At 68.5% G+C, this 56571-nt stretch carries 48 protein-coding genes, 1 tRNA gene and 1 pseudogene (2 of these 50 running past the window's edge); 31 read left to right on the top strand and 19 right to left on the bottom strand.

The window, feature by feature from the left end:
• The 3 genes from AC2YHA_RS15990 to AC2YHA_RS15980 form a co-directional block, all read right to left on the bottom strand.
• Positions 1-477 carry the 5' portion of a rhamnogalacturonan acetylesterase gene (locus tag AC2YHA_RS15990; protein ID WP_487402398.1) on the bottom strand. It extends 744 nt beyond the left edge of the window, so the window shows 477 of its 1221 coding nt (coding positions 1-477); it begins with the start codon at positions 475-477; its stop codon lies off the left edge, out of view.
• On the bottom strand, positions 477-2372 hold the full coding sequence (locus AC2YHA_RS15985; RefSeq protein WP_487402397.1) for a rhamnogalacturonan lyase: 1896 nt from the start codon (positions 2370-2372) through the stop codon (positions 477-479). Before AC2YHA_RS15985 ends, AC2YHA_RS15990 begins: the two co-directional genes overlap by 1 nt.
• Before the next feature lie 72 nt (positions 2373-2444).
• Positions 2445-4037, bottom strand: coding sequence for an alpha-N-arabinofuranosidase (locus AC2YHA_RS15980; protein WP_487402396.1), 1593 nt, complete (start codon positions 4035-4037; stop codon positions 2445-2447).
• A gap of 157 nt (positions 4038-4194) precedes the next feature.
• Between AC2YHA_RS15980 and AC2YHA_RS15975 the strand changes: the two genes are divergently transcribed.
• Entirely contained in the window at positions 4195-7272 is a 3078-nt protein-coding gene (locus AC2YHA_RS15975; protein ID WP_487402395.1) for a DUF4982 domain-containing protein, read from the top strand.
• Positions 7273-7311: 39 nt separating this feature from the next.
• On the opposite strand, the gene AC2YHA_RS15970 is transcribed toward AC2YHA_RS15975, so the two are convergent.
• The 3 genes from AC2YHA_RS15970 to AC2YHA_RS15960 form a co-directional block, all read right to left on the bottom strand.
• Positions 7312-8544 (bottom strand): glycosyl hydrolase 53 family protein, encoded by a 1233-nt coding sequence (locus AC2YHA_RS15970; protein WP_233783991.1) that lies wholly within the window; start codon positions 8542-8544, stop codon positions 7312-7314.
• Positions 8545-8613: 69 nt separating this feature from the next.
• On the bottom strand, positions 8614-11505 hold the full coding sequence (locus AC2YHA_RS15965) for a TonB-dependent receptor (protein ID WP_487402394.1): 2892 nt from the start codon (positions 11503-11505) through the stop codon (positions 8614-8616).
• Between the two features lie 281 nt (positions 11506-11786).
• The gene (locus AC2YHA_RS15960) at positions 11787-14804 is read right to left on the bottom strand and encodes a glycoside hydrolase family 35 protein (RefSeq protein ID WP_487402533.1); all 3018 of its coding nucleotides are present in this window, start codon (positions 14802-14804) and stop codon (positions 11787-11789) included.
• A 254-nt stretch (positions 14805-15058) separates the two neighbouring features.
• Here AC2YHA_RS15960 and AC2YHA_RS15955 point away from each other — a divergent pair, with 254 nt between their 5' ends.
• The 3 genes from AC2YHA_RS15955 to AC2YHA_RS15945 all read left to right on the top strand — a co-directional run bounded on the left by AC2YHA_RS15955 (position 15059) and on the right by AC2YHA_RS15945 (position 17552).
• The gene (locus AC2YHA_RS15955; protein WP_487402532.1) at positions 15059-15724 is read left to right on the top strand and encodes a DUF1013 domain-containing protein; all 666 of its coding nucleotides are present in this window, start codon (positions 15059-15061) and stop codon (positions 15722-15724) included.
• A gap of 314 nt (positions 15725-16038) precedes the next feature.
• Entirely contained in the window at positions 16039-16911 is an 873-nt protein-coding gene (locus AC2YHA_RS15950; protein WP_487402393.1) for a dienelactone hydrolase family protein, read from the top strand.
• Positions 16912-16928: 17 nt separating this feature from the next.
• Positions 16929-17552 (top strand): glutathione S-transferase family protein, encoded by a 624-nt coding sequence (locus AC2YHA_RS15945; protein ID WP_487402392.1) that lies wholly within the window; start codon positions 16929-16931, stop codon positions 17550-17552.
• 109 nt (positions 17553-17661) lie between these two features.
• Here the strand turns inward: AC2YHA_RS15945 and AC2YHA_RS15940 are convergent, their stop codons facing one another.
• From AC2YHA_RS15940 to AC2YHA_RS15930, 3 genes are all read right to left on the bottom strand, one after another.
• Positions 17662-17892: a DUF1289 domain-containing protein gene (locus tag AC2YHA_RS15940; protein ID WP_487402391.1), complete on the bottom strand. Its 231-nt coding sequence runs from the start codon at positions 17890-17892 to the stop codon at positions 17662-17664.
• Between the two features lie 15 nt (positions 17893-17907).
• Positions 17908-19248: a DEAD/DEAH box helicase gene (locus AC2YHA_RS15935; protein ID WP_487402390.1), complete on the bottom strand. Its 1341-nt coding sequence runs from the start codon at positions 19246-19248 to the stop codon at positions 17908-17910.
• Positions 19249-19327: 79 nt separating this feature from the next.
• Entirely contained in the window at positions 19328-19813 is a 486-nt protein-coding gene (locus tag AC2YHA_RS15930; protein ID WP_233783984.1) for a hypothetical protein, read from the bottom strand.
• 84 nt (positions 19814-19897) lie between these two features.
• Between AC2YHA_RS15930 and AC2YHA_RS15925 the strand changes: the two genes are divergently transcribed.
• Together AC2YHA_RS15925 and AC2YHA_RS15920 are read left to right on the top strand one after the other, a co-directional pair.
• On the top strand, positions 19898-21349 hold the full coding sequence (locus AC2YHA_RS15925) for an FAD-binding oxidoreductase (RefSeq protein WP_487402389.1): 1452 nt from the start codon (positions 19898-19900) through the stop codon (positions 21347-21349).
• 30 nt (positions 21350-21379) lie between these two features.
• Complete coding sequence (locus AC2YHA_RS15920; RefSeq protein ID WP_233783982.1) at positions 21380-21949, top strand: cytochrome b; 570 nt, start codon at positions 21380-21382, stop codon at positions 21947-21949.
• A gap of 162 nt (positions 21950-22111) precedes the next feature.
• On the opposite strand, the gene AC2YHA_RS15915 is transcribed toward AC2YHA_RS15920, so the two are convergent.
• Entirely contained in the window at positions 22112-22963 is an 852-nt protein-coding gene (locus AC2YHA_RS15915; RefSeq protein WP_487402531.1) for an N-formylglutamate amidohydrolase, read from the bottom strand.
• A gap of 101 nt (positions 22964-23064) precedes the next feature.
• Between AC2YHA_RS15915 and cpdR the strand changes: the two genes are divergently transcribed.
• From cpdR to AC2YHA_RS15895, 4 genes and pseudogenes are all read left to right on the top strand, one after another.
• Positions 23065-23442: a cell cycle two-component system response regulator CpdR gene (cpdR, locus tag AC2YHA_RS15910; protein ID WP_233783981.1), complete on the top strand. Its 378-nt coding sequence runs from the start codon at positions 23065-23067 to the stop codon at positions 23440-23442.
• 55 nt (positions 23443-23497) lie between these two features.
• Positions 23498-23572 (top strand) — tRNA-Val (locus tag AC2YHA_RS15905).
• Between the two features lie 76 nt (positions 23573-23648).
• Positions 23649-23957: pseudogene (locus AC2YHA_RS15900) on the top strand (antibiotic biosynthesis monooxygenase family protein); the annotation flags it as partial.
• Complete coding sequence (locus AC2YHA_RS15895) at positions 23934-24704, top strand: SDR family oxidoreductase (RefSeq protein ID WP_487402530.1); 771 nt, start codon at positions 23934-23936, stop codon at positions 24702-24704. The pseudogene AC2YHA_RS15900 and the gene AC2YHA_RS15895, both read left to right, overlap by 24 nt.
• Before the next feature lie 144 nt (positions 24705-24848).
• Here the strand turns inward: AC2YHA_RS15895 and AC2YHA_RS15890 are convergent, their stop codons facing one another.
• Positions 24849-25085 carry a hypothetical protein gene (locus AC2YHA_RS15890; RefSeq protein WP_487402388.1) on the bottom strand — a complete coding sequence of 79 codons (237 nt, stop codon included), beginning with the start codon at positions 25083-25085 and terminating at the stop codon, positions 24849-24851.
• 161 nt (positions 25086-25246) lie between these two features.
• Here AC2YHA_RS15890 and AC2YHA_RS15885 point away from each other — a divergent pair, with 161 nt between their 5' ends.
• The 4 genes from AC2YHA_RS15885 (at position 25247) to AC2YHA_RS15870 (ending at position 29594) form a co-directional block, all read left to right on the top strand.
• The gene (locus tag AC2YHA_RS15885; RefSeq protein WP_487402387.1) at positions 25247-25963 is read left to right on the top strand and encodes a response regulator transcription factor; all 717 of its coding nucleotides are present in this window, start codon (positions 25247-25249) and stop codon (positions 25961-25963) included.
• Positions 25960-27276: an ATP-binding protein gene (locus tag AC2YHA_RS15880; protein WP_487402386.1), complete on the top strand. Its 1317-nt coding sequence runs from the start codon at positions 25960-25962 to the stop codon at positions 27274-27276. The genes AC2YHA_RS15885 and AC2YHA_RS15880 overlap by 4 nt, the downstream gene beginning before the upstream one ends.
• A gap of 111 nt (positions 27277-27387) precedes the next feature.
• Positions 27388-28086 carry a carbonic anhydrase gene (locus tag AC2YHA_RS15875; protein ID WP_233783978.1) on the top strand — a complete coding sequence of 233 codons (699 nt, stop codon included), beginning with the start codon at positions 27388-27390 and terminating at the stop codon, positions 28084-28086.
• On the top strand, positions 28083-29594 hold the full coding sequence (locus tag AC2YHA_RS15870; RefSeq protein ID WP_487402385.1) for a SulP family inorganic anion transporter: 1512 nt from the start codon (positions 28083-28085) through the stop codon (positions 29592-29594). The genes AC2YHA_RS15875 and AC2YHA_RS15870 overlap by 4 nt, the downstream gene beginning before the upstream one ends.
• 137 nt (positions 29595-29731) lie before the next feature.
• Here AC2YHA_RS15870 and AC2YHA_RS15865 read toward each other — a convergent pair whose 3' ends face one another.
• The 4 genes from AC2YHA_RS15865 to AC2YHA_RS15850 form a co-directional block, all read right to left on the bottom strand.
• Complete coding sequence (locus tag AC2YHA_RS15865; protein ID WP_487402384.1) at positions 29732-30844, bottom strand: winged helix-turn-helix domain-containing protein; 1113 nt, start codon at positions 30842-30844, stop codon at positions 29732-29734.
• A 104-nt stretch (positions 30845-30948) separates the two neighbouring features.
• A complete protein-coding gene (locus AC2YHA_RS15860; RefSeq protein ID WP_233783975.1) occupies positions 30949-31209 on the bottom strand; it encodes a hypothetical protein in 261 nt (86 codons plus the stop codon).
• 288 nt (positions 31210-31497) lie between these two features.
• Complete coding sequence (locus AC2YHA_RS15855; protein ID WP_487402383.1) at positions 31498-32163, bottom strand: phosphoribosyltransferase; 666 nt, start codon at positions 32161-32163, stop codon at positions 31498-31500.
• Positions 32160-32390, bottom strand: coding sequence for a hypothetical protein (locus AC2YHA_RS15850; protein ID WP_487402382.1), 231 nt, complete (start codon positions 32388-32390; stop codon positions 32160-32162). Before AC2YHA_RS15850 ends, AC2YHA_RS15855 begins: the two co-directional genes overlap by 4 nt.
• A gap of 243 nt (positions 32391-32633) precedes the next feature.
• Here AC2YHA_RS15850 and AC2YHA_RS15845 point away from each other — a divergent pair, with 243 nt between their 5' ends.
• Both AC2YHA_RS15845 and AC2YHA_RS15840 read left to right on the top strand, forming a co-directional pair.
• Positions 32634-32786: a hypothetical protein gene (locus tag AC2YHA_RS15845; protein ID WP_487402381.1), complete on the top strand. Its 153-nt coding sequence runs from the start codon at positions 32634-32636 to the stop codon at positions 32784-32786.
• A 154-nt stretch (positions 32787-32940) separates the two neighbouring features.
• Positions 32941-33786 carry a TorF family putative porin gene (locus tag AC2YHA_RS15840; RefSeq protein ID WP_233783972.1) on the top strand — a complete coding sequence of 282 codons (846 nt, stop codon included), beginning with the start codon at positions 32941-32943 and terminating at the stop codon, positions 33784-33786.
• 41 nt (positions 33787-33827) lie between these two features.
• Here AC2YHA_RS15840 and AC2YHA_RS15835 read toward each other — a convergent pair whose 3' ends face one another.
• The gene (locus AC2YHA_RS15835) at positions 33828-35213 is read right to left on the bottom strand and encodes a helix-turn-helix domain-containing protein (RefSeq protein ID WP_487402380.1); all 1386 of its coding nucleotides are present in this window, start codon (positions 35211-35213) and stop codon (positions 33828-33830) included.
• 109 nt (positions 35214-35322) lie between these two features.
• Between AC2YHA_RS15835 and AC2YHA_RS15830 the strand changes: the two genes are divergently transcribed.
• The 6 genes from AC2YHA_RS15830 (at position 35323) to AC2YHA_RS15805 (ending at position 43384) form a co-directional block, all read left to right on the top strand.
• A complete protein-coding gene (locus AC2YHA_RS15830; protein WP_487402379.1) occupies positions 35323-36849 on the top strand; it encodes an acyl-CoA carboxylase subunit beta in 1527 nt (508 codons plus the stop codon).
• A gap of 126 nt (positions 36850-36975) precedes the next feature.
• Complete coding sequence (locus AC2YHA_RS15825; RefSeq protein ID WP_487402378.1) at positions 36976-37197, top strand: hypothetical protein; 222 nt, start codon at positions 36976-36978, stop codon at positions 37195-37197.
• Complete coding sequence (gene mce, locus AC2YHA_RS15820) at positions 37194-37613, top strand: methylmalonyl-CoA epimerase (protein WP_487402377.1); 420 nt, start codon at positions 37194-37196, stop codon at positions 37611-37613. The genes AC2YHA_RS15825 and mce overlap by 4 nt, the downstream gene beginning before the upstream one ends.
• A 146-nt stretch (positions 37614-37759) precedes the next feature.
• Complete coding sequence (scpA, locus tag AC2YHA_RS15815; protein ID WP_487402376.1) at positions 37760-39988, top strand: methylmalonyl-CoA mutase; 2229 nt, start codon at positions 37760-37762, stop codon at positions 39986-39988.
• Positions 39985-41052 (top strand): biotin synthase BioB, encoded by a 1068-nt coding sequence (gene bioB, locus AC2YHA_RS15810; RefSeq protein WP_487402375.1) that lies wholly within the window; start codon positions 39985-39987, stop codon positions 41050-41052. Before scpA ends, bioB begins: the two co-directional genes overlap by 4 nt.
• Before the next feature lie 232 nt (positions 41053-41284).
• Positions 41285-43384 (top strand): ATP-binding protein, encoded by a 2100-nt coding sequence (locus tag AC2YHA_RS15805; RefSeq protein ID WP_487402374.1) that lies wholly within the window; start codon positions 41285-41287, stop codon positions 43382-43384.
• Between the two features lie 3 nt (positions 43385-43387).
• Here the strand turns inward: AC2YHA_RS15805 and AC2YHA_RS15800 are convergent, their stop codons facing one another.
• Positions 43388-44686, bottom strand: a complete 1299-nt coding sequence (locus AC2YHA_RS15800; protein WP_487402373.1) for a methyl-accepting chemotaxis protein — start codon at positions 44684-44686, stop codon at positions 43388-43390.
• A gap of 170 nt (positions 44687-44856) precedes the next feature.
• Between AC2YHA_RS15800 and AC2YHA_RS15795 the strand changes: the two genes are divergently transcribed.
• The 7 genes from AC2YHA_RS15795 to mmsB all read left to right on the top strand — a co-directional run bounded on the left by AC2YHA_RS15795 (position 44857) and on the right by mmsB (position 51246).
• Positions 44857-46356 (top strand): CoA-acylating methylmalonate-semialdehyde dehydrogenase, encoded by a 1500-nt coding sequence (locus tag AC2YHA_RS15795; RefSeq protein ID WP_487402372.1) that lies wholly within the window; start codon positions 44857-44859, stop codon positions 46354-46356.
• Positions 46357-46363: 7 nt separating this feature from the next.
• Positions 46364-46750: a RidA family protein gene (locus AC2YHA_RS15790; protein WP_233783962.1), complete on the top strand. Its 387-nt coding sequence runs from the start codon at positions 46364-46366 to the stop codon at positions 46748-46750.
• An 8-nt stretch (positions 46751-46758) separates the two neighbouring features.
• Positions 46759-47205: a hypothetical protein gene (locus AC2YHA_RS15785; RefSeq protein WP_487402371.1), complete on the top strand. Its 447-nt coding sequence runs from the start codon at positions 46759-46761 to the stop codon at positions 47203-47205.
• Between the two features lie 43 nt (positions 47206-47248).
• Positions 47249-48394 (top strand): acyl-CoA dehydrogenase family protein, encoded by a 1146-nt coding sequence (locus AC2YHA_RS15780; protein ID WP_487402370.1) that lies wholly within the window; start codon positions 47249-47251, stop codon positions 48392-48394.
• 151 nt (positions 48395-48545) lie between these two features.
• Entirely contained in the window at positions 48546-49586 is a 1041-nt protein-coding gene (locus AC2YHA_RS15775) for an enoyl-CoA hydratase/isomerase family protein (RefSeq protein WP_487402369.1), read from the top strand.
• The gene (locus AC2YHA_RS15770) at positions 49583-50356 is read left to right on the top strand and encodes an enoyl-CoA hydratase (RefSeq protein WP_487402368.1); all 774 of its coding nucleotides are present in this window, start codon (positions 49583-49585) and stop codon (positions 50354-50356) included. The genes AC2YHA_RS15775 and AC2YHA_RS15770 overlap by 4 nt, the downstream gene beginning before the upstream one ends.
• A 2-nt stretch (positions 50357-50358) precedes the next feature.
• On the top strand, positions 50359-51246 hold the full coding sequence (gene mmsB / locus AC2YHA_RS15765) for a 3-hydroxyisobutyrate dehydrogenase (protein WP_487402367.1): 888 nt from the start codon (positions 50359-50361) through the stop codon (positions 51244-51246).
• A 155-nt stretch (positions 51247-51401) separates the two neighbouring features.
• Here the strand turns inward: mmsB and AC2YHA_RS15760 are convergent, their stop codons facing one another.
• Positions 51402-53033 (bottom strand): alkaline phosphatase family protein, encoded by a 1632-nt coding sequence (locus AC2YHA_RS15760; protein WP_487402366.1) that lies wholly within the window; start codon positions 53031-53033, stop codon positions 51402-51404.
• Positions 53034-53111: 78 nt separating this feature from the next.
• On the opposite strand from AC2YHA_RS15760, the gene AC2YHA_RS15755 reads away from it, so the two are divergent.
• The gene (locus AC2YHA_RS15755; protein WP_487402365.1) at positions 53112-55121 is read left to right on the top strand and encodes a protein-disulfide reductase DsbD family protein; all 2010 of its coding nucleotides are present in this window, start codon (positions 53112-53114) and stop codon (positions 55119-55121) included.
• A gap of 14 nt (positions 55122-55135) precedes the next feature.
• Entirely contained in the window at positions 55136-55741 is a 606-nt protein-coding gene (locus AC2YHA_RS15750; RefSeq protein WP_233783954.1) for a thioredoxin family protein, read from the top strand.
• Between the two features lie 171 nt (positions 55742-55912).
• Here AC2YHA_RS15750 and AC2YHA_RS15745 read toward each other — a convergent pair whose 3' ends face one another.
• Positions 55913-56571, bottom strand: partial view of an arginyltransferase gene (locus AC2YHA_RS15745; RefSeq protein ID WP_487402364.1) — the 3' portion only. The gene runs 124 nt beyond the window's last position; 659 of the gene's 783 nt are visible here — the last part of the coding sequence; the start codon falls outside the window, past its right edge; the stop codon is at positions 55913-55915.

Below are 56571 nucleotides of genomic sequence, written 5' to 3'. Positions count from 1 at the left end.
GATGTCGATGGCGGCGACGCGCGGGTCGCCGAGGAACTCGAGCGTGAGCTTGTCGTCCCAGCTGTAGCTGCTCGCTTCGCGCGGCTTGAGCCGGACCGCCGAGCCACCCGGCGCGTTGGCGGGCGGCGGGGCGAGGGCCGCGGTGCGGACGTTTACCACGAAGCTCGCGGTGACATACTGACCGGGCCGCGTGGCGACGTCGCGCAGCATCAGCCGGCGCGCCTCCGCTTTCACCGTCGTACGCGACGCGGCGCGTCGGTCGCCGAAGCGTACCGTCACGCGGTAGTTGCCCTCCGGCACTGCCGCCGAGAAGAGGAACTCGCGCCCGCGGCGTTCGGGTTCATAGCCGAAGCCGCCGGGCTGATAGGGCCTGTCCGCCGCAACGGCGACGCGGCCGGCTTCGGGCCTCGCATCCGGGCGGAGGTCGAAATGCAGCGCCGGGGCGGCCGCAGCTATCAGGATTGCACTCAGCAGCATCAACGCGCCCCGAAGAAATAGGAGAGGTGGGGCGGCTGGTTGTACGCCGTATTCTGCCAGGCGACACCAAGGCGATAGACCGGATCGTGCATCAGCGTGACGACGCGCTCGGTCGTCGGGATGGGCGTCGTGTAGATACGCAACTCGCGGCTGTCGGCGCTGGGCAGCACCAGCTCTTCGCGCCAGTCGCCGAGGATGTCAGCGGAGAGTGCCGGGTTCCGCTTGGTGCCGTTGTTCGAGACCGTGCCGGCGGGTTCCAGCAGCAGCGTCTCGCTGCCCTTCGTCCAATCCCATTTGGTGATCCGGTTGCCGTCGAGCAGCTCGCGCAGGCGGTCGTCGTCCCACCAGATGCCGAAGTTCGCCGCGCGCGGATGACTGCCCGGGATCACCTGTCCCTTGGCGTCATAGAGGTCCGGCGAATTAGAAGCCCAGGCCTCGGCGCCGGGGTGGCGCGGATCGATGTCGGTGGCGATGCCGCGGCCGGTATCCCGGTCGGCCGGCGTGGACCAGAGGATGGCGCCGGTGCGCGCGTCGAGCATGGCGGCGCCGCGATTGCCGCTCATTCGCATATTCTCGTGCACACCGAACTTCTCGAGGCCAGGGTGATCGGGATCGAGGTCGGAGACATGCATCGCGTCGCCATGGCCGAGTCCCGATGACCACAGCCCCTTGCCGTCGTCGTCGATCGCCATCGATCCGTAGATCACCTCGTCGCGCCCGTCGCCGTCGACATCGGCGACCGAAAGCTGGTGGTTGCCCTGGCCGGCGAACTTCTCGTTGCCCGGCGCCGCGCTGTCGAACAGCCAGCGGCGCACGAGCTTGCCGCCGCGATAGTCCCAGGCGGCGATCGTCGATCGGGCGTAATAGCCGCGCCCGAACACGAGGCTCGGCCGGTGCCCGTCGAGATAGGCGACGCCCGCGAGATAGCGTTCGGAGCGGTTGCCGTAGCCGTCGCCCCAGGTCTCCGCCATCTGCTCGTAGGTCGGCGTATCGGTACGCGGATCGCGCGGCGGGGCATAGGGCTGGGTGGCGAGCGCGCGGCCGGTGCGGCCGTCGAACATGGTGAGATATTCGGGGCCGGCGAGGATGCGACCCTTGAGACTGGCGACGTTGCGGCCGTCGGGCAGCACGGTCGAGCCGGTGCGGTCGGGCACGTCGACCTGATGCTCGCCGCTGCGCCAGTCCTTCGACGCGTCGCCGATCGCCTTGCCGGTGCCGTCGATGGTGCCGTCGGCGGTCTTCATCGCCACCTCGGCACGGCCGTCGCCGTCGAGGTCGTAGACCATGAACTGCGTATAATGCGCGCCCGAGCGGATGTTGCGGCCGAGGTCGATCCGCCACAGCCGCTTGCCGCCGAGGGTATAGGCGTCGATCAGCGTCTCGCCGGTATAGCCGGAGAAGGCATTGTCCTTGGCGATCGTCGGATACCATTTGACGATCAGCTCGTACCGGCCGTCGCCGTCGAGGTCGCCGACCGAGGCGTCGTTGACGGTGTAGCCATAGGTCTCGCCGTCGGGCGTGGTGCGGTCGGCCGGCTTGTCGAGCGGGATGGCGAGATAGCCGCCCGCCCAAGGCGTGACGGCATTGCCCGGCTTCGCGCCGGCGATCGCCACGGCATAGCGCGACGTGGCCGAGCCGCTCCTGTCGAGCACGCTCGCCGCCTCGGTGCCCGAGACCTCGGCGATCGGCTTGCCGTCGCGATAAAGGGTGAAGCGCGAGCCCTTGGCGTCGCTGCCGAGCAGCCGCCATGAGACGTGATTGCCCTCGGCCGCCGGCACCGCGACCAGTCCGCGATCGAGCGCCTCGACCTGTCGTCCGGCGAGCGTCGGGGCCTGTTGCGCGAGCGCAGGGCCCGCCACACCTGCTGCCAGCACCGCCAGCATCATTCCACGCATAGATGTCCTCCAGGCGCGGGGGCTGCGAAGCGGGCCGCGCTCCCTCTCGGGAATCGCGGCCCGCCGCCCCCTTTAACGAAGCGTCAGCACGACGACCGAAGCTGGCGGCAGCGTCGCGGTCAGCGTGCCGTTCGCGATGTTCGAGGCGGTGAAGGGGGCCGGCTTGACCGTCTCGGGCGCGTCGAAGCTGTTGTGCGCCTGGATCGCGCCGGTGAGCACGCGCCCCTCGACCGCCCCCGCCGTCACGCCGGTCAGGGCCGCGCTGACGGTCGCCGGACGGTTGGGGTCGACGTTGACCAGCGCGACATGGACCAGGCCGTCGGCCCCGCGCGCGGCGGTTGCGCTGACCGAGGGCGCCACCCACTGCTCCTTGTTGTACCAGGGCGACTTGAGCTCGACCGGCAGGAAGGTCGCGTCCTGGAAGGGACGGTACATCTCGAAGACGTGATAGGTGGGCGTCAGCACCATCTTCGGCCCGTCGGTCAGGATCATCGCCTGAAGGACGTTCACCATCTGCGCGATGTTGGCCATGCGCACCCGGTCGGCGTGGCGGGTGAAGATGTTGATGTTGAGCGCGGCGACGATCGCGTCGCGCATCGTGTTCTGCTGGAAGAGGAAGCCGGGATTGGTGCCGGGCTCGACGTCGTACCAGGTGCCCCATTCATCGACCGCCAGGTTCACGCGCTTCTGCGGATCATATTTGTCCATGATCGCCGAATGCTTGGTGACCAGCTCCTCCATCTGGAGCGTCTTCGAGATGGTGCGGGCGTATGCCTCCTCGTCGAACTGGGTGGCCGAGCCCTTCTGCTTCCAGGTACCGGGCACGGTGTAGTAATGGACGCCGATGCCGTCGAAGCTCTTCCCGGCCTCACGCATCATCACTTCGGTCCAGTTATAGTCGACCGAATTGGCGCCGCTCGCGATCTTGAGCGTATTCGTCCCCTGCGGCACCTTGATGAAGGTGCCGTAGCGGCGGGTGAGGTCGGCGGCATATTCGGGGCGCATGTTGCCGCCGCAGCCCCACAGCTCGTTGCCGATGCCGAACATCGGCAGCTTCCACGGTTCCTTGCGGCCGTTCGCCGCGCGTTCGTCGGCGAGGGTGCCGGCGGGGGCGGTCATATATTCGACCCACTCGGCCATTTCCTGCGGGCTGCCGTTGCCGACGTTGCCCGACACATAGGCCTCGGCGCCGATCAGCTCGGCGAAGTCCATGAACTCGTGCGTGCCGAAGCTGTTGGGCTCGGTGACACCGCCCCAGTGGGTGTTGACCTTGACCGGGCGCTTGGCGCGCGGGCCGACGCCTTCGCGCCAGTGATATTCGTCGGCGAAGCAGCCGCCGGGCCAGCGCACGACGGGCACATGCAGCGCCTTCAGCGCCGCAACTACATCGTTGCGATAGCCGCGGGTGTTCGGGATTTTCGAGTCCGGGCCCACCCAGATCCCGCCGTAGATGCCGGTCCCCAGATGCTCGGCGAACTGGCTGAAGATGCGGCGGTCGATTTTCGGTCCCGGTGCGTCGGCCCGGATCGTCGCGGTGACGGCAGGCGCCTCTTGGGCGGAAGCCGTGGACCAAGAAATGGTTGCGGTCGTGGCGAGCGCGGCGGCGATCAGCAGGGTGCGCGCAGCCTTCCTCGAACGAATCTGGAAACAGGAACGACGGTCCATCTTCCCCCTCTCTCTTGCATCTGCCCTGTCGATCGTACTACCTCGACAGGTCTCATTTTTTGTTATTACGTCTCACTATGTATGACTTAGTTGCATAGCGTCGCAAGCGTTAATTGGTCCGGCGCGGCGCACAAGCGCGACCTTTGGGGAGGGTGTCATGGGCAGGATGAGTGCGTTCGGAGTCGCAGCCGCGTTGGCGCTGGTCGTCGTCTCCGCGCCGGCAACCGCCCATGACGCCTCCACCGTCATACGGTCGGATCGGCGGACCTATAACCTCAATCCCGATTGGCGGAGCGTGACGGGCGATCAACCGGGCGCGCAGCAGGCGGACTTCGACGACAGCGGCTGGAGCGCGGTCACGCTGCCCAATGCCTTCAACGAGAAGGAAGCCTTCGCCCGCGACATCAAGGACCTGTCGACCGGCATCATCTGGTACCGCAAGCGCTTCACGCTTCCCGAGGGAGGGCCGACCGGCAAGGCTTTCCTCGAGTTCGAGGGCGTCCGTCAGGCGGCCGAGGTCTGGGTCAACGGCCGCTCGGTCGCGTTGTCGGAGAATGGTGCGATGGCGTTCGGCGCGGACGTCACTGCGGCGCTGGTGCCCGGCGAGAACGTCATCGCCGTCCGCGTCGACAACGACTGGAAATACAAGGAGCGCGCGACCGGCAGCGGCTTCCAATGGAACAACGACAATTTCAACGTGAACTACGGCGGCATCACCAAGAACGTCCGCCTCCATCTCACTGGATCGCTCTACCAGACGCTGCCGCTCCACGCCGGCCTCGGCACCACCGGCCAATATGTCTGGGCGGACGACTTCGACCTGCCGAAGCATGCGGCGACGATCCATGCAGAGAGCGAGGTCCGTAACGACGGGCCCGAGCCCCGAAGCATCGCCTATCGCGTCGAGGTCCGCGACCTAGGCGGCAAGATGGTCGGCCGCTTCGACGGCGGCACCGCGACGATCGCCCCGGGGGAGACCCGCACGCTGGCCACCGCCGGCCGCCTGTCGGGCCTCAATTTCTGGAGCTGGGGCTATGGCTATCTCTACACGGTGACGACGAGCCTGGTGGAAGGCGGCCGGATCATCGATGCGGTCGATACCCGCACGGGTTTCCGCCAGACGCGCTTTGCGGACGGCATGGTCACGCTCAACGGCCGCGTGATCCAGATGCACGGCTACGCCCAGCGCACCTCGAACGAATGGCCGGCGGTCGGCGTGTCGGTGCCGCCGTGGCTCAGCGACTTTTCCAACGGGCTGATGGTCGAGAGCGGGGGCAACCTCGTGCGCTGGATGCATATCACGCCGTCGAAGCAGAACATCGAATCCGCCGACCGCGTCGGGCTGATTCAGGCGATGCCGGCCGGGGATGCAGAGAGCGATACCAGCGGCCGCCGCTGGGAGCAGCGCAAGGAGTTGATGACCGACGCGATCATCTACAACCGCAACAACCCGTCGATCCTGTTCTACGAAGGCGGCAACGAGAACATCAGCGAAGCCCATATGGCGGAGCTGAAGGCGATCCGCGACCGCTACGATCCGCACGGCGGCCGCGCGATCGGCTCGCGCGAGATGCTGGACAGCCGTATCGCCGAATATGGCGGTGAGATGCTCTACATCAACAAGAGCGCGGGCAAGCCGGTGTGGGCGATGGAATACAGCCGCGACGAGGGGGCGCGGCTCTATCAGGACGAGCTCACGCCGCCCTTCCACAAGGATTCGCCCGACTATAACCGCAACCAGGACAGCCACGCCGCGGAGGACGTGCGGCGCTGGTGGGACTATTATCGCGTGCGTCCCGGCACCGGCCGGCGGGTGAGCGCGGGCGGGGTCAACATCATCTTCTCCGACAGCAACACCCATTACCGCGGCGACAACAACTATCGTCGCTCGGGCGAGGTCGACGCGGTGCGGCTCCCCAAGGAAGGTTTCTCGGCGCACCAGGTGATGTGGAACGGCTGGGTCGATCCCGAGACGCCGGCGACCCATATCGTCGGGCACTGGAACTACGCCCCTGGCACGGTGAAGGACGAGACCGTCGTCTCCAATGGCGAGAGCGTGGAGCTGTTCCTGAACGGCCGCTCGCTCGGCAAGGGGCGGCGCAGCAGCGGCTTTCTGTTCACCTGGCCGAACGTCCATTGGCAGCCGGGCATCCTGCGCGCGGTCGCGACAGATGCCGACGGCCGCCGCTCCGAGCACCAGGTCGAGACCACCGGCGCACCGGCGGCGCTGCGCCTCAAGCCGCATCTTTCACCGCGCGGCTTCGTGATGGACGGCGCCGATATCGCGCTGGTCGACGTCGAGGTAGTGGATGCGAAGGGCCGGCGCGTGCCGATCGCCAACGACAAGGTCCATTTCACGCTGGAAGGGCCCGCTGAATGGCGCGGCGGCATCGCCCAGGGCGATTCGTCGGGCAGGCCGCGCCCGGTCGCGGCCGAGGCATCCGCACCGGTCACGGCCCAGGCGCCGCAGAAGGACGGCGTCACCCATTATTCGGGCACCGCGCGCGGCGAGGACAACTATATCCTCTCGCGCGACCTTCCGGTCGAGGCGGGCGTCAATCGCATCCTGCTGCGGGCCGGCACCCGTCCGGGAACGGTGCGGCTGACGGCGACGGCGGCAGGGCTCAAGAGTGCGACGCTGACGATCCCGACCAGGCTGCCGGCGCCGATGACCGGGGGGCTGTCGACCGACCTCGCAGAGAATTATCAGCCGAGCCAACTCACCCGCGGCCCGACGCCGGACGGTCCGTCCTATCGCGTCACCCGCACCACCTTCACACCTGCGGAAGTCGTCGCCGGCTCGAACCAGCAGGATGCGGCAAAAACGGTCGACGACAACGAGCTGTCGCGCTGGGCGAGCGATGGCCGCGCGGACACGGCCTGGATCGAATATCGCTTCGACACGCCGGTGACCTTGAGCGAGGTCGAACTCAAGCTGGTCGGCTGGCGCTCGCGCGGATATCCGCTGGAGATCAGCCTGGACGGACGCCGGGTCTGGTCCGGCGAGACCGAGCGTACGCTGGGCTACGCGGTCCAGGCCTTTCCCGCGGCCACCGGGCGCGTGCTGCGCATCACGCAGACGGGACCGACCGCCGATCGCGACGGATTCGGCAAGATCGTGGAGCTCAATTCAGCCCGCGCCGCGGGGGATACCGGCGCCGACGCGGTGGCCCCAGGCTGGCGGCTCGGCATCGTCGAGGCCGAATTCCACGGCCCGGTGTCGCCTCGGAATTAGGAGCATAAGGAAAAGCCCGAACCCTTCATGCCGCTGCTCCTATCGCAGGCCATAGTCTTTCGCCATGCGGCGATATTCGTCGAGCCATGCATTCGCCCGATAATCGCCGCCGCGGCCGAGGCGCGGAGGAGGAGGGGGAGGGGCCGGCGGTGCGGCAGCGCGGGCGAGCCCTCCGGGCGCTTCGGCGCCGTTCAGTCCCTGCGAGAGGAGATCGGGCTTGGGCCCGCCGCCGGCATTGCGGCCGTCGAGATCGAACACCGCCTCCTGGTGCCGGGTCGGCTCCCAGATGAACGTCCCCCAGCCGCGCTTGCCCGGCAGCGCGTGGACCAGGTCGTTGATATAGCGCTTGCGGCTCGAATATTCGGCGACGAGCAGGCCCTTCTCGGGATAGCGCCGGATGAAATTGCGGAAGGTCCGCTCCCAGTCGCCCTGCGCCAGCTGCTGGTAGCAGGAGAGGCCGATCACGTCGAAGTCGACGTTGCGGGCGACGAGCGCATCGGTCCACTCGCGCACAATCGGCCAGTGGCGGCCGAGATGATTGTGGAGCTGGATCAGCACGGCGGGCTCGGCGGCCCTGGCGCCGGCAATCCCGGCGCGCAGCAGCAGGGCCAGTGCATCGAACCCGCCGACTTGCCCTGCGTTGCGGTGATTGGCGTCCGTCACCGGATTGCCGGTCGGCGTCGTCAGCCGCACCCGGCCCTGCGGCCAGAGCATCCCGAAGCTGATCTCGTTGCCGATCACCGCCATGTCGACCGGGGCGCCGCCGGCACGCATCGCGCGAAGGCTGTCGCGGACATGCGCCTCCACCGCGCCGGCCAGTCCGCCGAGGTCGAGCCCGCGCCACGCGGCGGGGACGCCCTGGTGCTCGGGATCGGCCCAGGTGTCGGAGAAGTGGAAGCTGAGCGCCAGGCCCATGTCGGCCGCCTTCACCCGCCGACCGAGTTCGACGGTGCGCGCGAGCCCGCCCCATGCCCTGTCCGGCGCCCGCGCCGAATAGCCCCGCGCAGGATCGACGAACATGCGCAGCCGGATCCAGTTGAAGCCCGCATCCTTGAGGATCGCGATCGGATCGCGCTGGACCCCGCCGACGAAGTAGCGCGCACCCGCCGCCTCGTCCTCCGCAATCCAGGTGATGTCGGCGCCGAGCATATAGGGTCCGGGCCTGGCACCGGTCCGCCGCGCGGCATGAAGCGGTGAAGACAGGGCCGAGAGTGCGAGCAGACCCAGGGCCTCGCGCCGGCCGATCACATGCGTTGCCTTGCCTCGGCTCATCCCTTCCTCACGACACAAAAATGGCCGCCGATACCAGCGGATCGGCGGCCGAGTTGAGGAGAGGGTGCATCAGAAGCGGACGTTCACGCCGGCACTGACGGTGCGTCCGATCCGGGTCTCGAACAGCGTGTCCTGGCGGGTGCTGTCGATGTAGAGCCGGTTCTGCTCGTCGGTCAGGTTCTGCGCCTCGACGATCAGCTTGATGTTGTCGGTGACGTTGTAGGAGGCGGAAGCGTCGACGTAGAGCGTCGGCGCGTTGCCCTGGATGTCGCTGCCCTGCGAGGCCGGAATGCCGCGGATGAACCGGTCGCGCCAGTTCACCGTGCCGCGGATGCTGAACTTCTTGTCCTCGTAATAGAGCGTGCCCGATGCGGTGTTCTTGGACAGGCCGATCAGATCGTCTCGCGTGCTGACGGTGCACGCTCCGCCGCTGCTGGCGAGGCAGTAATCGATCTTCGAGGATGCGTAGGTATAATTGGCCAACGCGCCGAAGTTGCGGAGGAAGCCCGGAAGGAAGGTGAACGGCACCTGCGCGTTGACCTCGATGCCCTTCAGCGGGCCGCCCGGCGTGTTGAACGGTTGGGAGATGTTGAACAGCTCGGTTGGAGCGGTGTTGCTCCCTTCGAGCAGCGCGTTGGGCAGGCCGAGCTCGCTGAACGCGATCTGGCTGTTGATGTTCTGGATGAAGCTCTTGATGTCCTTGTAGAAGAAGGCGACCGACAGCAGCGAGCCGGGCCGGAAATACCATTCCAGCGCCGCGTCGAAGGTGTTGGCGCGGATCGGATCCAGATAGGGATTGTTGATGCTGCCGGTCCGGGTGACCGCATTGACGCCGCTGGTCGGCGCCAGCAGCCCGAGCTCGGGCCGCGCCATCACCTTGGCGCCGGACAGGCGGATCAGCACGTTCCTGGTCGGCTCGATGACGATATTGGCCGAGGGCAGCCAGTCGTCATAGCTGTTTGTCGCGCTCGCGTACCGCCCGATCAGATTGGTGGGGGAGGTGGTGCCGGCGGGCGGCGTGACCTGGATATAGCCTGACGAGCGCATGTCGGTCTTGACGTAGCGCACGCCGATATCGCCGCGCAGGCCGATGCCCAGTCGGTCGCCGAGATCGAAGGTGCCCATGATGTAGGCGCTCTTGATCTCCTCGTTCACGCGGGTGTCGACGCCGCCGCATTCGGACCCGCAGAAGCGGACGCTATCGAAGTCGAACGCCTCCGCCCAACGGTCTGCGTCGATCGCCGCCCAGCTCGCCGGCGCGCCATGGCCCCACAGATTGTCGAGCCCGGTGATCTGCGTGGTGATGTCGGCGAGGCTGGTGCCGGCCGGCAGCGGACGCACCGTCAGGTCTGCGCTGTAGGGACGCAGCGAGACGAGGTGGAATCTGCTTTCGCGATACTGTCCCCCGACCCTGAGGGTGAAGGCATCGCTCACCGTCCACTTGAGGTTGACGTCGCCGGTGAAATTGTCGGTCGTGTTCTTCTGCGGCCGACCCTGGAAGCTGAAGCCGCCGAGCACCGTGCCGTCGGCGAGGCTCGGCGCGTAGGTGAAGGCACCGGGGTTCGCGACGTCGAAGCCGAAGCCGATCGTCGGCACCGTGCCGCCGCCGCGGTAGTCGATCGAGAAATTGTCGCTGTCGATCACGTCCATGAAGGTCTGGAGGCGCTTCTTGCCGTCCCAGATCGACTGGTTGAGGCCGAAGACGCCGCTGATCTCGAGCGAATCGTTGAGGCGGCGCTTGAAGTTGAGGTTGGCCTGCTTGAACGTCGACACGAAATGGTCGACCAGCCCCTCGGAGCGGACGTCGACGCCATCGAACAGGCCGTAGACGAGCGAGCCGTTCTCGTCGAACTCGACGTCGCGCACCGACACCATCGGCTGGCCGTTGTTCGAGATCGAGCGCGCGAAGGACAGGCCGGCGATATAGTTGTCGCGGCGCGTGACCTCGAACCGCGAATAGAGCAGGTCGAGCGAGATGTCGGTGGCGTCGTCCGGCTTGAACTGCAGCGTCAGCGTGCCGCCGATGCGCTCCTGGTCCTGCTCGGAATTCACATAGCGCGGAATGCGCGGGAAGAAGGCGCCGCTGCCCGGTATGTTCGGGGCATCCGCCCGGCGCAGATCCTGGATGGCTTGATAGGCCGCGACCGAGCCCGTGCGGGGATTGCCGGTGCTGCAGTTCAGCGCGTCCGTGCCCTTCGCGGCGCTGGTGGCCGGGTTCTGCGGGGTGTAGCCGACCGGCGAGCAGAAGCCGCCGTTGACGTTGGCGGGCAGCAGGTCGACCGCCGAATAGCCGACCTCGCGGAGGTTGCGCTTCTGGTAGGCGGCCGAGGCGAGGATGCCGAACCCGCTGTCGCCGAACTGCTTCGACACCAGCATCGACGCGCGCGGATCGACCTTCTTCGACAGCTCGTTCCACACGCCGCGCGCGGTCGCCGAGAAGACGAACGGCTTGCCGGTGTCGAACGGCTTGGGCGCGGTGAGGTCGACGGTGGCGCCGAGCGAGCCTTCCTCCACGTCCGCCGAAGGGGTTTTGCGCACGGTCAGCGCCGAGAAGATCTCGGTCGGGAACACGTTGAAGTCGAAGCTGCGGCCGCTGTTGCCCGCGCCGAAGATATCGGAGCCGCCGGTCTGCGACGTGCCCTCCATGCCGTTGATCCGCACGCGGGTGAATTGGGCGCCGAGGCCGCGGACCGAGATGTTGCGACCCTCGCCGCCGTCGCCGCGGGCGAGCGCGACGCCCGGAATGCGCTGCATCGATTCGGCGAGGTTCGAATCGGGGAACTTGCCGATGTCCTCCGCCAGGATGCTGTCGACCGCGGCGGTCTCCTGCCGCTTCTCGGCGAGCGCGGTGCTGAGCGAGGCGCGGAAGCCGGTGACGACGATGTCCTCCTCCTGCGCGGGGGCGGTCGTCTGGTCCGCCGGAGCCGTGGTCTGCGCGATGGCGGGCGAGGTCATCAGCATCAGCGCGAGCGCCGTCGCGGATGCACCCAGTCTCAGGTGCGAGGCGATGTGAATGACATCTGCAGCATTTCTCTCCTCCCTGTGATTCGCCTCTTCGGGCCGAACATTCTCAAATTATGAGAATAGTATTCATACTATAAGTCATAAAAGTCGAGTTGGCTAGATGGTGCGAGCGGGCGGGGCACGCGGCCGCCGGCTATTTGTGAAGGAGAATGCGCAGGCTCGGCCCAATGCTGTCGCGACCGACGGCAGCAGTGATGCCGAGGCGATCGCCGCGTCGGCTATCGGAGCTCGGATGGGCTCGCGGGCGCCTCGACAACGCGGACAGGGATTCCGCCCTTGACGTTGCGCAGCGTCACCAGCCGGACTTCCTCCAGCGCATTGCCGGGCTTGCCGTCCGACGTGACCGCCAGCGCGATATGGTTGCGGCCGCGATGGTTGAGGATGCCCTCGGGGATCGGGAAGGTCCGCTGCGGTCCGACATGAGCGATGAACTGGCCCATGTTCCACCCGTTCACGAACAGCAGCGCGCGATAGTCGACCGGCGAGCGCGGCTTGGCCGGGTCGCCGAACTGGACCGCGATCGTGGCGTCCTGGCCCTTGGGCACGGCGAGGGTGAATTCGGTCCGATACCAGCTGGTGCCGGGCTGTGTCCCGGCAGCCGGCAGCGTCGTCGTCCAGCCGCTGTCGTCAAAGCCCGGCAAGTGCCAACCGACGCGCTCCCCGTAGAGGCCGCCGTTGTTGGCGACGCCGCGGATCGGGTCGGCCAGCTCTTCGCCGCCGCGACGGCCCTGGATCTTCCACGCGATCGGCACTGCGAAGCTGGGGCCGGCCCGCGGCTCGACTGAGACCGAGATCAGCCCGCGCGCCTCCTTGTGGAAATCGTCGGAGTCGAGATCCCAGTTGTGGCCGTTGTTGCGGACCATTACCGAAAGCACATGCTCGCCGGGCGCCCGCGCCGCATCGGGAAGCACGAACTCCGCGACCCCGGTGGTGATCGGCCGCGGCAGCCCGCCGGGCGTCTCGCCCTGACCGATGAACCTGCCGTCGAGGAAGACCTGCACCAGCCCCGATCCGCCCGCGCCGTAATAGAGCCGGATGCGCTCCGCGTTCGGTCCCCCGGCGAAGCGACCGCGATACCAGACATCGCCCTCGTGGAAGCCATAGGCGTCCATCAGCATGTTGGGCTGGCCGTCGGGCCTAGCGGTGATGCTGGCATAGGCGCGGTTGTCGATCGCAAGCCAGCCGCTGTCGTCGAAATCGGGCGCTGCCTCGGGCGAGCCGGCCTTTACCTTCCAGCTGGCGAGCGCCGGCAGGACGAAGTCCGCCGGTCCGGCGAGCGGCCGTGTCGCCCTGCGGCTGCCGGCGGCACCGTCCGCCAGCTCCACGCGCGCGCCGTTCCAGGTGACGGTGCGCAGTCGTGCCGGCGCCCATAGCTCGAGTGGCGTTGCGGCCGCGGTGTCGCCGGTGAGCGCCAGCGTCGAGCCCTGCGCTCCGGCCGCGCGGACCAGCGCCGGGCCGCGTACCAGCACCGGCCCGGCCGCGGTGTCGTGACGCCAGAACTGCGCGCCACCAGCCTCGTCGGTCAGCAGCAGGGTGAGCGGCGGCCGCCCTCCGCCCTCGATGCGCACGCGGGCGAGGCCGGCATGGGCATAGTCGAGCACCAGGTCACCTTTCGACGCGTCGAAACGGTGGCGGACGTCGCCCTCGATCACCGTCACCGTCGGCGCGGCGCTATAGCGCAGCACAGTCTCGCCGCGCTCGCCGGCGCGGCCGTAGAGCAGCATCAGGTCGCCGCCGTCCTGCCGCATCGCCGCCTGCAGCTCGGAGGTGGAATAGACCAGCCGCTGGCCGCCCAGCGTCACCCCCGCCACCAGCCATTTCGCGTCGAAGCCGTTTAGCTGCATCGGCTCCGCCTGCGGAAAGCTGTAGCGGCCGTCGGGCAGGTCGGCGGTGATGGTGAAGCGGTCGTCGCTCGTGCCATTGGACGGCCGGTGCGTCACCATCAGGAAACGCGCGTCGCTCTCCGGGCTGCGGTTGTGATAGACTTGGATGTTGGGCGAGGAGGCTGTCGCCGGCCCGGCCGGCACCATTCCCGCGAGGTCGGGGACCGAGGCGATCAGCCCGGCGAGCTGCTTCAACTCCTCCGCCTTGGGGCGAAGCTCGCGCGCCTCCGAGATGGCGGCGCCGTAGTCATAGCTGGTGAAGACGACGGGCGCGGCTAGCCAGCCCCAGCTCGTCCCGCCAAAGCCCATGTAGAAGCTCTGGATGTCGATGCCGTTGGCGAGATTGGTGCCGTAGAACACGCGCTGGAACCGCTTGCCGCGCTGGATGGCGTTGCACTCGTATCCGCCGTTCGATCCCCAATAATCGAACCAGCCGCCGCCGAACTCCGCGAGGAAACCCGGCGTGTCGGGGGAGGCGGAGGCGCCGCCCTTGGCCCCGCCCGGGCCGTAGAATCCCCAGTCGGGCGCCGCCGATCCCCGGGTCGGCCGGCCGGCGACGGTGCAGGTGCCGCCGGGATAGCCGTCGAAGGCGTAGAGGTCGTTCGGCCCCTTCACCACATTGGGCACGGTCGAGCTTTCCGGTACCCAATAGCCGTTGCGGCCCTGATCATTGTGGAAGATCGGCACGGTGATGCCGTCGGCGCGTGCCTTGGCATAGAGATGGTCCATGTAGCGCCGCTGCGCCGGGGTGGTCAGCGCCAGCTCGTTCTCGATCTGGTGCAGGATCACGGTGCCCTGGTGGCCCTTGCCGTCGCCATTGATCTGATGCCGCGCGATGATCGCGTTCACGTGGGTAAGCCACTCGTCGGCGGCGGCGAGATAGGCGGGATCGTCGGTGCGCGCCCGCCCGCGCTGGTTGACCAGCCAGCCGGGGAAGCCGCCGCGCGTCAGCTCCGCGTTCACATAAGGCCCGGCGCGGGTGATGACGTAGAGCCCTTCCTCCTCCGCCATCGTCAGCACCCGTTCGACGTCGCGGATGCCGGTGAAGTCGTACACGCCCTGCTTCGGGCTGTGGTAACCCCAGTCGAAATAGAGCGCGACGGTGTTGAACCCGCTCGCCTTCATCTTCTGGAGCACGTCGCGCCACAGGTCGGGGCTCGGCAGGCGGAAGGGGTGGAACTCGCTCGACCAGATCACCAGCCGCTTGCCGTCGATCATCAGCGAGCGCGCGTCATAGGAGACACGGCCAAAGGTCTTGACCGGCGCGGAGAGGTTCTCGGTCTGCCGGGCGGTCTGCGCCGAGGCCTCGTGCGGCAGCAGTGCTGCGGCAAGCAGCAGGGCGAGCGGCGTCAACTTTATCTTGAAGGCATCAACCGCCACGACCGCCCCTCCATTTTCATCATATGATGTTGATATGCAAAATATGGGTATCTCGGGCGAACATTTCCGTCAAACGATGTCGTCTGTCGGCCAGGAACTCGGCCCGTGCGGGAGGCCTGCGCTTGCCATCGCGGCCCATGCGGATTAAGTCGCATGTCACGACACGGCCGCTCCGCGAGGGGCGGCCCTTATTGTTTCCGGAGGATTTTTTCGTGGCCCAGCCGCTGATGCCGCATGCGACCGCTTCCTGGCTGGTCGACAACACCTCGCTCTCGTTCGAGCAGATCGCCGACTTCTGCGGCCTCCATATCCTGGAGGTGCAGGCGATCGCCGACGACACCGCTGCGACCAAGCTCACCGGCCGCGATCCGGTGCGCGCGCACGAGCTCACGATGGAGGAGATCGAGAAGGGGCAAGCCGATCCCGACTATCGCCTCAAGATGCAGAAGGGGCCGGAGCAGGTCCGCCGCACCAAGGGCCCGCGCTACACGCCGGTATCGAAGCGCCAGGACAAGCCCGACGGCATCGCCTGGATCATCCGCAACCACCCGGAGATCTCGGACGGCGCGATCGGCAAGCTGATCGGCACCACCCGCAACACCATCGCCGCGATCCGCGACCGCACGCATTGGAACATCGCCAACATCGTGCCGAAGGATCCGGTGACGCTGGGCCTGTGCTCGCAGCGCGAGCTCGACGCGCTGGTCGCCAAGGCGGCCAAGGCGGCAGGCCTCGAGGCCCCGACCGACGAGCGGCTGGCCGGCGACCGCGAGGCGCTGATCGAGCAGCTCCGCGCCGAGCGCGACCAAGCGACTCGCGATGCCGAGATCGCCGCAGGCGAGGGCGAGGAAGTCCCGACCGAGCACACTGCCGAGACGCTGTTCAAGCAGTAAGGTGGTTTCCTTCGCTCCTCCCTTCGAGAAGGCTGGGCGATCCACATTTGAAGCTCTGAGCCTTTCCCTGGCCCAGTTCCCAACCGTCACCCCGGCCTTGGGCCGGGGTCCACCGGGAGGCAAGAACTGGACAAGAGGCTCAAACACAGCGCTGAGGCGGCGTGGACCCCGGCCCAAGGCCGGGGTGACGAAAAGAGAAGACCGATTCCCTAGTGCCATCCGTCCCAGGCCGCGCGTGACCTGACCCCTCCGGAACGATAAGCTCCTGCAACGACGGCTGCCGATTCACCGGCCGAGCGGAAAGGAGCCCCCGGATGTGTGACGAGCTGACCGCCGAAGACAACGACCGCCTGCTGGCGAGCGATGCGCTCACCCGTCGCCGTTTCGGGGTGATGGCGGGCGCTGCCGGTCTAGCCGCGCTGCTGCCGGCCCCTGCCGATGCCAAGGACGTCGCCGGCCGCGACGTCACCATCGACACGCCTGACGGCAAGGCCGACGCCTATTTCGTCGCACCGACCGGAGGCAAGCATCCCGGCGTGCTGGTATGGCCCGACATCATGGGCCTGCGCCCCGCCTTCCGGCAGATGGCGGACCGGCTCGCGCAGTCGGGCTATGCGGTGCTGACGGTCAACCAATTCTACCGCTCGACCAAGGCGCCCATCTTCAGCCCCGGCGAATCCTTCGACCAGCCGGCGGTGCGCGAGCGGATGGGGCCCTGGCGCGCCAAGCTGACTCCGGATGCCGTCATCAGCGACGGCAAGGCCTTCACCGCCTTCCTCGATGCGCAGCCGCAGGTCGACACCAAGCGCGGCCTGGGCAGCACCGGCTATTGCATGGGCGGTCCGATGGTGCTCCGCACCGCCGCCGCGGTTTCGAACCGGGTGCAGGCGGGCGCGTCCTTCCACGGCGCGGCGCTCGTCACCGATGCGCCCGACAGCCCCCATCTGCTCGCCCCTCGACTCAAGGGCAGCTATCTGTTTGCGATCGCGGAAAACGACGACCAGCGCTCGCCGACCGACAAGGACAAGCTGCGCGAGGCCTTCGCCGCCGCCAAGGTCCCGGCCGAGATCGAGGTCTATGCCGGCGCGATGCACGGCTGGTGCCCGCCCGACAGCCGGGTCTACAACCAGGCGCAGGCGGAAAAGGCCTGGGCGCGGCTGCTGGCGCTGTTCGAAAAGGCCTTATGACGATCGAGGAGAGGACGATGAGCGATCTGATCTTCTACACCAACCCGCAGTCGCGCGGGCGGATCATCCGCTGGATGCTGGAGGAAGTCGGCGCCGATTACGAGACCAAGGTGCTCGATTTCGAGCGCGGGTTGAGGGGCGACGAGTATCGCGCGGTCAACCCGATGGCCAAGGTCCCCTCGATCGTCCACAAGGGGCGGACGGTGACCGAATGCGCCGCGATCTGCGCCTATCTCGCCGATGTCTTTCCCGACGCGGGCATGGCGCCGCCGACCGACGATCGCGCCGATTATTACCGCTGGCTGTTCTTTGCCGCCGGCCCCGTCGAGCAGGCGGTGAGCAGCCGCGCCGCCGGCTGGGAGCCGAGCGAGCAGCAGCAGCGGATGTTCGGCTTCGGCTGCTACGAGCGCACGATCGACACGTTGGAGAGCGCGGTGAGCGGCCTCGGCGAGCGCTGGCTGACCGGCGATCGCTTCAGCGCGGCCGACCTCTATGTCGGCGCGCATCTCTCCTGGGGCACGGCGTTCGGGACGATCCCCAAGCGTGATGCGTTCATGGCCTTCGTCAATCGGGCGGCGGCGCGCCCGGCGGCGATCCGCGCCAACGAGCTCGACGATGCGCTGATGAACGAGCCGGCCTGACGCGCTTGGGTTCGCATGTGACACGCAAATCCCGTTCGCCCTGAGCTTGTCGAAGGGCTGTCCTTCTTCTTCAAACGCCGGAGAAAGAAAGGACAGCCCTTCGACAAGCTCAGGGCGAACGGGTGGGACGGGAGCCGTTCCGCAGCGCCTCGAGCCGCGCGGGCAGCCGGTCGAGGATCGCCTGCCGCCGCGCGTCGGTGGTGCCGGACCATTCCTCCACCTCGTCCCCGCTGCGCCCGCAGCCGAGGCACCAGCCGGTGGCGGGATCGAGCACGCAGACGCTGATGCAGGGGCTCGTCACCCTTGCCGGTTCGGGATATTCGAAGAGATCGTCGTCCATTGATCGCGGGGCAAGCTACGCCCCGAGCTTGACCTCGAGGAACGCCGGCACCGGACCGTTCCAGCCCTCGTCCGGCCCGTTGTCGCGGCTCTGGCGGCGGTCGTCGCGGCGCGGCCGCTTCGCCTCGCGCGCCGGAGCGGTAGGCTCTGCCTCGCGCCGCGGTTTGCGCTCACGCGGCGCCTCAGCCTCGCCGGCTGCCTTCTCGCCGCGCCGGACCCGCTTGGGTTTCTCGCGGTCTTCGGTTTCGACCGTCTCGCGCGGGATGGTCTGGCCGGTGAGCTTCTCGATGTTCTCGATGTTCTCGGCGTCCTCGGACGTCACCAGCGTATAGGCGGTGCCGGTCGCGCCCGCGCGGCCGGTGCGGCCGATGCGGTGGACATAGTCGTCGGGATGCCAGGGCGCGTCGAAGTTGAAGACGTGGCTGACCCCCTTGATGTCGAGCCCGCGTGCGGCGACGTCGGAGGCGACGAGGATGTTGATCTCGCCGCGCTTGAACAGCTCGAGCTCGGCCAGGCGCTGCGGCTGCTCCATGTCGCCGTGGATCTCGCCGGAGCGGTAGCCGTGACGCTTCAGGCTCTTGTTGAGCTCGCGCACCGTGGTCTTGCGGTTGCAGAAGACGATCGCGGTCGAAACATTGTCGCGGTCGATGAGCGCGCGCAGCGTGTCGCGCTTCTTCATCGTCGTGGTCTGGACCAGCTTCTGCGTGATGTTGGTGTTGGTCGTCGCCGGCCGCGCGACCTCGATCGTCTTGGGGTTCGACAGGAACTTGTCGGCCAGCTTCTTGATCGGCGGCGGCATCGTCGCCGAGAACAGCAAGGTCTGCCGGGTCTTGGGCAGCTTCGTGCAGATCTCCTCGATGTCGGGGATGAACCCCATGTCGAGCATCCGGTCGGCCTCGTCGATCACCAGCAGGTCGCAGCCGGTCAGCAGGATGTTGCCGCGCCCGAACAGGTCCATCAGCCGCCCCGGCGTCGCGATCAGCACGTCGACGCCCTTCTCCAGCGCCTTCACCTGGTCGCCCATGGAGACACCGCCGATCAGCAACGCCATCGAGAGCTTGTGGTACTTGCCGTATTTCTCGAAATTCTCGGCTACCTGCGCGGCGAGCTCGCGCGTTGGCTCGAGGATCAGCGAGCGCGGCATCCGCGCGCGAGACCTGCCCTGCGCCAGGATGTCGATCATCGGCAGCACGAAGCTGGCGGTCTTGCCGGTGCCGGTCTGGGCGATGCCGATCAGGTCGCGCATCATCAGCACGCTGGGGATGGCGCTCGCCTGGATCGGAGTCGGCTCGGTGTAGCCGGACTCCGTCACCGCGCGCAGCAATTCGTCTGAAAGGCCGAGATCGGCGAAGCTCATGAACGATGTCCGGAAAGGGGCGCGAGGGCCGCGCCTCGATCAGCTTCGCGCGCTCGCGGATTTATCGGCGATTGTCAAGCTATCGGCTTGGGACGAGCGCGCTGAATGACTCGATCCGGCACTCGCCGCCGGCCCGCGAGCGGATCGAATCGCGGCTGGCGCAGACCTTCCCGTCGGGATTCATGCGCACATAGAGGCCGGAGTAGAAATCGAGCGCCGGGCAATCGTCGCCGAAGCGCGCGCGCAGCCGCTTGCCGTTGAGCAGCAGCAGGTCGACCCGGTCGGTCCCCGCGATCGTCGCGCCCGCGAGCGTTTCCACCGGCACGCATTTGTCAGTCTTGCGCTCGACCCAGCGGATCGGCGGCAGCGGGGCGGCGGGCGGGGCGGCAGCGATCGATGCGCGCCCGACCGGCAGCCGCGGGATGCGGATGATCAGCCGCTGCTGGATCGTCACCTCGGTGATCGTCTCCCGCTCGGACTGCATCTGACGACGCTGCTCGCCACCGGCGGCTCCGGGGACGGCAAGCGTGGTGAGCAGGAGCAGCGGAAGGCGAACGTCTGGCATGATGTCGGCGAAAATATGGAATCCTGCGATTGAACCCTGCATGAATTGGCGGCCGAGGCACGCCATGCTAGCGGCGGCCACGCCATGACGCCAGTGCAAGCCCAGCTCGTCGAAGCGCTGCGATCCCGCTTCGGGGCGAGGATCGCGGTCACCGATCCCGTCGACATCGCGCCGTGGCTGACGGACTGGCGCGGCCGCTACCATGGCGCCGCGCCGGCGCTGCTGGCGCCCGCCTCGACGGCGGAGGTCGTCGCGGTGGTCGAGGCGGCGCACGAAGCACGGGTGCCGCTGGTGCCGCAGGGGGGCAACACCTCGATGGTCGGCGGCGCGACTCCGCCGGCCGACGGATCGGCGCTGATCCTGTCGCTGCGGCGGATGAACCGGATACGGAGCGTCGACCCGGACGCCAATCTCGCCGTCGCCGAGGCGGGGGTGATCCTGGCTGACTTCCATACGGCGGCCGAGGCCATGGGGCGGCGCTTTCCGCTGACGCTGGGCAGCCGCGGATCGGCGACGATCGGCGGGCTCGCCTCAACCAACGCCGGCGGCACGCAGGTGCTGCGCTGGGGGACGATGCGGAGCCTGATCGCGGGACTGGAGGCGGTGCTGCCCGACGGCTCTGTGCATGATGGGCTGGCCGCGCTCAAGAAGGACAATCGCGGCTACGACCTCGACCAGCTGCTGATCGGTTCCGAAGGCACGATCGGCGTGATCACCGCCGCGACGCTGCGGCTGGCGCCTGCGATCGCCGCGCGCGCCGTGGCCTGGGCCGCCGTCGCCACGCCGCATGCGGCGCTCCGCCTGCTCCGCCTGATGGAGGCGGAGAGCGATGCGATCGAGAGCTTCGAGATTATCCCGGGCGAGACGCTGGCGGTCGTGCTCGGCCATGTCCCCGACACCCGCTCACCGCTCGCCGGCACGCACGCCTGGCATGTGCTGATCGAGGCGGTGGCGGGTGATCTCGACCGCGAACCGCCGGCGGTGCTGCTCGAACGCCTGCTCGCCAGGGCATTGAATGAAGGGCTGGTCGAGGATGCAACGATCGCCGCGAGCGAGGCGCAGGCGGAGGCCTTCTGGCGTATCCGCCATTCGATCTCGGAGGCCGAGCGGGCGCACGGCCCCCAGCTCGCGCACGACATCTCGGTGCCAGTCGAGCGGATGCCCGATTTCCTGACGACCGACGCCCGCGCGATCGAGGCGGCATTTCCCGGCACCACGGCGAACGGCTTCGGCCATCTGGGCGACGGCAACGTCCATTTCCATGTCCACGCCCCCGCGGGTGCCGACGCGGCCACCTGGTATGCCGAGCAGGCGCCGGCGATTACCCGTCTCGTCCACGACCATGTCGTCGCCGCGGGCGGATCGATTTCGGCGGAGCATGGCATCGGCCAGATGAAGCTGGCCGAGCTCGAACGGCTGGGGCCGCCGGCACGCCTTTCGGCGCTCCGGGCGATCAAGGTCGCGTTCGATCCGGCCGGTCTGTTCAATCCCGGCAAGCTGGTGCGCCTTGCGCCGCCGACTTCGGGCGCATCATAACGGCGATCCGTTCCGCAAGAGGGGAGCATCATGGCACTGGGGCCATTTGTCCGTGACGACCGCTATTCCACCGTCGCGATCGCCTTTCACTGGACGATCGCGCTGCTCGTGCTGTTCAACCTGGCCGTCGGGCTGTTCCACGACGGCCTGCCGCGCGAGTGGCAGCTGATGCCCCTGCACAAGGCGGCCGGCATCACCGTGCTGGTGCTGAGCCTCGGCCGGCTCGCCTGGCGGCTGATGCACCTGCCGCCGACGCGTGCCACCAACATCGCGCCGTGGGAGCACCGCTTCGCGCTCGTCGTGCACTGGACGCTCTATTTCCTGATGATCGCGATGCCGCTGACCGGCTGGGCGATGTCGTCGATCGGTCACGACGGCAACCCGCCGCGGCCGCTCACCTGGTTCTTCCTGTTCGCCATTCCATATCTGCCGGTATCGCCGGGCATGGCGGATTTCGGCCATGAGGCGCATGAGATCCTGGGCTATCTGATGACCGCGCTGGTGCTGCTCCACGTCGCCGCGGCGCTGCGCCATCACCTCGTCCGGCGCGACGTGACCCTCGTGCGCATGCTACCCATATTGCGACCGCGCGAAGGCTGACACACAAAGATACAAATCAGTGCCTTGAAGGCGTGTAACCGTTTGCCTATATCCGTGTTGTACGGCTTCGTGTCCCCCCTTTCGCGAGGTCGTACGGCACGCCTGCGGGCGTGTCTCCTCCCTGAACCTTGGCCGCCTCGGGCTTGTCCCGAGGCGGTTTTTTTATTCCGCGGCGATGGCGGCGGGGGCGATCTCGTCGGCCAGCGCGTCGATGATCTCGCGCAGCAGTCTGGCGGTCGCGGCGAAGCCGGGGCCCGGCTCGCGCAGCTTGGCGTCGAGATAGCTCGACCGGTCGATTTCGACCTGGATCGCATGCACGCCGCGCGCGGGCGCGCCATGGCGATCGAGGATGTGGCCGCCCGGATAGGGAGCGTTGAGCGCAACCGCAAAGCCCGCATCGCGGACCACGCTCTCGATGCGATGGACGAACCGTGATCCCGCCGCGCGCCCGAAGCGATCGCCGATCACCACTCGTGCGGCGGCGGGGGCGGCGATCGGCGGCATCGAATGGACGTCGAGCAGCACCGCCGCGTCGAATCGCGCCCGCGCGGACTGCAGCGCGGCGGCCAGTGCCGCATGGTAGGGCCGGTGATCGGCGACGATCCGCGCGACGACCTCCTCGCCCGACAGCCGCCTGAGCCACAGCTCGCCCGCGCCGCTCACCCGCCGGGGCACCAGGCCGAGGCCGCCCTTCACCTTGGCGGAGACGAACGGCATCGTCATCGTCGAGGCGCCGTCGTCGAGCCTGGGGTCGCGGTCCTGCTCGCCGCGGTTGAGATCGATCCAGGCCCGCGCGCGCCTGGCGATGAAAGCGGTCTCCACGCCCAGCGCAGCCTCCGTCAGCCGATCGATATAGCGATCCTCGAGAGGGATCAGCGAAGCGAGCGGCACGCGCAGCGCCTCCTGCAGCACCGGCGGATAGTCGCGCCCGCCGTGCGGCACCGACAGCACCACCGGGCTCACCGGCTCTACGGGACCGAGGCGCTCGAACGGCGGAATGTCGATCGGACTCACGTCGGCAACGGTATCTGTCCTGCTGCCAACCTGCAACGCCGTGTGGAACGGCTGGAAAATCTTAAGCCCTGGGCTCATAAAAGGAGCTTCGGGAGCGTGTGATGATCAGGATTCTTCTGGCCGAGGACGATACGGTGATGCGCGAATATCTGACGCGCGCGCTGGAGAGGTCCGGCTATCAGGTGTCGGCCGTGGACCGCGGCACCGCGGCGCTTCCGCTGCTCGAGAGCGAGCGGTTCGACCTGTTGCTCACCGACATCGTCATGCCGGAGATGGACGGCATCGAGCTCGCGCAGAAGGCGGCTGACATCGCACCGGACACGCGCGTCATGTTCATCACCGGTTTCGCGGCAGTGACGCTGAAGGCAGGCAAGACGATGCCGCAGGCGCGCGTGCTGTCCAAGCCCTTCCACCTGCGCGACCTGGTGCTGGAGGTCGACCGCATGTTCGAGGTGGGAAACGCGAGCGGATCGATTTAATCGAAGGAAAGCGGCTTGCGCGGGCGCATAGCGCCCGCTAAAGGCCGCGCCTCTCGGGCGTGTAGCTCAGTGGTAGAGCACTGTGTTGACATCGCAGGGGTCGCAAGTTCAATCCTTGCCACGCCCACCATCAAAAAGCCCGCCAAGTCTGACTTGGCGGGCTTTTTCGTTGTGGCGCGCCGGTATGGCGCGCCTATAGCTCGGGCATGTTCGTCGCTGTCTATTGGTGGCGGGTCCATCCCGGCAAGGAAGAGCAGTTCCGGAGCGCCTGGCGGCGCGGCACGGAGCTGATCCGAGAGCGCTACGGCAGCTATGGCTCGCGCCTGCACCGGACATCGGACGGGCGTTTCGTCGGCTATGCCGAATGGCCGGACGAGGCGACCTGGCGCGCCGCCTTCGAGCAGAAAATGGTCTACGACGAGCCCGAGACTCGCGCCGCCTTCGTCGATGCCGTCGCCGAGACGCCGGCCGGCAACGCTCCGGTGTTCACCATGACCGTCACCGACGATCTGCTACCGACGGCGCCCTTTCGACTCGACGGGCGGCTGGCGCTGGTGACCGGCGCCGGCCGCGGGCTGGGCCTGAAGATCGCCCGAGGGCTCGCGCAGGCCGGAGCGCGGGTGATCCTGCACGGGCGTGACCGAGCCCGGCTGGAAGCGGCGGCGGACGGGATAGCGGGCGCCGCAATCTTCGCGGCCGATCTCGACGATGAGGCGGGCCTGGCCGCAGGGGTGAAGGCGCTGGTGGAGCGCCACGGGCGTATCGACATATTGGTCAACAATGCCGGCAGCCGGGATCGCGGCCCGATCGAGAGCCTGGACCGTGCCGCTTTACGCAACCTGCTCGAGACCAATCTCGTCGCGCCGTTCGATCTGGTCCGGCTGCTGGCGCCGCAGATGACCGCCGGCGGCCGGATCATCAACGTCACCTCGATCGCCGGCCCGATCGCCCGTGCGGGCGACGCCGGCTATACCGCGGCCAAGGGCGGGCTCGCCGCGCTCACCCGCGCGCTCGCGGCCGAGCTGGGTCCGCGCGGGATCACCGTCAACGCCGTGGCGCCGGGCTATTTCGCGACGGAGGCCAATCAGCCGATGGCGGATGATGCGGCGATCACCGAATATCTCGGGCGACGCACCTCCCTCGGCCGCTGGGGCAGCCCCGGCGAGATCGCGGGCGCGGTCGTCTTCCTGGCTTCAGCCCAGGCGTCCTACATCACCGGCGAGGTGATCGCGGTGGACGGCGGCTATCTCGCGCACTTTTGACACCCAGAGCTCACGCTATCCGGATGCAATGGCATCGTGCTCCTGCGAAAGCAGGGGCCTTGGATCAGCGGGCGTGTCGCTTGTGGCCAGAGCTCCTGCCTGCGCAGGAGCACGGCATGGTTTCAATTGGGCGATTCGTTCAGTCTATCGGCCGGTGCGACGCGCCTTCGCTTCGTCGGCCGAAGCGATCTGGGCCGTGGCCTTCGCCGGACAGCGCACGATCGGGTTGGACTGGACCGGCTTGCCTGCGGGCGTGTGGACCTGCTGGACGTGGCAGCCGGCCTTGATCGCGGCGCCGAGATGCGGGTGGCGCGGTGCATCGGCGGCGGGGAGGACGACGAGCGCCGTCAGCGCTGCGCCGGCGGTGGCGAGAATGGTCATGGGAAAGCTCCTTGCGACGAAAGGGTTTGTCGACCGGAGCTAGGGAGGTCGATTTTCCTGCCCTTGGCGCTATTGTGAAGAAATGTTGCTGGCTTGCTGCATCGCGGCACCGCCGTTGACGGACGGGGCGGCCCACCATACCTCCCGCCCCTCGGACTGACATGACTGCACCGACCATCCTCCTCGTCGAAGACGATCCGCCGCTCCGCACCCTCACCGCGCGCGCGCTGCAGGAGAACGGCTATACCGTCCGCCCCGCCGGCTCCGCGCCGGAGATGTGGCGCGCGTTCGAGGCAGGGCCGGTCGACCTGGTGCTGCTCGACATCATGCTGCCGGGCACCAGCGGCATCGACCTGTGCCGCGCGATCCGCCGCGACAGCGACGTGCCGATCATCTTCGTCTCGGCCAAGGGCAGCGAGACCGACCGCGTCGTCGGGCTGGAACTCGGCGCCGACGATTATCTCGCCAAGCCGTTCGGCACGCGCGAGCTGGTCGCGCGGGTGCGCGCGGTGCTACGGCGCCAGTCGGGCAACGGTACTGGCGACACGGCCAAGCGCGACCGGGGCGAGCTCCATTTCGACGGCTGGACGATCCACCTTCCGCGGCGCGAGCTCCACTCGCCGACCGGCGCAATCGTCGAGCTGACCGGCGCCGAGTTCGACCTGCTCGTCGCGCTGTGCGACAACGCCCAGCGCGTGATCGCGCGCGAGCGGCTGATCGAGCTGTCGCGCACCCGGCTCGGCGACAGCTCGGACCGCAGCGTCGACGTGCTGGTCAGCCGCCTGCGCCGCAAGCTCTCGGGCGCGGGCAAGGCGGCGCCGATCATCACCGTGCGCGGGATCGGCTACATGCTCAACGTCCCCGTGGAGCGCCGTTGAAGGTCATTCCCCGCCTGCCGCTCGGCATCATCGGGCGCATCTTCGCGATCCTGCTGCTGGCGCTGCTGGTCGAATATGGCGCGACCACCTTCCTCTACGAGCGTGCCAGCCGCTACTCGATCCGCGACGACGAGGCCAACCGGCTCGCCGAGCATCTCGTCATCGCGCGCAAGCTGCTCGAGGAGCAGCCGGCCGAGCATCGCAGCGGGCTGGCGGGCGAGCTCACCACCTCGCGCTATCTCGTCCGCTGGAAGGATCATCTGCCGCCGACGCCCAGGGTCGCGCCCAGGCTCGACCGGATGCACAAGCAGATCATCGCGTGGGAGCCGGACCTGGCGCGGCGCGACCTGCGCATCCGGCTGACCTCGCCGGGGCGCAACGCCTATATCAGCGGCACGCTGCGGCTCGACGACGGGACCTGGCTCTATTTCCAGACGCTCGAGCCGCTGCACCAGATCGATTTCGCGGTCGGGCGGGTACTGCTCGCGCTCACCCCGGCGATCGCGCTGATCGTGATCGGCGGGCTGCTGGTGCGGCAGGTGCTGCGGCCGCTGCGCCGCCTAGCGGAGGTCGCCGACCAGGTCGGCCACGGCGAGGAGGTCGAGCGCGTGCCGGAAGCGGGCCCGGGCGAGGTGCGGCGGGTGATCACCGCCTTCAACGAGATGCAGGACCGCATCCATCGCCTGATCCAGGACCGTACCGAGGCGCTCGCCGCGGTCGGCCACGATTTCCGCACGCCGCTCTCGCGGCTGCGCCTGCGCGCCGACGCGGTCAGGGACGACGGGCTGCGCGAGGCAATCGAGCAGGATCTCGCCGAGATGGAGGACATGGTGTCCTCGCTGCTCGCCTATCTGGGCGGGGACGGAGACAGCGAGCCGGCGGTCTCGACCGACCTCGCCGTGATGTGCTCGACAATCGTCAGCGACGCCGCGGACCAGAGCCGGCCGGCGACCTACGCCGGCCCGGACCATTGCGAACTCACCCTGCGCCCGCTCGGGATCAAGCGCGCGATCGTCAACCTGGTCGAGAACGCGCTCCACTATGGCGGCAACGCACGCGTGTCGCTGGTCGATCGCGGGCATGAGGTGGCGGTTCGCGTCGACGACGACGGCCCCGGCATCCCGGAGGAGGCGCGCCAGCGGGTGCTCCAGCCCTTCGTCCGGCTCGACCGCGCACGGTCACGCGATACCTCGGGCTTCGGGCTCGGCCTGCCGATCGTGGTGCGCGCGGTCGATGCCGAGGGTGGGGCTTTCTCGCTCACCAATCGGCCCGAGGGCGGGCTGACCGCCGAGATCGTGCTGCCGCGCCGCTGAAGCGCTTCGGCGGCGCCCCTCGCCGACGGCAATAATTCCTTACGAAACTGCTGCGCTGCGGCAAGAGACGGACCTTACTTCCTCGGCTCTGTTGATCGAGGAGTGTGCACCGTGAACGAACTGATCGGACGTGTCTTCGACTTCGAGAAGCGGGTGTTCCCGAGCCAGGGCGACCTCTATTCGAAGCTCGCGACGCAGGGGCAGAGCCCCAAGGCGCTGATGATCTCCTGCGCCGACAGCCGCGTGGCGCCCGAGCATCTCATGCAGGCGCAGCCCGGCGACATCTTCGTGTGCCGCAACGCCGGCAACATCGTGCCGCCCTTCGCCACCCAGAACGGCGGCGTGTCCTCGACCGTCGAATATGCGGTGGCGGCGCTCGGCGTGCGCGACATCATCGTCTGCGGCCATTCGGACTGCGGCGCGATGAAAGCGCTGATCAATCCCGAGATGCTGAAAGGCATGCCCAACGTCGCCGCCTGGCTGCGCCACAGCCATGCCGCCGAGAGCGTCGTTCGCCAGGGCTATCCCGAGCTCGAGAACGGCGAGGCGGTGCGTGCCGCCAGCCTGGAGAACGTCGTCGTCCAGCTCGCGCACCTCAGGACCCATCCGTCGGTCGCCGCCGGCATCGCTCGCGGCGAGATCGCGCTGCACGGCTGGTTCGCCGATATCCATGCCGGCGTGATGCTCGGCCTCGACGGCGAGACCGGCCGGTTCGTGCCGATGCGCGACGATCGCCCGCTGCCGGTCGCGCTGCCGGCGGCCCGGCGGACCGCGAGCGACGTCACCTATGTCCTGGAGGCGGCGGAATGAGTATCGCCTCGCTCCTGTCGCGCGGCAATGTGACGCGCGACTTCACGGCGTCGATCGTCGTGTTCCTGGTGGCGATGCCGCTGTGCATGGGCATCGCCATCGCGTCCGGCGTGCCGCCCGAGAAGGGCCTGATCACCGGCATCATCGGCGGCATCATCGTCGGCGCGCTCGCCGGCTCGCCGCTGCAGGTGAGCGGTCCCGCCGCGGGCCTTGCCGTCATCATCTTCGAGTTGGTCCGTGACCAAGGGCTGTCGGCGTTGGGGCCGATCCTGGTGCTCGCCGGCATCATCCAGTTCGTCGCCGGCGTGCTGCGCGTCGGCGGCTGGTTCCGCGCGGTCTCGCCCGCGGTGGTGCACGGCATGCTCGCCGGCATCGGCGTGCTGATCGTCGCCGGTCAGTTCCACGTCCTGTTCGACGCGAAGCCGCTGCCGAGCGGCCTCCAGAACCTCGCCGCCATGCCGGGCCGCCTGCTCGGCCTGTCGCCGACCAGCCTGGAGGGGACCGAGCTCGCCGCGATCATCGCGCTCGTCACCATCGCCGTGATGCTGGGGTGGGAGAAGCTCCGTCCGGCGAGCATGAAGCTCGTGCCCGGAGCGTTGATGGGCGTGGTCGCGGGCACGTTGCTCGCCTGGGGCTTCGGGCTCAGCGTCGCGCGGGTGACCGTGCCCGAATCGATCGCCGGCGCGATCACGCTGCCGGGGCCGGACATGTTCGCGCGCTGGCTCGACCCGAGTCTCATCGCTGCGGCGGTCGCGATCGCGTTCATTGCCAGCGCCGAGACCCTGCTGTCGGCGGCGGCGGTCGACCGGATGCACGATGGTGTGCGGACCAACTACAACAAGGAACTGCGCGCGCAGGGTGTGGGCAACCTGCTCTGCGGTCTCGCCGGGGCGCTCCCGATGACGGGCGTGATCGTGCGAAGCTCCGCCAACGTCCAGGCGGGCGCGCAGACCCGGCTGTCGACGATGCTGCACGGCGTCTGGATCCTCGGCTTCGTCGCGCTGCTGCCGTGGCTGCTGCGCGAGATCCCGATGGCGGCGCTCGGCGCAGTGCTGGTGGTGACCGGCTGGCGGCTGGTCAATTTCGGCCATGCCAAGCACCTGCTCAAGCACTACGGCATGCTGCCGGCGGCGATCTGGGCGATCACGCTGGTCACGGTGGTGGCGGAGGACCTGCTCACCGGCGTGCTGGTCGGCATCGGCCTGTCGCTGATCGAGCTGCTGCCGCACTGGCGCCGCCTCGGCCTCAAGCTCGATCACGAGCATGGCGAGGAGGAGAGCGCGATCCGGCTGGCGGGCACGGCCTCGTTCCTGGCGGTGCCCAAGCTCACCAGCACGCTCGACGCGGTGCCGCAGGGCCGTCCGGTGCGGTTCGACGTCAGCGACCTCGCGGCGGTCGACCACACCTCGGCGGAGATCATCCGCGAGTGGGTCAACCGCCGCCGCGCGGCCGGGGCGCCGGTGCACCTCACCGGCACGCCCGAGCTGACGGAGCGGCTGGCGGCTTAGGACGGATCGACATTTGGGGAAGTGGTCGACATCTCAACCCGCCTCATCGTCACCCCGGACGTGTTCCGGTGGACGCCGGAACACGTCCGGGTGACGGTTGGGCTATGGAAGACCTGCAACCCCAATGTCGATCGGCCCTAGACCGACCGACGTTCAGATGTCGGCCGTTCCTGCTGCAGCTCGGCGGCCATATCGCCCGGGCCTGCGATCGCGACGGCGGACGATCCCAGCCAGCGCGCCATCAGCTCGAGCTCGTCCATCAGTTGCCGCGCGGTCTCGTGGGGCGCGCCGGGCTCGCGATGCGCGTTCTGGACGATGAGAAGGCCGGCCTGACGGTCGGCCTTCAAGTCCACGCGCGCGACGATCCGGTCGCCGAGCAGGAAGGGCAGGACATAATAGCCATGCACCCGTTTGTCGGCGGGCGTGTAGATTTCGATGCGGTAGCGGAGGCCGAACAGCCGTTCGGTGCGGGCGCGTTCCCAGATCAGCGGGTCGAACGGCGCCAGCAGCCGCCCGCCTGCGATCCGGCGCGGGACTTTCGCATCCTTGTGGAGATAGGCCTGCTGCGGCCAGCCGCGCACCCGCACCGGCAGAAGCGTCCCGTCCTCCACCAGCTCCGCGATCCTCGGGAGGGCGTCGTTCGGCTTCTGCCGGAAATAGTCGCGCAGGTCGGCAGCGGTCGCGATGCCGAGCGCGGCGGCCGCCCGGGCAAGCAACGCGCGATGGGCATCGGGTTCGTCGGGCGTGGGCTGCGCCAGCACCGAGGCGGGAATGACGCGTTCGGGCAGGTCATAGACGCGCTCGAAGCTGCCGCGCCGCGTCGCAGTGGTGATCTGCCCTGACCAGAACAGCCATTCCAGCGCCTGCTTGGTGTCGCTCCAGCCCCACCAGCCGCCCTTGCCGCGCGTCTCCGCGATGTCCGATGCGGCCAATGGTCCCTCGGCGGCGATCCGGCCCAGCAGTGCCTCCGCCTCGCCGCGCTTTTCGTGGGCGAAGGACCTGAGCCCGCCCCAGATATTCTCGCCGCGCGCGGCGCGCGCCATTCGCCAGCGCAGCAGCGGATGCAGCTCGAGCGGCAGCAGCGAAGCCTCGTGCGCCCAATATTCGAACAATCGCCGTGGCTTGCCCCATGCCGCCTTGTCGAGCAGGTCGCGCGAATAGGCGCCGAGCCGCGAGAACAGCGGCAGATAGTGCGCGCGGGCGAGCACGTTGACGCTGTCGATCTGATGGAGCTGGAGCCGCGCGATCACCCGCGCCAGATGGGCCGCACCGATCGCGCCGACGGGACGCGATCGGCCGAAACCCTGGGCGGCGAGCGCGATCCGGCGTGCCTCGGCAGGAGAGAAAACCTCCTTCAGGACTGCCCCGCTGCGTCGGACATGTCCATGAAGTTGCGCGCCGCCTCGCGATCGGCCTCGTCCTTGAAGACGAGATCGAGATCGGGCGCCGACCCCAGCATGTAGAGCAGCGCCCAGAGCGCGAACCGACGGTCGCGATCAGTCTCCAGCCCCAGATCGACCTTCATCCGCTCCAGCCCCGCCGCGAGGGCGCCGGGCGCGAGCGCGGCGAGGTCGGCCGTTCCGAAATAGCGCAGGAGCTGGTCGTCGAGCCGCATTGGACTGTTATGTGATCGGGGCGCTGGCGGATCAACTCGTTGAGTGCGGCCAGCGGCTACTGCGGCTGGTGGAGGACCTAGCCCGCTGCGATCAACTCGCGCGGGGCGAGAGGCGGTTTCGGCATAGACGATCAATATCCGGCGAAGCGCCCCATGCTCGCGCATCAGATCCTCGACCGCTTGCCGGGCTGGTGCGGTTCCTGATTCCGACAGGAAGCGAGACCGCCCACCGCGATCATGCCTCCGATCAGGCCGGTCGCCATCAGCCGGCGCCGATCGATCGGCGATTCAGGCATGTTCCGCCCGCCGAGCGGCCTCGTTCCGGCGCAGCAGAGCGATCACCTCCTCGTCCTCGAGCTGGTGGAAATCCCGGTAGAACTGGCCGACCGCGATGAAATGAGCCGGCTCGGTCACGGCGATCACCTCGATGCCGTCGTCGCGCAGCTCTCGCGCAGTCTCCGGCGAGATCACCGGGACGGCGAGGATCAGCCGACCGGCACCGCTGCGCCGCAGTGCCGCCAGCGCGGCGCGGACGCTGGTGCCGGTCGCGACCCCATCGTCGACGACGAGGATCGTGCGTCCGGCCACCTCCGATGGAGCCCGGTCGCCGCTATAGAGCGCGCGCCGGCGCTCGATCTCGGCGAGCTCGCGGTCACGTTCGCGCTCGATATAGGCTTCGTCGACCGGAAGTTGCGTCAGCACCTCCTCGTTGCGGACCATCTGGGGATGGGCGCCGTCGACCACCGCCGCGATCGCGAACTCGGGTTGGGACGGAAAGCCGATCTTGCGCACGAACAGCACATCCATCTCCGCGTCGAGCGCGGATGCGACCTCGACCGCCACCGGAACCCCGCCGCGCGGCAGGGCGAGCACCAGCGGTCGTTCCGGCTTCATCGGGGCGAGCTTGGCGGCAAGCAGCCGCCCGGCTTCGGTGCGGTCGGCGAAATCGTTCATGGCGCGCTCCCGAGATTCCGGACGAACCAGTCGCGTGCGAGCAGGATCACCTGGTCGAGCGTACCCGATTCCTCGAACAGATGGTCGGCGCGTGAGACGATCGCGCGGATCGATTCGGGGACGATGGTGGAGGCGACCAGTCCCATGTCCGGCCGCGGCAATGCCAGATCGCCGCGAAGCCCATAGGGTTGGATTTCGACATCCTTCGTCATCGCGCGCGATGCCATCGCTTCCGCCTCCCGATGATCCGGGCGATTCAACGGATGGGGGGCATGGAGGCTCCGCCTCCTTCGGTAACGCGGGCCGGCTCCGGCCCATTCGGCGATGGGCCGTTGCCGGGAGGGAATGCGGCATGACCTCGGTGGTTGGCCCGTCAGCGGTGGGAGCGGCGCGCGGGAGGGATGTCGTGAACGATGCCGACACGAAGATGCGGCTCAAACGCAGGCAGGACCAGCACCTCCAGGACAATCTTGGGCATCGGCCAGTCCAAGGGCGCCTTCGCGATGGTCGGGAGGCTGGAGGATGCCGAAGGCGACAACACGATCGAGGGTGATGTCGAGAATGATCCCGGACCGCAGGGTCAGGTGAACCCCGATCGGGTCGGCGCACCAACGAGTGATTGAGCAATATTTCGTCACAATCCAGCAAGCAATCGGAACGGCAACACCGTTACGCAAGGCTGCATCGGGTCCGATCGACCACCGTCCCTCCCGAGAAGGTCGACGGGTCCCGATGCAGGCGGGAACCTCACACCAACATCCTTGATAAGGATCGGCGATGAAGTTCCACACCAAGACGGCCGCCATCGTGGCGGCGTTGACGATTGCCACATCCGCTGCCGCCCAGGATACCGATCCGCCCAAGCCGATCACCGTCACCGGCAGCGCGGCGATCGTTTCCGACTATCGCTTCCGCGGCGTCTCCCAGAGTGACGAGGAGATCGCGGTGCAGGCCGGGGTCACCGTCTCCCACGAAAGCGGCCTCTATGCCGGCCTCTGGGGTTCCAACCTCGCCGGCTGGGGCACGTTCGGCGGCTCCAACACGGAGCTCGACCTGATCGGCGGCTTCAAGACCCCGATCGGCGGCGGCGCGACGCTCGACGTCGGCCTCACCTGGTACATGTACCCCGGCGGCGCCAGCAAGACCGACTTCGCCGAGCCTTACGTCAAGGTCAGCGGCACGCTCGGCCCGGTCAACGCGCTGGTCGGCGTCGCCTATGCGCCCAAGCAGCAGGCGCTCGGCCGCTGGTATTACAGCGGCGCCGATGCGTCGGCCGGCGTCTACAACGATCCGGGCGACAAGGAGGACAATCTCTATCTGTGGGGCGACGTCAGCTCGGGCGTGCCGGGGACGCCGTTCACGCTGAAGGGGCACCTCGGCTATTCGGACGGCAACCCCGGGCTCGGCCCCAACGGCACCAGCGTGGCGCCGACGGGGAAATATCTCGACTGGCTGCTGGGCGTCGATGCCGTCGTCGGCCCGCTGACCTTGGGCGTCGCCTATGTCGACACCGACATCAGCAAGAGCGAGTCGGCCTATCTGCTGCCGAACTTCAGCTCGACCAAGGACGGCAGCTCGATCGCTTCGTCGCAGGTGGTGTTCTCGGTCAGCGCTGCCTTTTGACCGGGCGGATGAGCGGGCGGTCTGCGGTCCCCGGACCTCGCTCATCCGAAGCGATAGGGGACGACCGCGCGGGCATCGGGATCGATGTCGAGCGCGGTGCCGGCGGGCGGGAAGGCCCGCTGGTCGCAGCCCGGGCGCGGGCAGATGCGGCAGGAGATGCCGATCGGGGTCGGCGGCTGGCTCTCCAGGCCGTCGGCGTAGATGAAGTCGGCCGCATCGCTCTCCTCGCAGCCGAGCGCGACCGCGTAGCGGCGCGGCGCGCGCGTGTAGCTGCCCGAGGGCTTCACCAGCCCCTTGGCCATCGAGACGTAGCGGGTGCCGTCGGGCATTTCGGCGCGCTGGACGAGGATGCGGTCGGGGATCGCCACCGCCTCGTGCACCACCCACAAGGGGCAAGCGCCGCCGAAGCGCGCGAACTGCAGCCGCGTCGCCGAATGGCGCTTGGTGATGTTGCCGGCCATGTCGACGCGCAGGAAGAACATCGGGATGCCCGCCGCGCCCGGCCGCTGGAGCGTCGAGAGGCGGTGGCACGCCTGCTCGAAGCTGACCCCGAACGCCTGACGCAGCCGGTCGACGTCGTGGCGGAGTGCGCGGGCGGCGTCGCGGAAGGCGGTATAGGGCATCAGCAGCGCGCCCGCGGCATAGTTGGCGAGCCCGACCGCGAGCAGCTGGCGCGACGCTTCGAAGCGCAGACCCGAGCCGGCGATGGTCTCCGCGATCGCCTCGCGCATCTCGAGCTGGGCGAGCTGGTGGGCGATCAGAAAGGCAGCGCTTTCCGGCGGCAGCGCGCGGTCGATGGCGAGGCGGCGGTCGGCGGGATCGTAGCGGCGGAGTTCCGTCCCGCCGGTGTCGGTCGTCTCCACCGCGACGCCATGCACGCCCTCAAGCCGTGCGATCAGGTCGCGTCCGCTCTCGTCGGCAAGTGCCTCGGCCTGGCGGTCGAGCGAGTCGATGTAATTGCCCTGGGTATGGAACCAGTCGCGCACTTCCTCCCAGGGCAGGCGGCTGGTCTCGCCCGCACCGGCCTCGACGGTGTCGTCGAGCAGCCGGAGCTGCTCCTGCGAGCGGCGATAGGCGGCGTGGATCGCCACCATCCGCCGCGCGAGCTCTGGCTGCTGCTCGGCGGCACGACGGAGCATGTCTTCGCCCAGCCGGGCGTCGGCGATGCCGGGATCGTCGGCGGCGGCGGCCGCGGCGACCAGCAGCGCCTCGTCGATGCCGGTCAGCGCGCCCCACTGGTCGGGATAGGCGCGGGCGAGCGCCAGCATCACCGGCGGTGTCAGCGGCCGGTCGTTGGTCTCGATCTGCGAGAGATAGGGCACCGAGATGCCGAGCTCCGCCGCTACCTCGGCCTGGTTGACGCCGAGTCGGGCGCGCAGGCGGCGCACCTCATGTCCGGCGAACAGGCGGCGGCGGGGACCAGGCATCTCACCAGCTTACTTTGCAAATAGAGCTCCGACAACTTTGCAACATTGCATTTGCCAGCCGCTTGCCGCCTTGAAAGAGGGGACAATCGCCGCGGATTTGGGAGAGGCCATGTCGTCGACCATCGAGGAGCTCGAGCGCCGCCGCGCCGCCGCGCGGCTGGGCGGGGGCGAGAAGCGGATCGCGGCGCAGCACGCCAAGGGCAAGCTCACCGCACGCGAACGGCTCGAGGTGCTGCTCGACGAGGGCAGCTTCGAGGAATACGACATGTTCGTCGAGCACAACGCCGTCGACTTCGGCATGGCGGAGCAGGTGGTGCCCGGCGACGGCGTCGTCACCGGATCGGGCACGATCAACGGCCGCCTGGTGTTCGTGTTCAGCCAGGATTTCACCGTGTTCGGCGGCTCGCTCTCCGAACGGCACGCGCAGAAGATCTGCAAGGTCATGGACATGGCGATGAAGGTCGGCGCGCCCGTGATCGGCCTCAACGATTCCGGCGGCGCCCGTATCCAGGAGGGCGTCGCCTCGCTCGGCGGCTATGCCGAGGTTTTTCAGCGTAACGTGCTGGCATCCGGGGTCGTCCCCCAGGTGTCGCTCATCATGGGTCCCTGTGCCGGCGGTGCCGTGTACAGTCCCGCGATGACGGACTTCATCTTCATGGTGAAGGACAGCAGTTACATGTTCGTCACCGGCCCGGATGTAGTGAAGACCGTTACCAACGAGATCGTCACGCAGGAGGAACTGGGTGGAGCGGTGACGCATACCACGAAGTCGGGGGTCGCCGATGTGGCCTTCGACAACGACATCGAGGCGCTGCTCGCGGCCCGCGACTTCGTGGACTTTTTGCCGGCCTCGAACCGCGAGGCCCCGCCCGAGCGGCCGACCGACGATCCCTGGGACCGGATCGACGAGAGTCTCGACACCTTGGTGCCGCCGTCGGCCAACCAGCCCTACGACATGCACGAGTTGATCCGGAAGGTGGTCGACGAGGGCGACTTCTTCGAGCTGCAGCCGGCGCATGCGGGCAACATCATCACCGGCTTCGGCCGGATCGAGGGGCGGACGGTCGGCGTGGTCGCCAACCAGCCGATGGTGCTGGCCGGGGTGCTCGACATCGCCTCGTCGAAGAAGGCGGCGCGGTTCGTGCGCTTCTGCGACGCGTTCGAGATCCCGATCGTGACCTTCGTCGACGTGCCCGGCTTCCTGCCGGGCGTGGCGCAGGAGCTGGGCGGCATCATCAAGCACGGCGCCAAGCTGCTCTACGCCTATGCCGAGGCGACGGTGCCGAAGGTCACGGTGATCACGCGCAAGGCCTATGGCGGGGCATACGACGTGATGGCGTCCAAGCACCTGCGCGGCGACCTCAACTATGCTTGGCCGACCGCCGAGATCGCGGTGATGGGCGCAAAGGGGGCGGTGGAGATCATCTTCCGCGGCAGGACGCCCGAGGAGATCGCCGAGCGCACCGCGGAATATGAGGCGCGCTTCGCCAACCCGTTCGTGGCGGCGTCGAAGGGTTTCATCGACGAGGTGATCATGCCGCATTCCACGCGGCGCCGGATCGCGCTGGGGCTACGGAAGCTCAGGGGCAAGCAGCTCGAGAATCCGTGGAAGAAGCATGACAATATTCCGCTGTGACGGCCCTGCCGTCATCCCGGCGGAGGCCGGGATCGCCTGCCGCAGGCGTTCGGTTTCGATCGTGAGCGATCCCGGCCTTCGCCGGGATGACGGGTTGAAATTCGGCGGTCTCGATCGGAGCGGTATATGAGCGAATGGTTCGCGGCCTTGGTTGCGCTTGCAATGACATGGGTGCTTTCGAGCTATCTTTGGCGAACGCTGAAGAGCGGTGAAGCCGTCGGGTTGTTCTTCGACTTCGGACGCTCGCGCGAACCGGTGCAGTATTGGATGTTCTCGACCCTGCTCATGATCGTCACCGCGGGCCAAATTTGGCTATTCTTCAAACGGCTGGGAGAGGTCCTTTCATGATCCTCGGCCGCCTCAACCATGTCGGCGTCGCCACGCCGTCGATCGCGGGCAGCATCGCCTTCTACCGCGACGTCATGGGCGCGACCCGGATCGGTGAGCCCTTCGACCTGCCCACGCAGGGGGTGAAGGTGTGCTTCGTCGACACGCCCAACACCCAGATCGAGCTGATCGAGGCCTTGGGAGAAACCTCCCCGATCCGCGCGTTCCTGGAGAAGAACCCGGCCGGCGGGCAGCATCACCTGTGCTACGAGGTGCCCGACATCCACGAGGCCAAGGCCTGGTTCGAGGCCAAGGGCGCGAAGGTGCTGGGCGAGCCGCGCATCGGCGCGCACGGGACGCCGATCTTCTTCGTGCATCCCAGGGACATGGGCGGGGTGCTGACCGAGATCATGGAGAGCCCGCGTGGTGAGCATTGAGCATTTTTCCCTCTCCCCTTGTGGGAGAGGGAGGGAGCGACGCAGTCGCGGAAGGGTGAGGGGGCTGTGTCTTGATACGTCCCCCTCATCCTTCCCGCTGATTGCATCGGCGGGCCGCTTCCTTCTCCCACAAGGGGAGAAGGAGAATGGCTGACAAACCCACTCCCGCCGACTGGCAGGCGCTCGCCGACAAGGAGGTGAAGGGCCGCGACCTCGTCTGGCACACGCCGGAGGGGATCGCCGTCAAGCCGCTCTACACCGCCGAGGACACCGCCAGCCTCGACCCCGGCCTCCCCGGCTTCGCGCCCTTCACCCGCGGCGTGCGCGCGTCGATGTACGCGGGCCGGCCGTGGACGATCCGGCAATACGCCGGCTTCTCCACCGCCGAGGAATCCAACGCCTTCTACCGCCGCAACCTCGCCGCCGGGCAGAAGGGGCTGTCGGTCGCCTTCGACCTCGCCACCCACCGCGGCTACGACAGCGACCACCCGCGCGTGGTCGGCGACGTCGGCAAGGCGGGGGTGGCGATCGACACTGTCGAGGACATGAAGATCCTGTTCGACGGCATCCCGCTCGGCGAGATGTCCGTCTCGATGACGATGAACGGCGCGGTGATCCCGATCCTCGCCTTCTTCATCGTCGCCGGCGAGGAGCAGGGCGTGCCGCAGGCGAAGCTGGACGGCACGATCCAGAACGACATCCTCAAGGAGTTCATGGTCCGCAACACCTACATCTATCCGCCGGCGCCGAGCATGCGGATCGTGTCGGACATCATCGCCTACACCTCGGCCCACATGCCGAAGTTCAACTCGATTTCGATCTCCGGCTATCACATGCAGGAGGCGGGGGCGACGCAGGTGCAGGAGCTCGCCTTCACCATCGCCGACGGCAAGGAATATGCAAAGGCGGCGATGGCGGCGGGGCTCGACATCGACGCCTTCGCCGGGCGGCTCAGCTTCTTCTTCGCGATCGGCATGAACTTCTTCATGGAGGTGGCGAAGCTGCGCGCGGCGCGAACGCTGTGGCACCGCGTGATGACCGACCTGGGTGCCAGGGACGAACGCTCGAAGATGCTGCGGACGCATTGCCAGACGTCGGGGGTGTCGCTGCAGGAGCAGGACCCCTACAACAACGTCATCCGCACCACGATCGAGGCGATGGCGGCGGTGCTCGGCGGCACCCAGAGCCTCCACACCAACGCCCTCGACGAGGCGATCGCGCTGCCGACCGACTTCTCCGCGCGCATCGCCCGCAACACCCAGCTGGTGATCCAGGAGGAGAGCGGGATCACCAAGGTCGTCGATCCGCTGGGCGGCTCCTATTACGTCGAGGCGCTGACCAACGAACTGGTCGAGCGCGCCTCCGAGATCATCGCGCGCGTCGATGCCGAGGGCGGCATGGCCCGCGCGGTCGCGGCGGGCTGGCCCAAGGCGATGATCGAGGAAGCCGCCGCCGCCCGCCAGGCGCGGATCGACCGCGGCGAGGAAGTGATCGTCGGCGTCAACAAATACCGCCCTCCGCAAGACGAGGAGATCGAGATCCTCGCGATCGACAACCATGCGGTGCGCGAGGCCCAGATCGCCCGCATCGCCAAGGTCCGCGCCGCGCGCGACGAGGTGGCGTGCCAGGCGGCGCTCGGCCGGCTGCGAGAAGGGGCGAGCCGCTCTCCACAACCGTTCGTGCCGAGCGAAGTCGAGGCACGAGAACCGGAGGATATGTCCCTCGACTACGCTCGGGACGAACGGGGGATGAGGGATAATCTCCTCGCGCTCGCGGTCGAAGCGGCGCGGGCCCGCGCGACGCTCGGCGAGATCAGTGCGGCGATGGAGGCGGGCTTCGGCCGCTACGAGACGGTGCCGACGCCGGTCTCCGGCATCTACCGCGAGGCGTGGCGCGACGACGCGCGCTGGAGCCGCCTCACCGACGGCGTTGGCGCGACCGAGCGCCGGCTCGGCCGCAAGCCCCGGATGCTGGTCGCCAAGATGGGGCAGGACGGGCACGACCGCGGCGCCAACCTCGTGTCGTCGATGTTCGGCGACCTGGGGTTCGAGGTGGTGCCGGGCCCGCTGTTCCAGACGCCCGACGAGGCGGCCAAGCTGGCGATCGAAAAGGGCGTCGACGTGGTCGGCGCCTCCAGCCTAGCCGCCGGGCACCTGACGCTGATCCCGGAGCTGATCGGCCATCTCAAGGACGCCGGCCGCGCCGACATCAAGGTGGTGGCGGGTGGCGTTATCCCGCAGCAGGACTATCAGGCGCTCCGCGACGCGGGCGTGCAGGCGATCTTCGGTCCCGGCACCAACCTGATCGCCGCCGCCGAGGAGGTGCTGCGCCTGCTTGGCCACAACTGGGCACCAGAGAGCGAGGCTGCTGAATGAGTTCCACCGCCAGTGCCCCGGCGAAGGCCGGGGCCCAGTTCCACGACGTCGCAACTGGGCCCCGGCCTGCGCCGGGGCACGTCGAGAATTGGTCCCGCGCCGAGATCGCGGCGCTGTTCGACCTGCCCTTCACCGAGCTGGTGTTCCGCGCCGCCGAGGTCCACCGCGCGCACCACCGGGCCGGCGAGGTGCAGCTCTCCACGCTGCTGTCGATCAAGACCGGCGGCTGCCCGGAGGATTGCGGCTATTGCTCGCAATCCGCCCATGCCGACACCGGGCTCAAAGCGACCAAGCTGATGGACGTGCAGGCGGTGCTGCAGGCGGCGGCGCAGGCCAAGGACCATGGCTCGACGCGCTTCTGCATGGGCGCGGCGTGGCGCAACCCCAAGGACAAGGACATCCCCAAGCTCGCCGAGATGGTGAAGGCCGTCCGCGCGATGGGAATGGAGACCTGCATGACGCTCGGCATGCTGACGCCGGCCCAGGCGGAGGCGCTCGCCGAAGCGGGGCTCGACTATTACAACCACAATATCGACACCTCGCCCGAGCGCTACGGCGAGGTCATCACCACCCGCAGCTTCGCCGACCGGCTCGACACGCTGGAGAACGTCCGGCAGGCGGGCATCAACGTCTGCTGCGGCGGCATCGTCGGCATGGGCGAGACGCGCGAGGACCGCGTCGGCTTCATCCACGCACTGGCGACCTTGCCCGAGCCGCCCGAGAGCGTGCCGGTCAACGCGCTGGTGCCGGTCAAGGGCACGGTGCTGGGCGACATGCTCGCCGACACGCCGCTCGCCAAGATCGACGACATCGAGTTCGTCCGCACCGTTGCGGTGGCACGGATCACCATGCCCAGGTCGATGGTCCGCCTCTCGGCCGGCCGCGAGAGCATGTCGGAGGCGACGCAGGCTTTGTGCTTCCTGGCGGGCGCCAATTCGATCTTCACCGGCGACAAGCTGCTCACCGCCGCCAATGCCGGCGACGACAAGGATGCGGCGATGTTCGCGAGGCTGGGATTGAAGGCGATGGCGGTGGAATGCCGGCTGGCCGAGGCGGCGGAGTGAGAAACACTCACCAGAAGCGCCGACTTGTCAGGTTCGTGCTGGCGACGGCGATCTATTGGCTAGTTGCCATCGTAATTGTCAGCATAGTTTCCATGCGGACGTGCGGATTCACGCCGGATAGCGTCGAACTGTGTGACCTGAGATCAATAAAGGCGGCCTGCGGAATGGCCGTGTTCGGTTATCTCGTGCTTCTCTTCCTGTTCATCAGGAACAAATCATCGGTGCTGCGCTGATGTTCAAGAAAATCCTGATCGCCAACCGCGGCGAGATCGCGTGCCGGGTGATGCGCACCGCCAGGCGGATGGGGATCGCCACCGTCGCGGTCTATTCCGACGCTGATGCGCGCGCGCCGCATGTGCGGATGGCGGACGAGGCAGTGCGGCTCGGCCCGGCGCCGGCGGCGGAGAGCTACCTCAAGGCCGAGCTGATCCTCGACGCCGCCAGGATCACCGGCGCCGACGCGATCCATCCGGGCTACGGCTTCCTCTCCGAGCGCGAGAGCTTCGCCCGCGCCTGCGCCGAGGCGGGGATCGCCTTCATCGGCCCGCCGCCCGAGGCGATCGCCGCAATGGGCGACAAGATCGAATCGAAGAAGCTCGCCAAGGCGGCGGGCGTCAACGTCGTCCCCGGCTTCGTCGGCGAGATCCGCGACACCGAGCACGCGGTCGAGATCGCGAACGGCATCGGCTACCCCGTGATGATGAAGGCCTCGGCCGGCGGCGGCGGCAAGGGGATGCGGCTGGCCTGGTCCGAGAAGGACGTCCGCGAGGAGTTCGAGAGCGTCCGCCGCGAAGGCCTGGCGAGCTTCGGCGACGACCGCGTGTTCATCGAGAAGTTCATCGAGCAGCCGCGCCACATCGAGATTCAGGTGCTCGGCGACCAGCATGGCACGGTCCTCTACTTGGGCGAGCGCGAATGCTCGATCCAGCGCCGCCACCAGAAGGTGGTCGAGGAAGCGCCGTCGCCCTTCGTCACGCCCGAAATGCGCAAGGCGATGGGCGAGCAGGCGGTCGCGCTGGCCCGCGCGGTGGGATACTACAGCGCCGGAACCGTCGAGCTGATCGTCTCCGGCGCCGACCCGACGGGCCAGGGCTTCTACTTCCTCGAGATGAACACCCGGCTCCAGGTGGAGCACCCGGTGACCGAGATGGTGACCGGCCTCGACCTGGTCGAGCAGATGATCCGCGTCGCGGCGGGCGAGAAGCTCGCCTTCGGCCAGGACGATGTGACGCTCACCGGCTGGGCGATCGAGAACCGCGTCTATGCCGAGGACCCGTACCGCGGCTTCCTGCCGAGCACGGGGCGCCTCGTCACGTACCGTCCGCCCTCAACCAGTGTTCCTGCGAAAGCAGGAGCGCAGGAGGCAGGCGATGCCGCTCGCGATCCAGGGCTCCTGCTTTCGCAGGAGCACGCCGTCGTCGACGCCGGCCCGTCAGGTCTGACCCGCGTCGACGACGGCGTCGCCGAGGGCGGCGAGGTCAGTATGTTCTACGACCCGATGATCGCCAAGCTGATCACCTGGGCGCCGACCCGCGACGAGGCGGCGGACCGCCAGATCGCGGCGCTCGACCAGTTCCGGATCGACGGCATCGGCCACAACATCGATTTCCTGTCCGCGATCATGCAGCACCCGCGCTTCCGCGAGGGGCGGCTGACTACAGGCTTCATCGCGGAGGAATATCCGGAAGGCTTCCACGGCGCCCCCGCGTCGGACGAGCTGCTCGGCAAGCTGGCGGCGGTAGCGGTGCTGGCCGACCTCGACCGCACCGATCAGGCAAGCCGCATCTCCGGTCAGCTCGACGGCCGCGTCGTCACCGATACGGCGCGGGTGGTGCTGATCGGCGACCGGCGGTTCGACGTCACCGTCGACGGCCATGAAGGCGGGCTGCTGGTCAACCTCGAGGCCGATAAGCCGCCGCTCGACGTGGTCCATCGCTGGCAACCCGGACAGCCGCTGTTCGCCTGCACCGTCGACGGCGCGCCCTTCAACGTCGGCATCGCGCGCGAGAGGGCGGCGTGGCGGCTCACCGCCCACGGCGCCGGCCACAGGGTCCGCGTCTACCGCCCGCATGTCGCCGCGCTCGCGGCGCACATGATCGAGAAGGTACCCCCCGACACCTCCAAACTCCTGCTCGCGCCGATGCCCGGCCTGCTCACCCGGCTCGACGTCGCGGCGGGCGACAAGGTCGAGGCCGGCCAGCCGCTGGCGGTGGTCGAGGCGATGAAGATGGAGAATATCCTGCGCGCCGAGAAGGCGGGCACGGTCAAGGCGGTCAACTTCGCGCCCGGCGACAGTCTGGTGGTCGACGCGGCGATCATCGAGTTCGAGTAGCCTTCAGGCCGCGCGCACCTCGGCGAGGAACAGCTCGACCTCGCCCGACATCGCGCGTGCGGCATCCTGCAGCCGGCCGGCGAAGCCTGCCATCTCGCGCGCCGAATCCGCCGCGGCGCGGGCGCTGCCGCCGATCGCCTCGACATCGTCGCGGATGCCGTGCGATGCCTCGACCGCCTCGTCGACGTTGCGCGCGATCGTGCGCGTCGCCGCCTCCTGCGCGCCGACCGCCGATTCGATGTCAGTCGACAGCGCCGCGATCGCGCCGATCGCATCCTCGATCCCTGCATGGCCGCCCACCACCTCGGCGATCGCCTGGCGGATGCTGTCGACATGGGCGGTGATCGTGCGCGCGGCGTTGCCGGTCTGGGTCGAGAGCTGCTTGATCTCGTTGGCGACGACGGTGAAGCCGCGCCCCGCCTCGCCGGCACGCGCCGCCTCGATCGTCGCGTTGAGCGCGAGCAGGTTCACCTTGGCGGCGATCTCCGTGATCAGCGCGATCGCCGAATCGATTGATGCCGCGGCCCCGCTGAGGCCGGCGGCACGGCGGCTGCCGGCGGCGACCAGCTCGACCGCGCGGATGGCGGAGCCTCTCGCCTCGACCGTGCCCGTGCCGATCAGCGTCAGCGTCCGGGCAAGCTCGCGCCCGCGTGCGGCGATCTCGCCCATGTTGCTGCCGGTCTGGACCGCGGCGGCGGCGACCGCGGCGGCGCGCTCCTCGGTCAGCCCGGCGCGGTCGGCGGTATCCTCGGAATTGGCCTCGACCTGCCGCGCGAGCGTGCCGAGGTCGGCGGCGAGATTGGCGACCTGGCGTTCGAAGCTCGCGATCGCCGCCTCGATCCGCTGCGCCCGCTCGATCCGCGCGCGATTGGCGGCCAGCCGGCGCTCGCCGTCGAGCTGCACCAGCCGCCGGTTGGCGAGCGTCGCATAGAGCCGCCCGTGCTGCGTCAGGATCATCCCGTCGACCGCACCCGAAGCGCGATAGCGTTCGAGCAACACCTCCAGCCCCAGACCGACCTCGCCGATCGGGCAGGGGCGGACATGCGCGGCGAGGCGCTGGCCATAGGCGGGATTGCGCATCAGCGCATGGCCGTAAGGATTGAGCAGCAGCTGGCGCACGTCGCGCTCGTGCACCGCGCCGATCGGCCGCTCCTCGTCGTCGAGCACCGGCAGCAGACGGATGTCGAGACGGGTACGGAATGCCTCGACCGCTTCCATCAGCGTGGCGTCGGGACGGATCGCGAGCGGGCGCGTCTCCGCTTCGGTGAGCCAGCTCGGGCGAGGGGCGGTGACGGGCGACATCGGTCGTTCCGCTAGCGGTTCGGTGGTAAATCGCACGTTAGGATTTGGTGACGGTTCGATGACAGCAGCGGATTTTTTCACATCCCGCTGACAGCCGGGTTCGGCTGTGCCAAGAGCAATAAAATTACGCGAACGAGTCGGCGCCAAGCCGCGCCGCAAGAGAGGACAGGATGCGGATCATCGACCATCATATCGTCGGCCACACGGGCGGCGCGGGCGCGGCGCGGGAGGGCGACGTGTTCGACCCCAACACCGGCCAGGTCCAGGCGAAGGTGCGCCTCGGCACCGCGGCCGAGCTCGACACGGCCGTGGCCGCAGCGCTTGCCGCGCAGCCCGGCTGGGCCGCGACCAATCCGCAGCGCCGCGCGCGCGTCATGTTCCGCTTCAAGGAGCTGGTCGAGGCGAACATGGACGCGCTCGCCCACACGCTCTCGTCCGAGCACGGCAAGGTGATCGCCGATGCGAAGGGCGACATCCAGCGCGGGCTCGAGGTGATCGAGTTCGCCTGCGGCATCCCCCATGCGCTGAAGGGCGAGTACACCCAGGGCGCCGGCCCCGGCATCGACGTCTATTCGATGCGTTTGCCCGTAGGGATCGGCGCGGGGATCACCCCGTTCAACTTCCCGGCGATGATCCCGATGTGGATGTTCGGGGTGGCGATCGCCTGCGGCAACGCCTTCATCCTGAAGCCCTCGGAGCGCGATCCCTCGGTGCCGGTCCGCCTCGCCGAGCTGATGCGCGAGGCCGGGCTGCCGGAGGGCATCCTCCAGGTCGTCCACGGCGACAAGGAGATGGTCGACGCGATCCTCGATCATCCCGCGATCGGCGCCGTGAGCTTCGTCGGCTCGTCCGACATCGCGCATTACGTCTACCAGCGCGGCGTCGCGGCGGGGAAGCGCGTGCAGGCGATGGGCGGCGCCAAGAACCACGGCATCGTCATGCCCGACGCCGATCTCGACCAGGTGGTGTCGGACCTCTCCGGCGCCGCGTTCGGCTCGGCGGGCGAGCGCTGCATGGCGCTGCCGGTGGTGGTGCCGGTCGGCGACAAGACGGCGCAAGCGCTGCGCGACAAGCTCATCCCCGCGATCGAGAAGCTGCGCGTCGGCGTCTCGACCGATGCCGAGGCGCACTACGGCCCGGTGGTCAACGCCGCGCACAGGAAGCGCGTCGAGGACTGGATCCAGACCGGCGTCGAAGAGGGCGCCGAGCTGGTGGTCGACGGCCGCGGCTTCACGCTGCAGGGGCACGAAGAGGGCTTCTTCATCGGCCCGTCGCTGTTCGACCGGGTGACGCCCGAGATGCGCTCCTATCAGGAAGAGATCTTCGGCCCGGTCCTCCAGATCGTCCGCGCGCCCGACTTCGAGACCGCGCTGCGCCTCCCCAGCGAGCACCAGTACGGCAACGGCGTCGCCATCTTCACCCGCAACGGCCACGCCGCCCGCGAGTTCGCGGCGCGGGTCAACGTCGGCATGGTCGGCATCAACGTGCCGATCCCGGTGCCGGTCGCCTATCATACCTTCGGCGGGTGGAAGCGCTCCGCGTTCGGCGACGTCAACCAGCACGGGCCGGAGGGCGTGCGCTTCTGGACCAAGGTCAAGACCGTCACCCAGCGCTGGCCCGACGGCTCCGTCACCGGCGAGAACGCCTTCGTCATCCCGACGATGGGGTGAGTCAGCCATGAATGAGAGACCGCGCGTGTCGTCCGGATCGCCTTATGAGGCGACGATCGGCTTCAGTCGTGCGATCCGTGCCGGCAACCGCATCCTCGTCTCCGGCACCGCGCCGGTCGAGGACGACGGCAGCTCGACACCGGGCGACGCCGAGGCGCAGGCCGAGCGCTGCCTTGCGATCATCGTGCGTGCGATCGAGCAGCTCGGCGGATCGGCTGAGGACGTGGTGCGGACCCGGATGCTGCTGGTCGACGCGGCGGATGCCGATGCGGTCGGCCGCGCGCACGGCCGCTGGTTCGCGGACGTGCGCCCCGCGGCGACGATGGTGGTGGTGGCCGGCCTGCTCCGCCCGGAATGGCGGGTGGAGATTGAGGCGGAGGCCGAGCTGTCGTGATAGGGCGAATGACCCTGACCGCCCTGGCGCTTGCTGCGTCGCCGGCGCATGCTGGGGAGTTGAAAGGGCCAGGGCGTTTTTGCGGCTATTCCCCGATCATCGACCTGCTCGCCGGTGAGCGCATCAAGACGCTGAAAGGCGGTATTCACGGCGGAACCTTCCGCTGGGATGGCGCCTTTGGCAGCCTCGTCGTCGACGGCATCGGTTGGGCATCGCCTCCTGCGGGCTGGATGCTGTCTGGGGCGACCAGCAAGGGTCATGCTCTATACGACCAGCGGCGCGAAGACGGGCGCTATACGGTTGCGATCTGGAACCGACGGCACGGTGCAGCCTATTTCTCCTCCAGGCGCCCGCTGACAAAGCAACAGCTGGCGGCAATCGATCGGGTCGATCTTTTCGAAGAAGGAGAGGCACCCGAGAACTGCAAGCTGCGGACGGTGTTTTCATGGGAATGATGTCTTCAGCGCATCGTCCCGCAAGAATTCGAGTATCGACCTTATGACCGACCAGTTCGACCTCACCGACGACCAGCGCGAGATCCAGGAGCTCGCCCGGCGCTTCACCGCCGACCGCATCACGCCGTTCGCGGCGGAATGGGACGAGAAGCACATCTTCCCACGCGACACGATCAAGGCCGCGGCCGAATTGGGCTTCGCGTCGATCTACGTCAGCGAGGAGAGCGGGGGCATCAACCTCGGCCGGCTCGAGGCAGCGCTGATCATGGAGGCGATGGCCTATGGCTGTCCGTCGACCAGCGCGTTCATCTCGATCCACAACATGGCGTCGTGGATGATCGACCGGTTCGGCAGCCAGGTGGTCAAGGACAAGTATCTGCCCAACCTGGTCACCATGGACCGGCTCGCCAGCTACTGCCTGACCGAGCCGTCGTCCGGCTCCGACGCGGCGGCGCTCAAGACGCGCGCGGTCCGCGACGGCGATCATTATGTCGTCACCGGCTCCAAGCAGTTCATCTCGGGCGGCGGTGAGAACGAGGTCTATGTCGTCATGGTCCGCACGGGGGAGGAGGGGCCTAAGGGCATCTCCTGCCTCGTCATCGAGAAGGACATGGCGGGCGTCAGCTTCGGCGCGCAGGAGCGCAAATTGGGCTGGCATTCGCAGCCGACCGCGCAGGTAATGTTCGACGGCGTGCGCGTACCGGTCGAGAATCTGGTCGGCGGCGAGGGCGAGGGCTTCCGCATCGCGATGATGGGGCTGGACGGCGGCCGGCTCAACATCGGCGCCTGCTCGCTGGGCGGCGCGCAGCGCTGCCTGGACGAGGCGATCCGCTACACCAAGGACCGTCAGCAGTTCGGCCGTCCGGTCGCCGATTTCCAGAACACCCAGTTCATGCTCGCCGACATGGATACCGAGCTGCAGGCGGCCCGCTGCCTGCTCTATACTGCGGCGGCGAAGGTGACCGCGAACGCGCCCGACAAGACCCGCTTCGCCGCGATGGCCAAGCGCTTCGCCACCGACACCGGCTCCGCGGTCGTCGACCGCGCGCTCCAGCTCCACGGCGGCTACGGCTATCTCATGGATTACCCGATCGAACGCTTCTGGCGCGACCTGCGCGTCCATTCGATCCTGGAGGGCACCAACCAGGTGATGCGGATGATCGTCGGACGGGAGCTGACGCGGCAATGAAGACGACTCTAAAGCTCCTCCCCGGGACGGGGAGGGGGACCATGCGAAGCATGGTGGAGGGGGTCCGGCCCCGAGCGATTTGTGAGTGGAGGGCCCCCTCCACCACCGGCTGCGCCGGCGGTCCCCCTCCCCGTGCCGGCGAGGAGCAGTGATGACCGATGTCCTGACCTTCACCGAAAACCACGCCGGCCGCATCCGACTCAACCGACCGAAGGCGATTCACGCGCTCAATACCGGCATGTGCGCCGCGATGCTGGAGGCGCTCGATTCGTGGGAGGGGAATCCTGCGGTCGAGGCGGTGCTGATCGACCATGCCGAAGGCCGCGGCTTCTGCGCCGGCGGCGACATCCGCATGGTCGCTGAGAGCGGCAAGGCCGACGGCCGCGCGGCGCGCGAATTCTTCTTCACCGAATACCGCCTCAACCACCGGCTGTTCACCTATGCGAAGCCGGTCGTCGCCTTCATGGACGGCATCACCATGGGCGGCGGCGTCGGCATCTCCGCGCCCGCCCGCTTCCGCGTTGCGACCGAGAACACCAAACTTGCCATGCCCGAGACCGGCATCGGCCTGTTCCCCGATGTCGGCGGCGGCTGGTATCTGTCGCGGCTCAAGGGGCGGATGGGGCAATATCTGGCGCTCACCGGCCATCGGCTCGACGGTGCTGAGTGCCTCGCCCTCGGCCTCGCCACCCACTATCTCCCGAGCGAGCGGCTCGACGAGGCCAAGGCCGCCATCGCCGAGGCGCCGGGCGAGATCGCGGCGATCCTCGACCGCTTCTCGGCGCCGGCGCCGGATGCGCGGATCGTCGCCCATCAGACCGCTGTCGACCGGCTGTTCGCCTCCGATCGGCTGGAGGACATCCTCGCCTCGCTGGCGGAGGACGACGGCGAATGGGCGCGCCAGCAGCTCGAGACCCTGCACGCCAAGTCGCCGCAGACGATGAAGGTCTCGCTCCGCCTGCTGCGCGAGGGCGCCGGCATGGCGAGCTTCGCCGACGAGATGCGCCAGGAATATGCCGTCGCCAGCCGCGTCTGCACCCGCCCCGACTTCATCGAGGGCGTCCGCGCGGTGATCGTCGACAAGGACAATGCGCCGCAGTGGAACCCGGCGACGCCGGAAGGCGTCACCGACGATCTCCTCGACGCGATCTTCGCACCCTTGCCCGAACAGGAGGCCTGGACACCGGCATGAGCTACGAAACCATCCTCGTCGAACAGCGCGGGCCCGTCACGCTGGTCACGCTCAACCGCCCGCAGGCGCTGAACGCGCTCAACAGCCAGGTGCTCGCCGAGCTGCTGGACGCCATGGCCGCGTTCGATGCCGACGCGGGGCAGGGCTGCGCCGTCATCACCGGCAGCGAAAAGGCGTTCGCCGCCGGCGCCGACATCAAGGAGATGGAGCGCCAAGGTTTCGCCGACATGTACGGCAGCAACTTCTTCGCCGGCTGGGAGCGGTTCGCCGCCACCCGCAAGCCGGTGATCGCCGCCGTCGCCGGCTATGCGCTGGGCGGCGGCTGCGAGCTGGCGATGATGTGCGACTTCATCCTGGCGGCGGACACGGCGAAGTTCGGCCAGCCGGAGATCAAGCTCGGCGTCTCGCCGGGCATGGGCGGCTCGCAGCGGCTGACGCGCGCGGTCGGCAAGGCCAAGGCGATGGAGATGTGCCTGACCGGCCGCATGATGGATGCCGAGGAGGCCGAGCGCGCCGGCCTGGTCAGCCGCATCGTGCCGGCGGCCGCGCTGGTCGAGGAGGCGGTGAAGACCGCGACGACGATCGCCGGCATGGCGCCGCTCGCGGTGCTCGCCAACAAGGAGATGGTGAACGCCGCGTTCGAGACCACGCTCCACCAGGGCGTGCAGTTCGAGCGACGGCTGTTCCACGGCCTGTTCGGGACCGCGGACCAGAAGGAAGGCATGGCCGCCTTCGTCGAAAAGCGGCCGGGCAAGTGGACGGGGAAGTAGGGATGGCACGCATCGCATTCATCGGGCTCGGCAACATGGGCGGCGGGATGGCCGCCAACCTTGCCAAGGCGGGGCATGACGTGCGCGCCTTCGACCTGTCGGCGGAGGCGCTGGCGCGCGCCAAGTCGGCCGGCTGCCTCCCCGCCGAGAGCGCGGCGGCAACGATCGAGGATGCCGAGGCGGTGGTCACGATGCTGCCGGCCGGCCGCCACGTCGAACAGGTTTATGAGGAGGCCGTGTTCGGCAATGCGGCCAAGACCGCGCTGCTGATCGACTGCTCGACGATCGAGGTCGCCACCGCCCGCCGCATTGCCGACGCCGCCGCGGCCAAGGGGCTGACGGCGGTCGACGCGCCGGTCTCCGGCGGGATCGGCGCGGCCAATGCGGGCACGCTCACCTTCATGGTCGGCGGCTCGGCGGCGGCGTTCGAGCGGGCCGAGGTCTTCCTGGCCGATATGGGCAAGGCGGTGATCCACGCCGGCGGCAACGGCGCCGGGCAGGCAGCAAAGATCTGCAACAACATGATCCTCGGCGCGACGATGATCGCGACCTGCGAGGCGTTCGTGCTCGCCCGGAAGCTCGGGCTCGATCCGCAGAAGTTCTTCGACATCGCCTCGGTCAGCTCGGGCCAGAGCTGGTCGATGACGACCTATGCCCCGGTGCCCGGTGTCGGCCCGGAGACGCCCGCCGACTACGACTATCAAGGTGGCTTCGCGGCCGCGCTGATGCTCAAGGACCTGCGCCTCGCCATGGACGCCGCCGCGAGCGTCGACGCCGACACGCCGATGGGGGCGAAGGCGGCCGAGCTCTATCAGCGCTTCGTCGACATGGGCGAGGCAGGGCGGGACTTCTCCGGCATCATCAGGATGCTGGAGAAGGGGGAGAAGTGATCCATTCCTCCCCAAGCTTGCTTGGGGAAGGGGACCGCTCGCCGAAGGCGAGTGGTGGAGGGGAAAGGCCACGAACGACTCGTCTGCCGCATTCCCCTCCACCATTCGCTGGCGCGAACGGTCCCCCTCCCCGAGCGAGCTCGGGGAGGATTTGATCAGTTCGGGCAACTCGTCGCCGGTCCCGCCACCAGATCGAGGCAGCGCCCGTCGACATCACCCGGCGCGAACCTGACCCCGACCAGCGCCCCCAGCGTCGGGGCGATGTCGACGGTCTCTACCGACAGCGGCTGCTCGAAACCGGTCATCCCCTTGCGCCAGAACAGCATCGGCACGCGGCGGTCATAGTCCCAGAAGCTGCCATGGGTGGCGACATAGCCCTTGGTCGGGTCGGGGATCGGCGTGACCCGTGGCTTGAGCGCCACCACCAGGTCGCCCGACCGTTCCGGATCGTAGGACTCACGCGCCCGCTCGAGCAGCGTCCAGGTCTCGGGCGGCGTGTGTGGGCGCGGCGTGGCGGCGATCTGGGCGGCGGTGAACACAGCCTGCACCTGAGGATAGGCGGCGATCGTCTTCACCGTCTCGGCGAGCACGCGGTCGTGCTGCGCCTTGGGAAGCTTGGGGTCGATCCACACGTCGCCGGCGGGGCCGCCCCACAGCAGCTGGCCGGACAGGCCGAGCCGCGTCGCGACGATCTGGTTCACCGCCTTGGTGCTGAGCGCAGGATCGAGCCGCTGTGCCGTCGGCGCGGCGTCCTCGCGGTTGCGCTCGGGCAGGTCGTGCCCGCCATGATCCGCGGACAGGCCGACCACATAGTCGACGCCGGTCGCATCGAGCATCGCGAAGAAATCGCCGAGGTCGCGATCGAGCGAGGCGAGTTGGAGGCACATCTCCGCCCCCTCGGTGCCATAGGTGTGGCCGACATAGTCGGTCGCCGACGCACCGATCGAGATGATGTCCGGCGCGCTGCCGCGGCCGAGCTTCATGTCCTGGATCAGCGCCGCCGCCAGCGCCAGCGTCGCGCCGTCGAACTCGGGCGACGCGCGGAAGGCCGAGGCATTGCCCGCGGCCCGGGCGAAATGTCCGGTGCCCACCGTCTTGCCCGCCCCGATCGCGATCGCATGGTCATGCGGCTTGCAGAAGTCGGGGAGGTCCAGCGGCGGCTGCTCCGTCGCGATCTGCTTTGCGACCGCGGCGTTGGCGCGCGTCACCGCGGCCGGTTCGGTGCGGCCGGCGTAGCTCACATAGGCCTTGCCGTTCCACCACCACAGCTCGTCGACCTTGTGGCCGCCCATCATCACTGCGGCGCGATCCTTGCCAGCGACCGAGACGACGCGGCTCTCGGGATTTACCGCCTTCATCCGCTCGCCCAGCGTCGGCACCCGCAGGTGCTTGTCCGAGACGGTATAGGCGCTCGAATTGCTGCCCGGCACGCTCTCGTCCTCGGCGCAATAGACGGTCTTGTCCTCGCGCGCCGTCTTGAGATCGACCCAGTCATTGGCGATGATGCCGGTGCGCGACGGATGATCGCCGGTCAGCAGCGTCGAATGGCCGGGGCAGGTCTCGGTCGCGGCATGGCTCTGGTAGCCGGAGGGGAACACCGCGCCCTGCAGCAGCCGTGCGAAGCCGCCGGTCCAGTGGTTGCGATACTCGGCGAACAGGTCGGCGGAGAACTGGTCGACCGAGATGAACACGATCAGCTTGGGAGCGGGCGGCGGCGGGGGCGCCTCCTGCGCGGCGAGCGGCGTGGCGAGAAGCGCGGCCAGGGCGGCGAAGGGAGCGAGCTTCAAATCCAGTCTCCGGAAGTGCAAAGGGCGCGGGACGCGCTATGAGGGAGCGGGAGCGGGGCGGCAAGGACGCGGATGCTGATGCGGCTGGTTTCTTTCGTGTTGATGACGCTCGCTGCCTGGCTAGCCATTCCGGCGATCGCGCAGACGCCGGGACAGCGGCATATCGCGATCGATCTGGTGGCGGAGACCGACCGTCCGGCGGCGGGGGGCGAGGTGACGCTGGCCTTTGTCTCGCGACCGGAGGCGGGCTGGCATGGCTATTGGAAGAACCCCGGGGACGCCGGCGTCGAGACCGAGGCGCACTGGACGCTGCCCGCCGGCGTGACGGTTGGGCCGATCCAATATCCGGTGCCGCACCGGCTGCTGATCGCGGGCCTGATGAACTATGTCTACGAGGGGCCGTTCACCCAGTTCGTGACGTTGAAGCTCCCCGCCGGCCTCGCGGCGGGCACGCGGCTGCCGATCGGGGTCAAGCTCGACTATCTCGTCTGCACCGAGGAGATCTGCGTCCCCGAGAGCGCGACGCTGGCGACCGCGCTGACCGTCGGCGACGGCGCGATCCCGCCCAAGCGCCGGGCTGAGTTCGACGGCTGGCGCCGGGCGCTGCCCAAGCCGCTGGGTAGCCCGGCAAGCTTCGCGATCGACGGCGGCACCTTCCGCCTCGGCGTGCCTTTCCCGGCCGGTGCACCAGCGAAGGACGTCTATTTCTTCCCGCTGACCGACGGCGCGATCGACTATGCCGCCCCGCAGAAGGTGTCGCGCGACGGCGACCTGCTGGTGGTCGAGACCAAGGCCAAGGCTGGCGGGCCCACTGCGGTCGAGGGCGTGCTGGCGACCGGCGAGGGACAAGGCTTCTCGGTTCGCGCAACTCCGGGTGCCGTAGCGGCGCCGCAGCAGGCGATGGCCTGGGGCGCGGCGCTGGCGGCCTTCGCCGGGGCGGTGCTTGGCGGGCTGATCCTCAACGTCATGCCCTGCGTCTTCCCGATCCTCAGCCTCAAGGCGTTGAGCCTCGCCCGCTCGGGCGGCGAGGGCGCGCGGGGCGAGGCGCTCGCCTATACCGCCGGGGTGGTGCTGATGTGCGTGGCGCTCGGCGCGATCCTGCTGGCGTTGAGGGCAGGCGGCGCGACCGTCGGCTGGGCGTTCCAGCTCCAGGACCCGCGCGTGATCTTCGTCCTGCTGCTGCTGGTGACGGCGATCGCCTTCAACCTCGCCGGGCTGTTCGAACTGAGCGCGCCGGGTATGGCCAATCGGCTTGCGGCGAGCGGCAAGGGCGGCGCTTTCGCCACCGGCGCGCTCGCCGCTTTCGTGGCGACGCCGTGCGCCGGCCCGTTCATGGCCACAGCGTTGGCCGCCGCGCTAGTGCTGCCATGGTGGGGCGCGCTCACCGTGTTCGCTGGCCTCGGCCTCGGGCTCGCGCTGCCGTTCCTGGCGATCGGCTTTATCCCGGCACTCCGCCGGCGCCTGCCCAAGCCGGGGCCGTGGATGGAGACGCTGCGGCGTATCCTCGCGGTGCCGATGTTCCTGACCGCGCTCGCGCTCGCCTGGGTGCTGGGGCAAGAGGCCGGCGTCAGTGGCATGACGATCGGCCTTGCCGCCGCGGCGTTGCTGGCGGCGGGGCTGTGGTGGACGGGGCTGAGACAGGCGAAAGGCCGCGCGCTCGCGTGGTTGCCGGGCACGGTGGCCGTGGTCGCAGCGCTCACCGGTGTCGCCATGATCACGCGTGCGCCGGCTCAGGCCGCAGCCGAGGTAGCCGGCACCGAACCCTTCTCCGAGACCCGCCTCGCCCAGCTACGGGCGGAGGGGCGGCCGGTGTTCGCCTATTTCACCGCCGACTGGTGCCTCACCTGCAAGGTCAACGAGAAGGCGGTGATCGAGACCGCCGCCGTCCGCGACGCGCTGGCGAAGGGCAAGGTCGCGGTGCTGGTCGGCGACTGGACCGACGGCGATCCGGCGCTCGGCCGCTTCATCGAGGCGCATAATCGGGCAGGCGTTCCGCTCTATCTATGGTATGGTCGCGGCGGCTCGCAGCCTGAGGTGCTGCCGCAGGTGCTGACCCAGGCGATGCTGATCGAGCGGGCGGGGGGCTGATAGGGAGAGACAGGATGAGACTGGCTTTCGCAACCCTGGCCGTTGCCATGGCGCTGGCAGTGCCCGCCGGCGCCGAGCAGACCGTCGGCGCCCAGGCCGGCAATTTCCGCCTGACCGACATGAACGGCCGCAACGTCGAGCTGTCGCAGTTCCGCGGCAAGACCGTGGTGCTCGAGTGGAACAACCCCGGCTGCCCCTTCGTGCAGAAGCACTACAACAGCGGCAACATGCAGAAGACCCAGGCCGCCGCGCGCGCCGATGGCGTGGTGTGGCTGACGATCAACTCGGGCGCGCCGGGCAAGCAGGGCTACATGACCGGCGCCGAGGCGCAGGCGTTCGTCAAGAAGACGAAGGCGACGCCGACCGACTATCTGCTCGACCCCAAGGGGGTGGTCGGCAAGGGCTATGGCGCCAAGACGACGCCGCATATCTATATCATCGATGGCTCGGGCAAGCTCGTCTATCAGGGCGGCATCGACGACAAGCCGACCTCCGACGTCGGCGACATCGCCGGCGCGCGCAATCATGTGCTGGCGGCGCTGGGCGAGCTCAAGGCGGGCAAGCCGGTGTCGGTGGCGGAGACGCGGCCCTATGGCTGTTCGGTGAAGTACGCCGACTGATCTGGTTCACGCGGAGACGCGGAGATGTCTCGCCAGCGGTGCCGTCTCGCGTCAGCGAGACCTCATTGTCCTCATCGACTGGCTAAAGGCCGCTGGCGCGGCTGAAGGTGCAGCAGGCGGTATATCTCCGCGTCTCCGCGCGAACAAGATTCTCTTTCTTGGCCTCGCCGCTCAAACCAGCTCGCGCACCCGCGGCGCATGCGGCGGGACCGGGTCGGCGTCGGGGTCGAAGGCGGCCCAGCCGTTCGGGCCGAGAACCTCGATCGGGCGGTAGCGCGTCTTGTACGCCATTCGCTCGGACCCCTTCACCCAATAGCCGAGATAGACATAGGGGAGTCCCGCATCGCGTGCGCGCAGGATGTGGTCCATGATGATGTAGTTGCCGAGGCTCGGCCTCTCCGGATTGTCGGCGTCGAAGAAACTGTAGATCATCGACAGCCCGTCCGCCTGCCGGTCGGTGATGCAGGCGCCGATCAACCGGCCGCGTTTCCCCTCCGTCGCGGGCTCGCGATATTCGACGACGTAGCTGTTGACGGGGCTCTGCTCGACCATGTCGGCATAATCGCCCTCGTCCATCTGCGCCATGCCGCCGCCGGGATGGCGCGTCGCGAGGTAGCGGCGCAGGAGCTGGAACTGCTCGTCGGTCGCCCAGGGGCGGCAGGCGTGGGCTTCCAGATCCTCGTGCCGGCGCAGCAGCTTGCGCTGGGTCGCGTTGGGCTTGAAGCCCTCGGTGACGACGCGGACCGAGACGCAGGCGGCGCAGCCGGCGCAGCTCGGGCGATAGGCGACCGACTGGCTGCGGCGGAAGCCGATCCGGCCGAGCGCGTCGT

It is taken from the genome of Sphingomonas sp. SRI_018 (genome assembly GCF_057586275.1).
This window is presented reverse-complemented; position numbering and strand designations above follow the sequence as displayed.

Bases quoted from the DNA above. Each gene is read 5' to 3' on its own strand.
- AC2YHA_RS15850 (WP_487402382.1), bottom strand. From the start codon at position 32,390: ATGGCATCGCGCGCGATGACGAAGGATGTCGAAATCCAACCCTATGGG.
- AC2YHA_RS15870 (WP_487402385.1), top strand. From the start codon at position 28,083: ATGAGTATCGCCTCGCTCCTGTCGCGCGGCAATGTGACGCGCGACTTC.
- mmsB (WP_487402367.1), top strand. From the start codon at position 50,359: ATGGCACGCATCGCATTCATCGGGCTCGGCAACATGGGCGGCGGGATG.
- AC2YHA_RS15750 (WP_233783954.1), top strand. From the start codon at position 55,136: ATGAGACTGGCTTTCGCAACCCTGGCCGTTGCCATGGCGCTGGCAGTG.
- AC2YHA_RS15940 (WP_487402391.1), bottom strand. From the start codon at position 17,892: ATGGACGACGATCTCTTCGAATATCCCGAACCGGCAAGGGTGACGAGC.
- AC2YHA_RS15985 (WP_487402397.1), bottom strand. From the start codon at position 2,372: ATGCGTGGAATGATGCTGGCGGTGCTGGCAGCAGGTGTGGCGGGCCCT.
- AC2YHA_RS15895 (WP_487402530.1), top strand. From the start codon at position 23,934: ATGACCGTCACCGACGATCTGCTACCGACGGCGCCCTTTCGACTCGAC.
- AC2YHA_RS15935 (WP_487402390.1), bottom strand. From the start codon at position 19,248: ATGAGCTTCGCCGATCTCGGCCTTTCAGACGAATTGCTGCGCGCGGTG.
- scpA (WP_487402376.1), top strand. From the start codon at position 37,760: ATGGCTGACAAACCCACTCCCGCCGACTGGCAGGCGCTCGCCGACAAG.
- AC2YHA_RS15835 (WP_487402380.1), bottom strand. From the start codon at position 35,213: ATGCCTGGTCCCCGCCGCCGCCTGTTCGCCGGACATGAGGTGCGCCGC.
- AC2YHA_RS15945 (WP_487402392.1), top strand. From the start codon at position 16,929: ATGAGCGATCTGATCTTCTACACCAACCCGCAGTCGCGCGGGCGGATC.
- AC2YHA_RS15825 (WP_487402378.1), top strand. From the start codon at position 36,976: ATGAGCGAATGGTTCGCGGCCTTGGTTGCGCTTGCAATGACATGGGTG.
- AC2YHA_RS15890 (WP_487402388.1), bottom strand. From the start codon at position 25,085: ATGACCATTCTCGCCACCGCCGGCGCAGCGCTGACGGCGCTCGTCGTC.
- AC2YHA_RS15955 (WP_487402532.1), top strand. From the start codon at position 15,059: ATGCCGCATGCGACCGCTTCCTGGCTGGTCGACAACACCTCGCTCTCG.
- AC2YHA_RS15885 (WP_487402387.1), top strand. From the start codon at position 25,247: ATGACTGCACCGACCATCCTCCTCGTCGAAGACGATCCGCCGCTCCGC.
- AC2YHA_RS15755 (WP_487402365.1), top strand. From the start codon at position 53,112: ATGCGGCTGGTTTCTTTCGTGTTGATGACGCTCGCTGCCTGGCTAGCC.
- AC2YHA_RS15840 (WP_233783972.1), top strand. From the start codon at position 32,941: ATGAAGTTCCACACCAAGACGGCCGCCATCGTGGCGGCGTTGACGATT.
- AC2YHA_RS15855 (WP_487402383.1), bottom strand. From the start codon at position 32,163: ATGAACGATTTCGCCGACCGCACCGAAGCCGGGCGGCTGCTTGCCGCC.
- bioB (WP_487402375.1), top strand. From the start codon at position 39,985: ATGAGTTCCACCGCCAGTGCCCCGGCGAAGGCCGGGGCCCAGTTCCAC.
- AC2YHA_RS15780 (WP_487402370.1), top strand. From the start codon at position 47,249: ATGACCGACCAGTTCGACCTCACCGACGACCAGCGCGAGATCCAGGAG.
- AC2YHA_RS15950 (WP_487402393.1), top strand. From the start codon at position 16,039: ATGTGTGACGAGCTGACCGCCGAAGACAACGACCGCCTGCTGGCGAGC.
- AC2YHA_RS15980 (WP_487402396.1), bottom strand. From the start codon at position 4,037: ATGGACCGTCGTTCCTGTTTCCAGATTCGTTCGAGGAAGGCTGCGCGC.
- mce (WP_487402377.1), top strand. From the start codon at position 37,194: ATGATCCTCGGCCGCCTCAACCATGTCGGCGTCGCCACGCCGTCGATC.
- AC2YHA_RS15830 (WP_487402379.1), top strand. From the start codon at position 35,323: ATGTCGTCGACCATCGAGGAGCTCGAGCGCCGCCGCGCCGCCGCGCGG.
- AC2YHA_RS15800 (WP_487402373.1), bottom strand. From the start codon at position 44,686: ATGTCGCCCGTCACCGCCCCTCGCCCGAGCTGGCTCACCGAAGCGGAG.
- AC2YHA_RS15795 (WP_487402372.1), top strand. From the start codon at position 44,857: ATGCGGATCATCGACCATCATATCGTCGGCCACACGGGCGGCGCGGGC.
- AC2YHA_RS15975 (WP_487402395.1), top strand. From the start codon at position 4,195: ATGGGCAGGATGAGTGCGTTCGGAGTCGCAGCCGCGTTGGCGCTGGTC.
- AC2YHA_RS15970 (WP_233783991.1), bottom strand. From the start codon at position 8,544: ATGAGCCGAGGCAAGGCAACGCATGTGATCGGCCGGCGCGAGGCCCTG.
- AC2YHA_RS15785 (WP_487402371.1), top strand. From the start codon at position 46,759: ATGACCCTGACCGCCCTGGCGCTTGCTGCGTCGCCGGCGCATGCTGGG.
- AC2YHA_RS15770 (WP_487402368.1), top strand. From the start codon at position 49,583: ATGAGCTACGAAACCATCCTCGTCGAACAGCGCGGGCCCGTCACGCTG.
- AC2YHA_RS15805 (WP_487402374.1), top strand. From the start codon at position 41,285: ATGTTCAAGAAAATCCTGATCGCCAACCGCGGCGAGATCGCGTGCCGG.
- cpdR (WP_233783981.1), top strand. From the start codon at position 23,065: ATGATCAGGATTCTTCTGGCCGAGGACGATACGGTGATGCGCGAATAT.
- AC2YHA_RS15965 (WP_487402394.1), bottom strand. From the start codon at position 11,505: ATGCTGATGACCTCGCCCGCCATCGCGCAGACCACGGCTCCGGCGGAC.
- AC2YHA_RS15775 (WP_487402369.1), top strand. From the start codon at position 48,546: ATGACCGATGTCCTGACCTTCACCGAAAACCACGCCGGCCGCATCCGA.
- AC2YHA_RS15925 (WP_487402389.1), top strand. From the start codon at position 19,898: ATGACGCCAGTGCAAGCCCAGCTCGTCGAAGCGCTGCGATCCCGCTTC.
- AC2YHA_RS15860 (WP_233783975.1), bottom strand. From the start codon at position 31,209: ATGCGGCTCGACGACCAGCTCCTGCGCTATTTCGGAACGGCCGACCTC.
- AC2YHA_RS15930 (WP_233783984.1), bottom strand. From the start codon at position 19,813: ATGCCAGACGTTCGCCTTCCGCTGCTCCTGCTCACCACGCTTGCCGTC.
- AC2YHA_RS15790 (WP_233783962.1), top strand. From the start codon at position 46,364: ATGAATGAGAGACCGCGCGTGTCGTCCGGATCGCCTTATGAGGCGACG.
- AC2YHA_RS15920 (WP_233783982.1), top strand. From the start codon at position 21,380: ATGGCACTGGGGCCATTTGTCCGTGACGACCGCTATTCCACCGTCGCG.